Annotated in this window: 53 protein-coding genes; 1 reads left to right on the forward strand and 52 read right to left on the reverse strand. The window is 40.1% G+C overall.

Features of this window, described 5'->3' with window-relative positions; genetic code table 11:
• Nucleotides 1-255: 255 nt before the first annotated feature.
• The 42 genes from lysS to metG all read right to left on the reverse strand — a co-directional run bounded on the left by lysS (nucleotide 256) and on the right by metG (nucleotide 42,645).
• Nucleotides 256-1,740, reverse strand: coding sequence for a lysine--tRNA ligase (gene lysS, locus ABES02_RS12935; RefSeq protein ID WP_430135217.1), 1,485 nt, complete (start codon nucleotides 1,738-1,740; stop codon nucleotides 256-258).
• A 205-nt stretch (nucleotides 1,741-1,945) separates the two neighbouring features.
• Nucleotides 1,946-2,941, reverse strand: coding sequence for a tRNA dihydrouridine synthase DusB (gene dusB, locus ABES02_RS12940; RefSeq protein ID WP_430135220.1), 996 nt, complete (start codon nucleotides 2,939-2,941; stop codon nucleotides 1,946-1,948).
• An 11-nt stretch (nucleotides 2,942-2,952) separates the two neighbouring features.
• Entirely contained in the window at nucleotides 2,953-3,159 is a 207-nt protein-coding gene (locus tag ABES02_RS12945) for a helix-turn-helix domain-containing protein (protein WP_430135223.1), read from the reverse strand.
• Nucleotides 3,111-3,638, reverse strand: a complete 528-nt coding sequence (gene folK / locus ABES02_RS12950; protein WP_430135225.1) for a 2-amino-4-hydroxy-6-hydroxymethyldihydropteridine diphosphokinase — start codon at nucleotides 3,636-3,638, stop codon at nucleotides 3,111-3,113. Before folK ends, ABES02_RS12945 begins: the two co-directional genes overlap by 49 nt.
• A gap of 2 nt (nucleotides 3,639-3,640) precedes the next feature.
• Entirely contained in the window at nucleotides 3,641-4,000 is a 360-nt protein-coding gene (gene folB, locus ABES02_RS12955) for a dihydroneopterin aldolase (protein ID WP_430135228.1), read from the reverse strand.
• A complete protein-coding gene (gene folP / locus ABES02_RS12960; protein ID WP_430135231.1) occupies nucleotides 3,993-4,838 on the reverse strand; it encodes a dihydropteroate synthase in 846 nt (281 codons plus the stop codon). The genes folB and folP overlap by 8 nt, the downstream gene beginning before the upstream one ends.
• Nucleotides 4,839-4,938: 100 nt before the next feature.
• Nucleotides 4,939-5,868 carry a cysteine synthase A gene (gene cysK, locus ABES02_RS12965; RefSeq protein ID WP_430135233.1) on the reverse strand — a complete coding sequence of 310 codons (930 nt, stop codon included), beginning with the start codon at nucleotides 5,866-5,868 and terminating at the stop codon, nucleotides 4,939-4,941.
• Nucleotides 5,869-6,125: 257 nt separating this feature from the next.
• Nucleotides 6,126-7,025: a peptidyl-prolyl cis-trans isomerase gene (locus tag ABES02_RS12970; RefSeq protein WP_430135236.1), complete on the reverse strand. Its 900-nt coding sequence runs from the start codon at nucleotides 7,023-7,025 to the stop codon at nucleotides 6,126-6,128.
• Nucleotides 7,026-7,049: 24 nt separating this feature from the next.
• Nucleotides 7,050-7,928 (reverse strand): Hsp33 family molecular chaperone HslO, encoded by an 879-nt coding sequence (hslO, locus tag ABES02_RS12975; protein ID WP_430135238.1) that lies wholly within the window; start codon nucleotides 7,926-7,928, stop codon nucleotides 7,050-7,052.
• A gap of 33 nt (nucleotides 7,929-7,961) precedes the next feature.
• Nucleotides 7,962-8,729, reverse strand: a complete 768-nt coding sequence (locus ABES02_RS12980; RefSeq protein ID WP_430135240.1) for a type III pantothenate kinase — start codon at nucleotides 8,727-8,729, stop codon at nucleotides 7,962-7,964.
• A 108-nt stretch (nucleotides 8,730-8,837) separates the two neighbouring features.
• Nucleotides 8,838-10,796 carry an ATP-dependent zinc metalloprotease FtsH gene (ftsH, locus tag ABES02_RS12985; RefSeq protein ID WP_430135243.1) on the reverse strand — a complete coding sequence of 653 codons (1,959 nt, stop codon included), beginning with the start codon at nucleotides 10,794-10,796 and terminating at the stop codon, nucleotides 8,838-8,840.
• A gap of 121 nt (nucleotides 10,797-10,917) precedes the next feature.
• Nucleotides 10,918-11,463, reverse strand: coding sequence for a hypoxanthine phosphoribosyltransferase (hpt, locus tag ABES02_RS12990; RefSeq protein WP_430135339.1), 546 nt, complete (start codon nucleotides 11,461-11,463; stop codon nucleotides 10,918-10,920).
• Between the two features lie 25 nt (nucleotides 11,464-11,488).
• A complete protein-coding gene (gene tilS / locus ABES02_RS12995; protein ID WP_430135246.1) occupies nucleotides 11,489-12,874 on the reverse strand; it encodes a tRNA lysidine(34) synthetase TilS in 1,386 nt (461 codons plus the stop codon).
• Nucleotides 12,875-13,019: 145 nt separating this feature from the next.
• Nucleotides 13,020-14,033: a serine/threonine protein kinase gene (locus tag ABES02_RS13000; protein ID WP_430135342.1), complete on the reverse strand. Its 1,014-nt coding sequence runs from the start codon at nucleotides 14,031-14,033 to the stop codon at nucleotides 13,020-13,022.
• Nucleotides 14,002-14,739, reverse strand: a complete 738-nt coding sequence (locus tag ABES02_RS13005; protein WP_430135248.1) for a VWA domain-containing protein — start codon at nucleotides 14,737-14,739, stop codon at nucleotides 14,002-14,004. Before ABES02_RS13005 ends, ABES02_RS13000 begins: the two co-directional genes overlap by 32 nt.
• 93 nt (nucleotides 14,740-14,832) lie before the next feature.
• Nucleotides 14,833-17,307, reverse strand: a complete 2,475-nt coding sequence (spoIIE, locus tag ABES02_RS13010; protein WP_430135251.1) for a stage II sporulation protein E — start codon at nucleotides 17,305-17,307, stop codon at nucleotides 14,833-14,835.
• A 411-nt stretch (nucleotides 17,308-17,718) separates the two neighbouring features.
• Nucleotides 17,719-18,159 carry a S1 domain-containing RNA-binding protein gene (locus tag ABES02_RS13015; RefSeq protein ID WP_223596365.1) on the reverse strand — a complete coding sequence of 147 codons (441 nt, stop codon included), beginning with the start codon at nucleotides 18,157-18,159 and terminating at the stop codon, nucleotides 17,719-17,721.
• Nucleotides 18,160-18,254: 95 nt separating this feature from the next.
• Nucleotides 18,255-18,638 (reverse strand): FtsB family cell division protein, encoded by a 384-nt coding sequence (locus ABES02_RS13020; RefSeq protein ID WP_430135252.1) that lies wholly within the window; start codon nucleotides 18,636-18,638, stop codon nucleotides 18,255-18,257.
• A 12-nt stretch (nucleotides 18,639-18,650) separates the two neighbouring features.
• A complete protein-coding gene (yabQ, locus tag ABES02_RS13025) occupies nucleotides 18,651-19,292 on the reverse strand; it encodes a spore cortex biosynthesis protein YabQ (protein ID WP_430135254.1) in 642 nt (213 codons plus the stop codon).
• On the reverse strand, nucleotides 19,289-19,591 hold the full coding sequence (gene yabP, locus ABES02_RS13030; RefSeq protein WP_430135257.1) for a sporulation protein YabP: 303 nt from the start codon (nucleotides 19,589-19,591) through the stop codon (nucleotides 19,289-19,291). The genes yabQ and yabP overlap by 4 nt, the downstream gene beginning before the upstream one ends.
• A gap of 199 nt (nucleotides 19,592-19,790) precedes the next feature.
• On the reverse strand, nucleotides 19,791-20,069 hold the full coding sequence (locus ABES02_RS13035; RefSeq protein ID WP_430135259.1) for an RNA-binding S4 domain-containing protein: 279 nt from the start codon (nucleotides 20,067-20,069) through the stop codon (nucleotides 19,791-19,793).
• An 18-nt stretch (nucleotides 20,070-20,087) separates the two neighbouring features.
• Nucleotides 20,088-21,554: a nucleoside triphosphate pyrophosphohydrolase gene (gene mazG, locus ABES02_RS13040; protein ID WP_430135261.1), complete on the reverse strand. Its 1,467-nt coding sequence runs from the start codon at nucleotides 21,552-21,554 to the stop codon at nucleotides 20,088-20,090.
• Entirely contained in the window at nucleotides 21,555-23,228 is a 1,674-nt protein-coding gene (locus ABES02_RS13045; protein WP_430135263.1) for a putative polysaccharide biosynthesis protein, read from the reverse strand.
• Between the two features lie 181 nt (nucleotides 23,229-23,409).
• Nucleotides 23,410-23,946 carry a stage V sporulation protein T gene (gene spoVT, locus ABES02_RS13050; RefSeq protein ID WP_430135266.1) on the reverse strand — a complete coding sequence of 179 codons (537 nt, stop codon included), beginning with the start codon at nucleotides 23,944-23,946 and terminating at the stop codon, nucleotides 23,410-23,412.
• A 167-nt stretch (nucleotides 23,947-24,113) separates the two neighbouring features.
• The gene (mfd, locus tag ABES02_RS13055; protein ID WP_430135269.1) at nucleotides 24,114-27,653 is read right to left on the reverse strand and encodes a transcription-repair coupling factor; all 3,540 of its coding nucleotides are present in this window, start codon (nucleotides 27,651-27,653) and stop codon (nucleotides 24,114-24,116) included.
• A 125-nt stretch (nucleotides 27,654-27,778) separates the two neighbouring features.
• The gene (locus ABES02_RS13060; protein WP_430135271.1) at nucleotides 27,779-28,009 is read right to left on the reverse strand and encodes an anti-sigma-F factor Fin family protein; all 231 of its coding nucleotides are present in this window, start codon (nucleotides 28,007-28,009) and stop codon (nucleotides 27,779-27,781) included.
• Nucleotides 28,010-28,124: 115 nt separating this feature from the next.
• Nucleotides 28,125-28,685: an aminoacyl-tRNA hydrolase gene (gene pth / locus ABES02_RS13065; RefSeq protein ID WP_430135273.1), complete on the reverse strand. Its 561-nt coding sequence runs from the start codon at nucleotides 28,683-28,685 to the stop codon at nucleotides 28,125-28,127.
• Between the two features lie 131 nt (nucleotides 28,686-28,816).
• A complete protein-coding gene (locus ABES02_RS13070) occupies nucleotides 28,817-29,455 on the reverse strand; it encodes a 50S ribosomal protein L25/general stress protein Ctc (protein WP_430135275.1) in 639 nt (212 codons plus the stop codon).
• 115 nt (nucleotides 29,456-29,570) lie between these two features.
• Nucleotides 29,571-30,527 carry a ribose-phosphate diphosphokinase gene (locus tag ABES02_RS13075; RefSeq protein ID WP_430135278.1) on the reverse strand — a complete coding sequence of 319 codons (957 nt, stop codon included), beginning with the start codon at nucleotides 30,525-30,527 and terminating at the stop codon, nucleotides 29,571-29,573.
• Nucleotides 30,528-30,551: 24 nt separating this feature from the next.
• Nucleotides 30,552-31,925, reverse strand: a complete 1,374-nt coding sequence (gene glmU, locus ABES02_RS13080; protein WP_430135281.1) for a bifunctional UDP-N-acetylglucosamine diphosphorylase/glucosamine-1-phosphate N-acetyltransferase GlmU — start codon at nucleotides 31,923-31,925, stop codon at nucleotides 30,552-30,554.
• A 199-nt stretch (nucleotides 31,926-32,124) separates the two neighbouring features.
• Complete coding sequence (gene spoVG / locus ABES02_RS13085) at nucleotides 32,125-32,415, reverse strand: septation regulator SpoVG (protein ID WP_003347151.1); 291 nt, start codon at nucleotides 32,413-32,415, stop codon at nucleotides 32,125-32,127.
• A gap of 146 nt (nucleotides 32,416-32,561) precedes the next feature.
• Entirely contained in the window at nucleotides 32,562-32,936 is a 375-nt protein-coding gene (gene ridA, locus ABES02_RS13090) for a 2-iminobutanoate/2-iminopropanoate deaminase (protein ID WP_430135283.1), read from the reverse strand.
• Entirely contained in the window at nucleotides 32,933-33,766 is an 834-nt protein-coding gene (gene purR / locus ABES02_RS13095) for a pur operon repressor (protein ID WP_430135285.1), read from the reverse strand. The genes ridA and purR overlap by 4 nt, the downstream gene beginning before the upstream one ends.
• 55 nt (nucleotides 33,767-33,821) lie before the next feature.
• Entirely contained in the window at nucleotides 33,822-34,691 is an 870-nt protein-coding gene (gene ispE, locus ABES02_RS13100) for a 4-(cytidine 5'-diphospho)-2-C-methyl-D-erythritol kinase (RefSeq protein WP_430135288.1), read from the reverse strand.
• Between the two features lie 312 nt (nucleotides 34,692-35,003).
• Nucleotides 35,004-35,189, reverse strand: coding sequence for a small, acid-soluble spore protein, alpha/beta type (locus ABES02_RS13105; RefSeq protein WP_430135290.1), 186 nt, complete (start codon nucleotides 35,187-35,189; stop codon nucleotides 35,004-35,006).
• Between the two features lie 108 nt (nucleotides 35,190-35,297).
• Nucleotides 35,298-35,561: a biofilm formation stimulator Veg gene (veg, locus tag ABES02_RS13110; RefSeq protein ID WP_430135291.1), complete on the reverse strand. Its 264-nt coding sequence runs from the start codon at nucleotides 35,559-35,561 to the stop codon at nucleotides 35,298-35,300.
• Between the two features lie 200 nt (nucleotides 35,562-35,761).
• Complete coding sequence (gene yabG / locus ABES02_RS13115; RefSeq protein WP_430135293.1) at nucleotides 35,762-36,673, reverse strand: sporulation peptidase YabG; 912 nt, start codon at nucleotides 36,671-36,673, stop codon at nucleotides 35,762-35,764.
• Between the two features lie 118 nt (nucleotides 36,674-36,791).
• Complete coding sequence (rsmA, locus tag ABES02_RS13120) at nucleotides 36,792-37,670, reverse strand: 16S rRNA (adenine(1518)-N(6)/adenine(1519)-N(6))-dimethyltransferase RsmA (RefSeq protein WP_430135296.1); 879 nt, start codon at nucleotides 37,668-37,670, stop codon at nucleotides 36,792-36,794.
• Nucleotides 37,663-38,223, reverse strand: coding sequence for a ribonuclease M5 (rnmV, locus tag ABES02_RS13125; RefSeq protein WP_430135299.1), 561 nt, complete (start codon nucleotides 38,221-38,223; stop codon nucleotides 37,663-37,665). Before rnmV ends, rsmA begins: the two co-directional genes overlap by 8 nt.
• 158 nt (nucleotides 38,224-38,381) lie before the next feature.
• A complete protein-coding gene (locus tag ABES02_RS13130; RefSeq protein WP_430135302.1) occupies nucleotides 38,382-39,563 on the reverse strand; it encodes a ubiquitin-like domain-containing protein in 1,182 nt (393 codons plus the stop codon).
• 237 nt (nucleotides 39,564-39,800) lie between these two features.
• Nucleotides 39,801-40,568, reverse strand: a complete 768-nt coding sequence (locus tag ABES02_RS13135) for a TatD family hydrolase (protein ID WP_430135305.1) — start codon at nucleotides 40,566-40,568, stop codon at nucleotides 39,801-39,803.
• A 118-nt stretch (nucleotides 40,569-40,686) separates the two neighbouring features.
• Nucleotides 40,687-42,645 carry a methionine--tRNA ligase gene (gene metG, locus ABES02_RS13140; RefSeq protein ID WP_430135308.1) on the reverse strand — a complete coding sequence of 653 codons (1,959 nt, stop codon included), beginning with the start codon at nucleotides 42,643-42,645 and terminating at the stop codon, nucleotides 40,687-40,689.
• Nucleotides 42,646-43,128: 483 nt separating this feature from the next.
• Here metG and ABES02_RS13145 point away from each other — a divergent pair, with 483 nt between their 5' ends.
• Nucleotides 43,129-43,413 (forward strand): AbrB/MazE/SpoVT family DNA-binding domain-containing protein, encoded by a 285-nt coding sequence (locus tag ABES02_RS13145; protein ID WP_430135311.1) that lies wholly within the window; start codon nucleotides 43,129-43,131, stop codon nucleotides 43,411-43,413.
• Between the two features lie 75 nt (nucleotides 43,414-43,488).
• Here the strand turns inward: ABES02_RS13145 and rsmI are convergent, their stop codons facing one another.
• The 10 genes from rsmI to ABES02_RS13195 form a co-directional block, all read right to left on the reverse strand.
• Entirely contained in the window at nucleotides 43,489-44,361 is an 873-nt protein-coding gene (gene rsmI, locus ABES02_RS13150) for a 16S rRNA (cytidine(1402)-2'-O)-methyltransferase (RefSeq protein ID WP_430135314.1), read from the reverse strand.
• Nucleotides 44,339-44,626 carry a GIY-YIG nuclease family protein gene (locus ABES02_RS13155; RefSeq protein ID WP_430135317.1) on the reverse strand — a complete coding sequence of 96 codons (288 nt, stop codon included), beginning with the start codon at nucleotides 44,624-44,626 and terminating at the stop codon, nucleotides 44,339-44,341. The genes rsmI and ABES02_RS13155 overlap by 23 nt, the downstream gene beginning before the upstream one ends.
• Nucleotides 44,616-45,356 carry a tRNA1(Val) (adenine(37)-N6)-methyltransferase gene (locus ABES02_RS13160; protein WP_430135320.1) on the reverse strand — a complete coding sequence of 247 codons (741 nt, stop codon included), beginning with the start codon at nucleotides 45,354-45,356 and terminating at the stop codon, nucleotides 44,616-44,618. The genes ABES02_RS13155 and ABES02_RS13160 overlap by 11 nt, the downstream gene beginning before the upstream one ends.
• Before the next feature lie 48 nt (nucleotides 45,357-45,404).
• Nucleotides 45,405-45,776 carry a DNA replication initiation control protein YabA gene (yabA, locus tag ABES02_RS13165; RefSeq protein ID WP_430135322.1) on the reverse strand — a complete coding sequence of 124 codons (372 nt, stop codon included), beginning with the start codon at nucleotides 45,774-45,776 and terminating at the stop codon, nucleotides 45,405-45,407.
• A gap of 11 nt (nucleotides 45,777-45,787) precedes the next feature.
• Nucleotides 45,788-46,615 (reverse strand): PSP1 domain-containing protein, encoded by an 828-nt coding sequence (locus ABES02_RS13170; protein WP_430135325.1) that lies wholly within the window; start codon nucleotides 46,613-46,615, stop codon nucleotides 45,788-45,790.
• Nucleotides 46,608-47,615: a DNA polymerase III subunit delta' gene (gene holB / locus ABES02_RS13175; RefSeq protein ID WP_430135328.1), complete on the reverse strand. Its 1,008-nt coding sequence runs from the start codon at nucleotides 47,613-47,615 to the stop codon at nucleotides 46,608-46,610. Before holB ends, ABES02_RS13170 begins: the two co-directional genes overlap by 8 nt.
• Before the next feature lie 18 nt (nucleotides 47,616-47,633).
• A complete protein-coding gene (locus tag ABES02_RS13180) occupies nucleotides 47,634-47,963 on the reverse strand; it encodes a cyclic-di-AMP receptor (protein WP_223596413.1) in 330 nt (109 codons plus the stop codon).
• Nucleotides 47,964-48,071: 108 nt separating this feature from the next.
• The gene (gene tmk, locus ABES02_RS13185; protein WP_430135331.1) at nucleotides 48,072-48,695 is read right to left on the reverse strand and encodes a dTMP kinase; all 624 of its coding nucleotides are present in this window, start codon (nucleotides 48,693-48,695) and stop codon (nucleotides 48,072-48,074) included.
• A gap of 31 nt (nucleotides 48,696-48,726) precedes the next feature.
• Nucleotides 48,727-50,157 carry an aminotransferase class I/II-fold pyridoxal phosphate-dependent enzyme gene (locus ABES02_RS13190; protein ID WP_430135333.1) on the reverse strand — a complete coding sequence of 477 codons (1,431 nt, stop codon included), beginning with the start codon at nucleotides 50,155-50,157 and terminating at the stop codon, nucleotides 48,727-48,729.
• Nucleotides 50,158-50,440: 283 nt separating this feature from the next.
• Nucleotides 50,441-50,659, reverse strand: coding sequence for a sigma factor G inhibitor Gin (locus ABES02_RS13195; protein ID WP_430135336.1), 219 nt, complete (start codon nucleotides 50,657-50,659; stop codon nucleotides 50,441-50,443).
• Nucleotides 50,660-50,937 lie beyond the last annotated feature (278 nt).

Consider the following 50,937-nt stretch of genomic DNA (forward strand, 5'->3'; position numbering starts at 1 on the left):
GTTTTCAAGGATCAATTTCTTTATCGCTCAAAAGCGACTTTCTTATCATACCAAGTCATCAACTGAAAGTCAACAACTTTTTGTTTTTCTTTTTTTAAAAGCTTGTTGTCTCGCAACAACGTTTATTAATATACCACCAATTATCATTCCATGCAATAGCTTTTATATGCTTTTTTAAGCTATATATTAAAATAAAAATATTCTAATTTCTCTCCACAAAAAAAGTACCGGATTAACCGGCACTTTTTTTAAGAACTAACGATGACGCATTAATGGGAATAATAGTACATCACGGATAGATGGTGAATTTGTTAATAGCATCACCAGACGGTCAATCCCGATTCCTAATCCGCCTGTTGGAGGCATACCATATTCTAACGCTTCAACGAAGTCCTCGTCCATCATATGGGCTTCATCATTACCTTGCTCACGTTCTTTCAGCTGGGCCTCAAAACGCTCTCTTTGATCAATTGGGTCGTTAAGCTCGGTAAAGGCATTTGCATGCTCACGAGCAACGATAAACAACTCAAAGCGATCAGTAAAGCGTGGGTCTTCGTCATTTTTCTTCGCGAGTGGTGAAATTTCCACTGGATGTCCGTAAATAAAGGTCGGCTGGATTAGCTTTTCCTCTACTTTTTGTTCAAAGAATTCATTAACAATATGACCGTAAAGCATGTTGTTGTTAATTTCTACTCCGTGCTCATTGGCAAGGGCGCGGGCTTCTTCAACACTCATTTCCTTCCAGAAATCTACTCCGGTATATTCTTTAATCGCGTCTACCATGTGGAGTCTCTTCCATTCTGGCTTAAGTTCTACCTCGTGCTCACCATATTGGATTGTTGTGGTTCCCACTACTTCTTGTGCAATATGAGCAATTAAATTTTCTGTCAGACTCATGATATCACGGTAGTCAGCATATGCCTCGTACAATTCAATCATCGTAAACTCTGGATTGTGACGAGTAGATACACCCTCATTTCTGAATACGCGGCCAATTTCATATACTTTTTCAAGACCCCCGACAATCAGGCGCTTTAAATGAAGTTCAATCGCAATCCGCATATATAATTGCATATCGAGTGCGTTATGATGTGTAATAAAAGGACGTGCAGACGCACCACCGGCAATCGAATGCATCATTGGTGTTTCCACTTCTAAATAACCTTGGTCATCTAAATAGCGGCGCATAGCGCGAATAATTTTACTGCGGGCAATAAAAGTTGCCTTGCTTTCCTGACTCATAATTAAATCTAAGTAACGCTGGCGATATCGCTGTTCTACATCCTTTAAACCGTGGAATTTATCCGGTAATGGACGAAGTGCTTTAGTTAGGAAAACAAATTCCTGAACTTTTACAGATAACTCGCCTACTTGTGTTTTAAAAAGAGTTCCAGTAACTCCAATGATATCTCCTAAATCAACCGAATTAAAGATTTCATACTGCTCTTCTCCGATTGCATCCTTCCGTACATATACTTGTAATTGCCCAGTTAAATCTTGAATATGGGCAAAACCAGCTTTTCCCTTACCGCGCTTTGTCATAATCCGTCCAGCTAGCGAAACAGAAACATTCTTAGCCTCTAACTCTTCTTTTTCTAACTCGCTGTATTGTTCAATTAATTCAAGCGTATTGTGGGAACGATCAAAACGTTTACCAAACGGGTCAAGACCATTTTCACGCATGCTATGCATTTTTTCCCGTCTAACCCTTAATTGGTCATTTAATTCTTCCTGACTCATGACTAATTCAACTCCATTACTTTCTTTTTTATGTAAAGCTTTAAGAATACTCGGCATTTTTTTTACATACTATATTATTTTACACAAACTTAAGACTTCAGACATTAAAAATGTTTTTAAAGAAATAAAAACTGCCAGATATATCACTGGCAGCTTGCATCCGTAAACAAAAGTATTATAGAAAATGAGAATTAGAAAGTCAAACTCAGCCAACAATCGCCTGGTCTTGTTCCTCAACCTCTTGAACTAAACCATTTAACAAGGTCACTAAATCAGAGCGGGTTTCGCACTCATTGATGGCGTTACGCACCCTCGCGTTTCCGCGCACACCTTTTAAATACCAGGCAGCGTGCTTTCGCATTTCACGAACCGCGATAAATTCACTTTTCAAGGCAATTAAGCGATCTAAATGAAGGATACACACATCGATTTTTTCACGTACTGATGGTTCATCCATTAATTTGCCGGTTTCTAGGTATTGCACCGTACGGTAAATCATCCAGGGATCTCCGAGTGCTGCACGTCCAATCATAACACCGTCAACACCGGTTTCATCCAGCATTCTTTTAGCATCTTGTGGTGTTTGTACATCTCCGTTTCCGATAATCGGAATATTTACAGACTGCTTCACTTCACGAATAATATCCCAATTGGCCTTCCCTTCATACATTTGTACACGGGTACGGCCATGTAGAGAAACAGCTTTTCCTCCAGCCTTTTCAACCATCTGTGCATTTTTAACGGCATAGATATGCTCTTCATCCCAACCCATGCGCATTTTCACAGTAACCGGCTTTTCAACAGCCTCAACAACCGCAGAAACCATTTCATAGATTTTATTTGGATCAAGCAGCCACTTCGCCCCGGCATCACATTTGGTAATCTTCGGAACAGGACAACCCATATTGATATCGATAATATCTGCATTCGTATTTTGATCAACGAACCTCGCTGCTTCGACAAGCGTTTCTTTCTCACCACCAAAGATTTGTAGGCTTAATGGTTTTTCTCGCTCATCAATATAAAGCATATTCATCGTTTTTTCATTTTTAAGGACGATCCCTTTATCACTGACCATTTCTGCACAAACTAAACCAGCACCGAACTCTTTTACTGTTAGACGAAATGCAGAGTTACAAACACCAGCCATAGGTGCTAAAACGACTTGATTCTTCATTTCAATATTGCCAATTTTTAACAAGAATCTGCCTCCTATTCTTTCGGCTTTAGATCATCTATAGTAATCTTTAAGGATTGAGCAATTCTCTCAAGTAAATCGCCTGCTGGCAGACGGTTTCCTCTTTCAATCTCTCCTAAAATGGATACTGATACACCTAACTGCCTTGAAAAGCTTTCCTGCGTGTAACCCTTTAGCTTTCGATAGGCTCGAATACGTCTTCCCCATTTTTCCGCTTCCATATTCTGACTCCTTCTTTATCTGGTAGTTCATTTAACCATGCTTCAAGAGGTTTATCTTTGAGAGGTAATCTACTTTCATGATTAATTTCTAAAAGTGGAATCATCACAAATGCCCGCTCATGCATCCTTGGGTGCGGAACAATCAGCTTCTCTGTTTCAATATTTTCTTGGTTGAAGATCAAAATGTCAAGGTCAATAGTTCTTGGTCCCCATTTAATCTCCCTTTTTCTCCCAAGTTCCAACTCCGTGTTTAAACATCTATCTAATAACTCATGCGCATCCAAATCAGTGGCAACCTCGATTACCATATTTAAAAATAAATCCTGGTCTTCATATCCAACAGGATCGGTTTCATAAATAGAGGAGTAATTTACCAACTTAATATCTGAATGACTTGTTAACTTTTTTATCGCGTACAGTATATTATCATAACGGTTTCCCATGTTAGAGCCAAGGGCAATAAATGCTGTATTTTCCACTTTTATCTTCTCCTTGTAATTTCTACAGCAACGGATTTGTAATGTCCAGGAATTGGCGGGTCAGGTTTTATCACTTTCACCGTGACCTCATCAATTAGCGTAAAGGCTGCTAGTATACTTCCGGCAATTTTTTCAGCAATCGCCTCTAATAATTTATATGGCTTTCCTTCGACAATTTCCTTAACCATCTTAAAAAGTTCACCATAATTAACGGAATATTGCAGTTCATCTGTTTCTCCTGCTCTTCTTACATCTAATGATACAGTTAAATCGATAATAAAACGCTGGCCAAGTCTGGTTTCTTCGGGGAAAACTCCATGATACCCATAAAACTCCATTTGGTTGACATAGATTTTATCCAATCGATTCACCCTTTCCCATCATTACATCCATCATTTTAGCCATGCGGCTCATTTCCTTCACATCGTGAATCCGAATGATATGGCAGCCCTTTTGAATGCCGTAGCAAATGGTTGCTCCCGTTCCCTCCATTCTTTGATCAACTGGTAGATTTAACGCTTGACCAATCATTGATTTTCTAGAAGTCCCTAAAAGAACAGGATAGCCTAGCATTACAAACTTTTCTAAATTCTGCATGGTTAGAATGTTTTCCTGATAGTCCCTTACAAAACCGATTCCCGGGTCGATAATAATTTTTTCATCCTTTACTCCGGCTTTTTTTACGATCGCGATACTTTCATAAAGGTCATTTAATACGTCCCTGATAAAAGAATGGTAGTCTCGATCATGGCGGTTATGCATTAATACAATGGGTACATCATATTTCGCTGCCACTCCGGCCATTTGGTCATCTGCTTTAGCTCCCCAAATATCGTTAATTATATGGGCCCCCGCTTCAATTGCCTGTCTTGCAACCTCTGCCTTATAGGTATCAATAGATATTGGGATTGAAACATTCTCGGAAATGGCCTTAATGATCGGGATTACCCGTTCCAGCTCTTCTTCAACTGAAACTGCCGCAAAACCAGGACGTGTCGATTCTCCGCCAATATCAATAATATCTGCACCGTTTGCGGCCATCTCCATAGCATGGTTTACCGCAAGTTCAACGTGATTAAATTTTCCGCCATCTGAAAAAGAATCAGGAGTAACATTTAATATTCCCATTACAAACGTTTTTTTCCTAAAGTCTAAGGTATATGGACCGCAATGAACGACTGGCTCTTGAGCTGAATTCATCCCTATTCCTCCTATAAAATACTTCTCTTATCATACATGAAATTTAAGTTGGTTTACAAAAAAAAGAAGCATCGGCCTTCACCGACGCCTCTTCCTATTTTTATTGTTCTTCGTATTGGTAAAGTGGTGTACTTAAATAACGTTCGCCGTTATCCGGAATAATCGCAAGTACTTTTTTACCTTTTCCTAATTTTTGTGCTACTTGGATAGCAGCAGCAATAGCAGCACCGGAAGAAATACCGCCTAAAATTCCTTCTTCTCTTGCCGCACGGCGTGAAGCTTCAAATGCTTCTTCCGTTGCAATTTGAATGACTTCATCATAAATTTCCGTATTTAAAGTTTCAGGTACAAAACCTGCACCAAGTCCTTGCAGCTTATGAGGACCTGGTTTTCCACCTGAAAGGACTGGAGAATCCTTTGGCTCAACCGCAATAATTTTTACATTAGGGAAGTTTTCGCGCAGCACACTACCTGCTCCAGAAATCGTTCCGCCAGTGCCAATTCCAGATACAAATGCATCTAATTGATCCATTTGTTCCACAATTTCTTTACCAGTTGTTCTTCTGTGCACTTCTGGGTTTGCTTGGTTTTTAAATTGCTGTGGCATGAAATAGCCATTTTCAGCAGCAAGTGCTTCTGCCCGTGCAATCGCACCTTTCATACCTTCTGGTCCTGGAGTTAAAACAAGCTCACCGCCATAAGCACGAAGTAGATTGCGTCTTTCTAAACTCATTGTTTCCGGCATAACAAAAATCGCTTTATATCCTTTTGCTGCTGCAATCATCGCAAGTCCGATTCCAGTATTTCCACTTGTCGGCTCAATAATGGTATCCACGCCTGGTTTAATTAACCCTTGTTCCTCAGCAGCTTCAATCATCGCTAAACCAATACGATCTTTTACACTGCTTCCTGGGTTAAAATATTCAAGCTTTAGATAAACCTCAGCGCTATTCTCTTCTACTAATCTGTTTAATTTAACAATTGGTGTTTGACCTACTAATTCTGCTACAGAATTTGCAACACGTACCATGATGGACACCCCTATTCCGAGTAATTTTATTGGATTTATATCATTAAATTTACCAGTTAGATAGTCCTATTGTCAATCGTTTTGTTTGTAGAATTTTGCGACAATTTTATAAAATAAGGCGGTGCGAGCAGAGCAAGATATTATCTAATCCAAAATGCAGAATAAATATTTTCACTTAAACTTGATAATCTGATTCATTTTTGCGGCGCTCCGCCCCTTTTCCACGCAAGGTAAAAACACAGAATATACTCTGTGTTTTAGTTTGTTTCTTTATCCTTACCATAGAACCAGTCCACTTTTGCATCATCCCAAAAGGTTGCCGCAGACGCTGGCTTCTTCATTTGGTCAAGGGCGATTTCTCGACGAATTTGGTCTTTCACCTCTGCAAACGAATAGGTTACCCCGCTTATTTTTCCATCTAACTTAATTAAGGCATAACCCTGTTCTACTTTGAGTGGTTTACTGTATTTTCCCTTTTTTAGCTTTTTAGCTGTCTGAAGGTAAATCACAGGGTTGCGTTCGTCCTCTTCACTGATATAACCAATATCTCCGCCTTCATTCGCTGAAAATTCATCGTTTGAACGCTCCATGGCTAACGCCGAAAAGCTTGAACCATGAGCTAATTCCTTTAAAGCCTTCGTTGCTTCCTTTTTTGTTTTTACAACGATGTGAGATATATGATAGGCAGCCGGTACATCGAAAAGATCTTTATTTTTTTCATAATAGCTATTCAACTCTTTTTTGGAGACCTCGACATCTTTTGTTAAAAGCTCTTCTAACAGAAGGTTGCTGCGAATTTGTTGCTTCCACTTTTTCTCATCTGCCTGTTTTTTAGAGCTAAACGAATTATAGGTGGTTTGCAGCATTCTGTATTCTCGGTCCACATCACGGTCAGATATTTTAATATCGTATTTTGCCGCCATTTCCTCAATGACTTTTTGATCAATCATTTCTTTTAAAACGTCTTTTCCATACCTAGCTTCTAACTCGTTCAGCCAATCTTGTCTGGAGATGGTATTTTTTCCGATCGTTGCTACCGCCTCATCATTCATTAATGCTCCACTTGTTTCGCTCACCTTCGTTAGAAAAAAGGCAACCGTTAGGCAATTAAGCATGATGAGGCCAGCAATAACCATCCAAAGCTGCTTCTTCCCCAACCTTTTTTCCCCCAATGGTTATCTTTATTTCGCCTCTTTTTCAAGCTCTTCTAACTCTTCTTTTGTGAAAAGATACTTTTCATTACAGAAATGGCAATGAGCCTCGGCCTGGCCATCCTCTTCAATCATATCCCTAATTTCCTTTGACCCTAAGCCAACAATCGCATCTGCAAATCGTTCCTTAGAGCACTGACATTGGAATCCGACTGGCATAGTTTCTAGCACCTTAACATTTTCATTGCCAAAAAGTTCATCCAATAGGTCCTCTGGGGTTAAGCCACGCTCAATTAATTTAGAAATGGGTTCAATTGTCTTTAACCGTTCTTCCATTTTTAAGATAATTTCTTCTTCAATCCCCGGCATTAATTGAAAAATAAAACCACCTGCCGCCAAAATCGAATCATCTGGATTTACTAAAACACCAACACCAACAGACGATGGAACCTGCTCTGAAGTGGCAAAATAGTAAGTAAAATCCTCACCTAATTCACCTGAAACGATCGGCACCTGCCCAGAAAAGAAATCACGCAGCCCGATATCCTTCACGATGGATAACAGACCATCTGTTCCGACCGCACGGCGGACGTCAAGCTTGCCATGTTCATTTGATTCAAAGTCAACCTCTGGGTTGCTCACATAGCCGCGGACTTCACCTTTGGCGTTACTATCGACTAAGATAGGCCCAAGTGGCCCACCGCCATCAATTTTGATCGTCAGCTTTTCGTCCCCTTTTAACATTGCCCCCATCATTACCCCTGCGGTTATCGTGCGGCCAAGTGCAGCAGATGCCGTTCTCCAGGTTTGATGACGGCGCTGGGCCTCACTCACTGTTTCAGTCGTCCTAACCGCATAAGCGCGAATATTTCCCTCATAAGCAAGCGCTTTAACTAGATAATCCTTCATTTTCAAACTCCTTTCGTTCTGTCCCTTCTTAGGTTATCCTATGTTGCGCTTATAGATAAGCTGCAAGCCTTTTAAAGTTAAAAATGGGTCAACTATATCAATTACTGTTGATTCTTGGGCAATTAGATTGGCAAGGCCTCCTGTCGCAATGACGGTTGGTTTTTTCTCACCCTGCTCCATCATCCGCCTTACGATGCCTTCGACTTGTCCAACATAACCATAAACAATTCCTGCCTGCATTGCTGCAACTGTGTTTTTCCCAATGACACCTTCAGGACGGGTAATTTCAATCCGTGGCAGTTTTGCCGCCCTAGAATATAATGCTTCTGTTGAAATTCCCACTCCAGGAGCAATTGCACCTCCCATGTATTGTCGCTCTTCGTTGATATAACAATAGGTAGTTGCGGTTCCAAAATCGACAATAATCAGCGGGCTTCCATATTCATGAATCGCGGCTACTGCATTGACAATTCGATCCGCCCCAACTTCCCTTGGATTTTCATATTTTATATTTAAGCCCGTTTTGATTCCAGGGCCTACAACAAGCGGCTTAATATGAAAATATTTTTGGCACATACGCTCAAGCGCAAACATGATTGGTGGAACAACAGAGGAGATAATGATGCCGTCAATATCTGAAAAAGATAGACCAGAGTGATCAAACAAGGCCTTTACATTCATTCCAAATTCATCTTCTGTACGGTTTCGATTTGTCTCAATCCGCCAATGATATTTCAGTTCATCCCCTTGATAAACACCTAGAACAATATTCGTATTTCCCACGTCAAAAACGAAGATCAAATCTATCACTCACTTTATCGGATTTTTCTTTTCTCATATCGCAAATATCATACCATAATTATTTGTATCAGGAAAAAAAAGAGTGCTTCATCGAAGCACTCTTTCATATTACTTATAATCAATTTCATCAGGCGGAGAATCTAAGAAGGACTTTTCATCCTTTTCGGGCTCATCCTTTTTGATATTGATATTGACCTTCACATCATCCACTTTTTTAGGTCCAACCGCAACTGATTCTAAGGTAAGTGAAGGATCAGGCATATGGCCATGGTCAACTAAATAGCGAATTTGTTCAGCATTAAGTGTTTCCACTTCAAGAAGTGTCTTAGCAATAAGATCAAGCTTATCTCGATTCTCTGTAAGAATTTTTCTAGCTCTTTCGTATTGCTCTTTAATGATGCGTTGAATTTCAAGATCAATTTCATAAGCAATCGCATCTGAATAATTCTGTTCATTATGAAGGTCACGGCCTAGGAAAACTTGACCACCTGAGGCTTGACCGAACTGCAATGGACCAAGCTTATCACTCATTCCAAATTCAGTTACCATCCGGCGGGCAATTCCAGTAGCACGTTGGAAGTCATTGTGCGCCCCTGTGCTCACTTCACCAAAGACAATTTCTTCTGCCACACGGCCGCCTAATAAACCAACAATTTTATCAAGCAATTCCGGCTTTGTCATAAAGTAACGGTCTTCTCTAGGAAGCATTACGGCATATCCACCAGCCTGACCACGCGGGACAATCGTTACTTTGTGGACCATATCTGCTTCATCAAGCACTAACCCAATAACGGTATGTCCGCCTTCATGGAAGGCAACAATCTTTCTTTCTTTTTCAGAAATGACACGAGTCTTTTTAGCTGGACCAGCTATAACACGGTCCGTCGCTTCATCAATGTCGGTCATTTCGATTTTCTTTTTATTCTGACGAGCTGCCACTAAAGCTGCTTCATTCAATAGGTTTTCTAAATCGGCACCTGAAAAACCAGGTGTACGCATCGCAATATTTTTTAGATTAACGGATTCATCTAAAGGCTTGTTGCGTGCATGTACTTTTAGGACTGCCTCACGTCCAATCACATCTGGACGGTCAACCGTAATTTGTCGGTCAAAACGGCCCGGACGCAATAACGCTGGGTCTAAAATATCCGGACGGTTTGTTGCAGCTACAATGATAATACCTTCATTGGCACCGAAGCCATCCATTTCAACGAGTAATTGGTTCAAGGTTTGTTCACGTTCGTCGTGACCGCCGCCTAGACCAGCACCACGCTGACGCCCAACGGCATCAATCTCATCAATAAAGATAATACATGGAGCATTCTTTTTCGCGTTTTCAAATAAGTCACGCACACGAGATGCACCGACCCCGACAAACATTTCAACGAAGTCAGAACCGCTGATGGAGAAGAACGGTACGCCTGCTTCACCAGCACACGCTCTTGCCAGTAATGTTTTACCTGTACCTGGAGGTCCTACTAAAAGGATCCCTTTTGGAATACGGGCACCAAGTTCAGCAAACTTGCGCGGATCTTTTAAGAATTCGACTACTTCAACTAACTCAGCTTTTTCTTCATCCGCTCCGGCTACATCTCTAAAGCGAACTTTTTTCTTATCATCGTTATACAGCTTTGCTTTTGATTTCCCAAAATTCATGACTCGGCTGCCGCCGCCTTGAGCTTGGTTTAATAAAAAGAAAAACAAAATAAAGATGATGACAAACGGAATAATGGAAGTAAAGAACGTAACCCAGCCGCTCGTTTCCTTCGCCGGCATTACATCTACTCTAGCTCCTGAATCCTCAATGCTTCCGACAATTTTTTCACTGTTTGGAATATAAGTAAGAAATTTTTCATTTTTTGCTTTTAGCTCGCCGCGAACTTCATACACACCTCGTTCAGGCTGCATGGAAAATGACTTTACTTCACCATTTTCTAATTGCGAAACGAACTTATCATACGTAATATGTTTGGTCGACTCGCTGCTTCCATTAAAAAAGCTTACAACCCCAATAATGACTAAAAATATCAATAAATAAAAGATGGTATTACGGAAAATCCGATTCATCTCTTACCTCCTCCCACGGGTAAAAACTATAATAAATAGTATCATAGAAATTCTTACTAATTCAAGGAATTGCCCTCTTTGTCAAGGCTTTATCCCCATAATTGTTCAAGAAAAATCCTTATTATTGATTATTGCTGTATACCTCAGGTTTTAGTACCCCAATATATGGAAGGTTCCGATATTTTTCAATGTAATCTAAACCATAGCCGACTACAAATTCATCAGGAACAATAAACCCTACATAATCTGCTTGTATTTTGCTCTTTCTTCCAGTTGGTTTATCCAGTAATGTAACAATCTTGATGGATTTCGCTTTCCGGTAACGGAATAAATCGACTAGATAACTAAGTGTCAGACCGCTGTCAATGATATCCTCGATAATTAAAATATCTCTTCCTTCAACAGATGTGTCTAAGTCCTTAAGAATTTTGACCTCTCCTGAAGAAACAAATCCAGTACCGTAGCTCGAAACATCCATGAAGTCCATTTCAAGATAGCAGTCCATTCGTTTTAATAAGTCAGCCATGAAAGGCATGGCGCCTTTGAGAACTCCAATCGCAAGTGGGAAGCGGTCTTGGTATTCTTCGGTTAATTGTGCTGCCAGTTCCTTAATTTTTTCTTGAATTTCCTCTTCTGATACTAATACTTTTTCAATATCCTGGTTCATCATAAATGTGCCCCCTAGAAGTTCATTACTTATTATATGTGAGTAGTATATATTGTCTTGCTGATGCATCTATGCCTTCTAAAGCTGATTTTTTTAAACCTGGCAACCAAATAATATTCCCATCATTGTCTGTAATAACCGGCCAACCATCCCGGTCCTGAACAGGAATTTTTTTATCAATAAAAATATCCTTTAACTTTTTTGTGCCCTGCATTCCTTTTAATGTCATTCGGTCACCATTATTACGGGTCCGAATGATAATGGGCCATTTCAATTTATCCTTATAAAAAAAGGCCATGTATGAATTTACAGCTGCAAATTCCCTGTCTAAATATTCTATCCTTATACTCCCGCCACTTGGCAGAAAGATCGTTCCTGGCTCATTCACTTCAATAAAATAGGGTTCAACCTGATCCGGTTGAAATTGGAATGATAATTGAAGGTAAGAGCGAATCACTTTTAAACCAAAAGGAAAATCAAATTTACCTGAAGGTCCATTATGATGAAGTAAGTGAAAGACTTGGTCGATATGTACGGCAGAAAGATCAGCAGGCCTTTCCGAGTAAAGATAGTTTAATATTAGTTGAATCCCTCTTCTTTGTAAAGGCAAAGGCATTTCTAGAAACTGGTTAATATCAATGGTTATTTTGCCCTTTTCCCTTATTTTCACTACTGTATTCATTTGCTTTTCCGTTAATTCCTGAAGATAGGCTTCATCAGACTTTAAATCTTCACTAAACCGTTGAAAGCTTTCATGAACATGAGGATTTTCTGTTTTTAAAAATGGCAGAACCTGTTTACGGAAACGATTCCTGCTATAGACACCTTTTTCATTACTCGGGTCTAGTCTCGGAGAAAGCTTATGCTTATCGCAATAGTTCCAGATTTCATCCTTTGACAAGCATAAGAACGGACGAAAAATGCTACCTTTGTAAAATGGGCGCGAGAAAGGAATTCCCGCTCTTGCCATGCCTGTACTTCCTCTGGTTACCCGCATCAGCATCGTCTCAATTTGGTCATCCCCATGATGACCAAGTGCTAAATAGGGATAATCATACTTTTCCATGATGTTTAAGTAAAATCCATACCTCGCTTCTCTTGCTGCAAGCTGCGAACTTTTCCCTGTTACCTCCATCATCTCTGGAACATTCATACGAATCATTTCAAAAGGAATCTTGTATTGTTCGCAAAAGCTTTTAACGAACATCGCATCCTCATAGGATTCTTGACCACGAAACATATGGTCAACATGTGCAGCCACAATGGAAAGGTTCCTTTTTTCTTTTTCCTTTAGCATATAGTGGAGCAGCGCTAAAGAATCCGGCCCGCCTGATACACCAACGACGATTTTTTTTTGGTTAAGCTTAAAAGACTGACGCTCAAGAAAGGCCGCAACTTTTGTTTCCAACATAGAAAAACTTCCTTATTAAAATTAGATGAGAATATCAATAGCATACCACTACAACTAAGGAACTATCAAAACATTGGCTTAAATAAAGCATATATAATTATTTCCTTCATTTTCATACGAATTAACTATAAAAAGGTTTCAAAATTCACAGCAGATTTAAAAAAATATATGAACCATATAAAACAGCTAAAACGGCAGCGATTACAAAAAATTCGACCCAGCCGCTCTTTTTCTTCTTTTTTCGGAATTGTTGCCTTGAAATGGCTGTACTTCCCTGAGATGGAGTTAATGGCGCTGTTTTTGGAGCAGAGTTCTGTGCCTTCGGCGGATTTTGCTTGGAATCTGACCTTGGTTTATCATTCAGTAAATCTAATAAATCTATTCTCATTTGCTTAGCCGTTGTATAATGCCCTTGTAGTGCTTTAAGGATTACTTTTTCAAATTGATTCAACTCTGGTTTTTGGCGAATCGCTTCTCTTAGCTGCGCAATTCCGCCTGTTGTTTTTGTAAACCTTTTTGGATAGGCAGTGTTAATCATAATCATCGCGACGGAAAACAAATCGTAGGATCGTTCCGCCTTTCTTCCGCCTAGCCCCCAATAGCCGCGGTCATAAAACTCTGTGAATTCTTTAATCGCTCTTCCTTGAATGGTCGTACCGCCCACATCAATACATCTAATTTTTGGAGGCGGTCCTGTAACAATAAGATTTTCTGGTTTTAAATCACCAAATACCCAGTTATTTTCATGGAGCTTATCTAAATCATTTAGAAGTTGCAAAAATAGAACGGTCGTCCATGATTTCCCCTTTTGTTTTAAAAAAGAAAGGAAGTCGGGGCCTTGAATATATTCCATCACATAAAAGGAAATCCGACCTTGGTTTTTTTGCCAATCATCAACATCAAGCAAAGAAGGCCCGAGGGATGATGAACCCTGGACCTTAGCAAAGGATTTTAAAACATTTACCTCAGAGGTAATCGACATACCATTATCACTCATTTTCAACGCTACTTGAGTGTTATTGTATTTTGCAAGATAGACAACCCCATTTGCTCCAAATCCTAGTTCCTTTATAATCGTATATTTATTTCCATGCCATTTCCCTGTAATAACTGTTCCCGGACTTACTTTACATTGACTCTTCAAAGAATGATTCATCATCACGTTCAAGCAGACTCCTTAATGATCGTTTTTGATTGAAGGCTGAAAGTGCAGTCCGTAATGCCGGGCCAGTAGGCGTAATCCCTCCGGTTGACAGCTTTGAAAAAATACTTGTCAAAGATTGTAGATTCGGCGTCCAGTCCAGCAATTTTTCGACATCATTCTTTTTCCCGGGAAATACATAAATAGAGAATTGATTATCTCCTGTTCGAGCATTTAGGCTGAGAGAAAGGTCTAACAGCGCTTCCTTAACCGTTTCCAGCTTATGCTTCATACTCGCACTGGTGTCGACAAGAATCAACACTTCTAATTCGACAGTTTCCCCTAATTCATCGACAACTTCCATAACCTCACCGCGTTTTTCAGGAGGCAGGTCTTCCATTGTTTGTGAACGTCCTAATATCTGTTGGAGCTCGCGGTTGACCACACCTTGAATTGTTTGATTCATCGCTTTTCGGGTGACCATTTGTACGGTTTGTGAAAGCTGCTGTGCATATACAATTTGGCTGACACCGCCGCCTGACATCGCGATCCCGTCTATTTCAGACATTCCTTTTTCATCGATGACATCATGATCCATCACACCAATGACATTTACTGTAATTCCTTGTTCTTTGGCGAGTGCAGACATCGCAATTGGATCGTCTCCTTGATTGGAGCATCCATCTGTGATCAACAAAATTTGCCGTATTTTTCCTGTATACATAACCTTCTCCCTCCACTACATAATTGGTATCATTTTCGACCGTGTGGAGGTGATTTATACATAATTTCAGAAAGAGCTGGTTAAAATAAGCATTTATGCATGCTTTCTTTTATGATAAACTGGAATACTTGCCCATTTTGGGGTATTATGTTTAATTTTGGCAACCGTTACGGTCATATCATCAGCGATGACGCCAGATCTGGACCGAATCACTTCCTCCATAATTAAATCAGCAATCTCTTGTGGATCTTCTGTTTCCAATTCATGTAATTTTCGTTTCATCCATAAATCATAATTTTCCACATGTTTGGGCCCTTCGAACACCCCATCGCTCATCATAATTAATAAATCTCCTGCTTTTAATTGTTCGCTGACGACATCAACTTCAAATTCCTGAAGAATTCCAATCGGCAAATTGCTCGCCTGAATCTTAATGATTTTGTTGCCCCTTTTAATAAAACTTGGTGTCGATCCAATTTTCAGGAATTTGGCGGCTGCATTTTTCAAATCAATCATCGCCAAATCTAATGTAGAAAAAATTTCATCTGTTGTTCTTAGCGAAAGGATTGAATTAATAGATTTTATCGCAACCTTTTCATCGATACCTGATTGGAGAATTTTTTGCAATAGTTGCAGGGTCTCTTTACTTTCATAGTGAGCTCTCTCGCCATTTCCCATGCCGTCACTAATCGCAATCGCATACTTACCAAAGCCGAGTTCAATAGTCGAGTAACTATCACCTGAAATTAAACCGCCATCCTTAGCAGCATGGGCCACCCCCGTTTCGACAGTGTAAGCCTTTGACGACCTAAAGGTGACATAACAGAATTCATTTGGATATGTTGCACATTCCTCTTTATTGACGATAATCGTTTCTGCCAAAATATCAGAAAGCATCGGAGCAATGAGTTTTTCACATTCACCATGACCGTTGCAAAATGGCACACTCATTTCAATATCAACATTTCCCGGCTCAAGGCTATAAATCTCGACTTGTTCAATATGAATTCCGAACCCTTGAAGCGCCTCCATAATTTGTTCTTCCTGCTTATAATGATTTTCCCTTTCGCGCTGAATTTCCTTCGCAAAATTATCCATCACCTCAGAGACACCAAGCAATTGGTCCGCCACAAGCTTTCTGGATTCATGCACCTGCTTTTTTAATTTTTGATTGGCTTGGAAAAATGTTAATTCTTGTCCAATCGTTTCATAAACTTTTTTCGGGCGAGAACATAATTTTTCCCATTCCTTGTTAAGTTTTAAAGAAACATTTCCCTCATTTTGGTCCATTTCATGAATGATTTCTTCCATATAGGAATATGTTGTTGCAAAATTCTTTGCCCAGCATTGATCCTTTTTAAAACAGGTTTGGCACGTTTTTTCCGTTACATTACTCATAAAGTAATCCATTTCCCGCTGATCATATTCTTCAGTCGGTAAAACTTCTGTTTGCGAAAAACTTTTTGACAGCGTATGAAATAGACTCGAAAACTGCGAGACCCGCTGTGCGGTGACATCCCGCATTTTACGCATATATTTTTGCTGCTCAGCCGTGTATTCTGGTGTTCCTGGAATATATTTTGCGAGTCGTGATGTCAGGCTTTGCGGTGTTAAGAGAAATAAAAACACTGCTGCTGATGTCTCTAGCACAGAAAGCAGAATCGAACCGCCGCCTTCCCCGTACATACCGATTAATAGTGTCGAAATAAATAAACCAACCGATACACCTATTTTTTTCCCTTCCTTCAATAAGCCGCCTAATACACCGGAGAAGGCTAGTAAACTCATATGATAGAAGCTCGATACACTTGCTAGACTAAAAATTAATCCCGTCACTACACCTACTGTTGAGCCGACGGTTGCTCCAGCAATAAAGGAAAATACTAATACTAAATATCGAGACATTATATGTTCGACCGATAAATCATAGATTTTCCAGCCAATCGTACCTGTCATAATAGAAGCGAGCATGATAATTAAGCAGACGATTTCCTCCGTTTTTAATAATTGCCTGCGTTTATTCAAGGTCAATAAAGGAATGCTTTGTAAGAAGATAAGCGTTAAGATAAAGGCTAGACTTGCCTGTACACCGACCATCATAGCATCATAAAGCGTCAACTGCCTGGAGAGGATAAAGCTTTCTGCTAATTTTCCAATCCCTAAGATAATACCGACAAAAAGCGGCATGGCTCGCATTTCATTTGTCAGCCATTTCTTACTGATTCGAAATATGACTAGAAAGAAGATGGAAATGATAAAGGTGGAAGCTGCATTAGATAAAGATAGAGTGGCTGCTCCTGCTACCAATCCGATTAAGGCAAGCGGTGCCCGATCTCTTCTAATTAAATAAACAGAGGCAAAAAACGGCAGACAAAATGGAGTTAGTTTCGCTAGAATCAATGCCCTGCCAAGCAAAAAACCTACAAATAAAAGTAGATAACCTTTCTTTATAAAAAAGGACTCAAGCAGTAATTGGACTTTTTTTACTCCGACCATAGGGTCCCACTTTGATGAATGAAGGTTAACTTCACCGATTGGTTCTATTAAACTCCGCTCCAGCTTTTCCATAAATCACACTCCCTACTAATTCATCGTTGGAGTCTATTATAAATTTGCTAGATTTAAAAGTTTGTCAAATTAGTGAACGGGATTCCAAAAATCGTTCGACGGTTTTCACTATATTCATTCAAATAATGGTAAACATGTCGTAAAAGGAAGTATTATTACTTGGCTGTTGATTTCCGTTCCAGGCGCTCGCTTTCCGCGGGCGGTTCGGGAGCCTCCTCGGTGCTGACGCACCTGCGGGGTCTCCCTTGACCCATTCTTCCCGCAGGAGTCGAGCGCCTTCCACTCCAATCAACAAATTGAAGTATTTAAACAAACCTATAAAAAAACAAAAAAGACAAGTCATTTGTGACCTGTCTTAATCTATTAGATATTCAGTGGAACCTGCTTTATCCGATAAAAGCGAGCAGCAAGTTAACCCCGTCTAGCTCCTCTTCCTCCACGCTTGGATTCCGTGTGGCGCTTTAAGGAAGATAAACGATCTTCACTATCCTTTAGGAATTTTGCCATTTTTGTTTCAAAATTTTCTGGTCTAGCATTATTACGATCGTTTGACCTACCTTGACGAGGGCGTTGCGAGTGTGAATGCTGTCTTCTCTCTCTTTCCGGCTGTTCTGGTCTATCCTTTGCCTTTTTAATGGATAGGCCAATCTTTCCATCTTTCTCAACATTGATGACTTTTACTTCAACTTGGTCGCCAACTTTAAGATGATCGTTGATATCTTTGACATAGTTGTCTGCAACCTCGCTAATGTGAACGAGTCCTGTTGAGCCGTCCGGCAGCTCCACAAACGCTCCGAAATTTGTAATCCCTGTTACCTTTCCCTGTAACTTGCTGCCTACTTCAATTGACATAAAAAGAATGTTCCTCCTTAATAATTTAAAAAATCAATCTTACTCTATATTATACAGAAAGAAAAAATTGAGTGTCAATAAGACTATACATTGGTTCATTTTTCCTTCTTTTCGTCCGGGATATTAAATATGATTTCATTTTTCTCGGAGAAGAAGTATTCTTTCCTGGCAAGTTTGGCAATGTAGTCATCATCGTTTAATTTGATAATATTCTCTTTTAGAATATCCCGCTCTTTTTTTAGGTCTGCAAGCTGCCTGTCCACCTGCTTTTTTTGTGCAATTTTAGCCTCGAGCTTAGTGGATTGGGAAAGAAAACTGGAAATCATCAGGTACGAAAGTACGCTAGCAAAAACAAGAAACATTGACAGACGTCTAATGACCAGCCTCCTTTTTCGAGCTGAGGCAATTTCCGCGTATTCCTGCTGAGCAACATAGGTTGTCTGAATCTTGGATACATTTTTTTGGGCCGGCGTTCCCATTTCTTCCCCTCCTTACTCTTTTTTCTTTTTCCATTTATTCAACTTATCTATCCACTTTACAATATAATTCCCGATTTTCTTTATTTTTCCTGCCGTTCTATTATATAACTTCTCGACTGATTTTTTAAGACTTTTCGGCAAAAGTTTCCAAAAAATTATTAATATTTTTTGCACGATTGTTAGGATCAATTTCACAATCCATAACAAAACCTTAAAAATAAATTTGACAAGGGTTAAAAGCCCCCTGCCAATTGTAAGAAGTATGATAATCACTAGTTGGATCAAACCGACGATTGGTTTATAAACAAGGAGTTGGAAGGTTTTTTTAATAAATTGGGCAATGGCAATGACCGTTTTTATTAAAAACTCGAGTATGCGGAGATAGGTCCCTTTTAATAAGCTTTGATAAGCAGCGAAGCCGCAAACCAGGGCAATAAAGATATAAAATCTTAACTCTCCATTATTCACTAGAAATAATGTGTAAAAAATGACTAAAGCTTGAATCATCCAAAATAATAAATCGTTAATAAAGACAATCCATTGCTTCCTTTTTGGTCGGTTTAAAAAGCGTTGATACGTGTCAAACATGGCGCCAAATAACGACCCCATTCCAATCATCGAAAGCATCGTTAAAAATTGCGTCGAAAGGGTCATCGGAATAACTTGCTAAAGAAGCCTTTAGCTTTCTCCCCGTGCTGCTCGTCTAAGTACACTAAATCAAAAATCTTCCCTTTAATCGAAACAATGCCCTTTTCGACATCTAGATTTTTCATTTGCAGGTTTTGTCCTTTAATAGCTAAAAACCCCATCGATGTTTCCAATAAGAATTCTTCATTATCAAAGCTCTCCACTTGTTTCACACCGGTAATATCAAGCAACTTTCTTCCTCTCATAATCACATCATGATCAGGAGTACTGCTCTTTGTTGGATTGGTATCATAATATTGACTCATCCTTCATCCCTCACAATCATTTGTACAACCTCATTGATACATATTTATGTGAGGGATAATAGAATTAGAACATAGAAAGGCGGAAGCGCCTTGTCCAGGGGCACAAGCATAAGGCGCGCCGACGGGAAGGTTGCTTTTTTAACCTTCTCGACGGATCGACTTAGACCAAAGAGCCCCTAGGCGCTGCAGCCAGACATTACTAGGTCAGTTGGTTTTCTGACCCGCCGACTCTTTCTTCATTTATAATTGTGTACATCTCGGCAGCTTCTTCCTTGCGGGTTGTTTCTTGAATCCGGTCAATTCGGGCAGTCACCTTTCTTTGCCCGAGTCGAATCGTCAGTTCATCGCCAACCTTAACCGTTGTGCTCGCTTTTGCTTCCTTCCCGTTAACTTCAATTCTGCCTTGATCAGAAACCTCTTTTGCTAATGTTCTTCTTTTTATTAATCTTGAAACTTTTAAAAATTTATCTAGACGCATCTTTATGGCTCCCCAATTCTATAATCCTTTTATCTTTGCCTCATCCCAGTACTTGTCAAGCTCTTCAAGTGTGTGCGCTTCAAAGGTTCGTCCGCTTTCTTTCACACTTTCTTCCACATATCGAAACCGACGCGTGAATTTTTCGTTCGTTTCAAAGAGTGCTTCCTCAGGATGAATCTTTAAAAATCTTGCTACATTAACAAATGCAAATAATAAATCGCCAAATTCTTGTCTTGCACGGACAAAGCTATCTTCTGTTCCATCTAATTCCTCGATAAATTCGTTAAGCTCTTCTTTCACTTTCTCTAATGCAGGGGTAATTTCCTTCCAATCAAAACCCACCTTTGCCGCTTTCTTTTGCAGTTCATAGGCACGGAGCAAATTCGGCAGCGACAACGAAACTCCCTCTAGTAGTGAGGAGGGTTCGTCGCCTTTTTCCTGCTTCTTAATCTCCTCCCAGTTTTGAACTACTTGTTCGGCATTTTCTGCTTGGACATTTCCAAATACATGGGGATGGCGGCGGACCATTTTTGCAGACAGCCCTTCAATCACATCTTCAATGGAAAAATAACCATCATCCTCACCAATTTGGGCATGAAGCAGCACTTGCAGAAGTACATCGCCAAGCTCCTCAATGAGATGATCGATATCTTCACTGTTGATAGCATCAATGACTTCATAGGTCTCTTCTATCAAATATTTTTTCAACGATTCATGTGTCTGCTCCTTATCCCATGGGCAGCCATTAGGTCCTCTTAATTCAGCGATTATCTCACGCAATTTAGAGAAATTTTTCCACATAATTTGTTCATCTTTCACAGGCGGTACATAAACAGAAGTGAGGTTGTTCAGCGATACGTTCCTGTCGAGCTCAAATAGCGGTACTTTTTCGATGACTTCCTCTTTACTTCCTGCTCCTGTTACGATTGTTACCCCATAATCATCAGGCAGTTTTTCCATTAATGTTAACTTCACTTCAGATGCGACAAATTGGTCATAAACCTGGCTGATCATGATATGCTGGTTCAGATTCAATTGATTAGAATGGAGCGAGGTTCCGTCAAGTAACTGAAAACCTTCAACAGGGTCAATTTTTAAAGCTGTAAATATCGCATCAATAAAGCTCTGACCGCCGCCAATGATAATTTCAATTCCTTCCTTTGGGCCTTTTTCCAAAAGCAGTTGTACGGTTTGCTCAGCGACAAGCGGATGGCCCGGTACAGCATAGATAACATCCTCCGTTTGCGTCTTCTCTATTAAGGTGCTGGCTATTTCCTGATAGACCGCTTCAAATTGGTCATGCTTTTCATAGACGGAATCGAAGGAGGTATAGTTCATCCCTTCTTTCTCTAATTCACTTACCACAGGATGCTCTTTCGTTCTTAAATAGATATGATTGCTTCGAAGTAATTTTTTATATATCCCCACAGGTAACTGTTCTAAATCCCCTGCTCCTAAGCCTAAAACTTCAATTTTTTTCACCATTTATTTTCTATCCTTTCGAGCCATAAAATGAATTAACTTACTCCCAAGTGGAAATAAGCTGAGCTCCTCCTCAGTAAACACGCTCCCTTTAATAATAATCAACAGAAAGAGCATGCCGCCGAAACAGGCTGAGCTTAATGCTTGAAAAGCTGCTCCGATACGACCCAACGCCAATGGTTCAATAATGAAACCTGATATAAATAAATAACCTTTTAAGAAAAGAACCATCAAAACAGTAGCAGCTAACACTGTTCCTAAAAAATGAGAGTTAAACAACGGAATTTTGACTATTTTTTTTAATTTCATAAAAAGTATGGCACTGACAATTGCTAAAGAAATTAGGGAAGCAAGGGCTGCTCCCATTGTGGCAAACGCAGGAACGAAAACCATATTAAGACAATATTTTAATGGAAATGTTCCCAGTACAGTCAGAGCCGGAAACATTAGACTTCCCAGCCCCTGCATGATGGCAATGATTGTTAAAATTATTGAAGTAAACAAAATAACAAAGCCTAGAACGCCCAAAACGGATGAGCCATCCGCATTTTCAAACAACATCGTATTTGTCGGTTCCATGATGGCCCATAAACCGGCAGATGCTCCAAGACCTACGACAATACTTACCTTGATAGCAAGCCTTATTTTATGATGTAAAAATTGGGGCTTGAGTGCCATTCGCTCCCGAGTAATCATGGGAACCAATGTTAAGGACATCGCCGTCGCCACGGTTGTTCCCAACTGAATTAACGGCTGGCCGCGGTCAAAGATTCCTTTTAAACCTTTTGCGATTGTTTGTTCCACTCCACTTGAAGTAAGTAAGGAATATAAATTTAAAGAGTCAGCCAATTGCAGAAAAATCAACAGCATTCCGCTCAAACAGATTGTCAGACCTTGAAAGAGAAGCAACTTAAAAATCCGCTTTATATCATCCGTATAGCTGTGGAAAATCTCCTTATTGGGCGCTATTAACTTCCATTCTTTACGTATCCATAAAAACATAAACAAGATAATGGCTGAAATCAGACTGCCAGTGATGGAACCAAACATGGCCCCGCCGCCAACAAGGTAAAGGGAATAACCCTTTTGCATGAATAAATAGGACAAGAAGATGATCGTTAGCACTCGAGTTGTTTGTTCACCCACTTGAGATAAGGCCGTTGGAACCATGTTGCCAATTCCTTGATAATAGCCCCTGAGTAGAGCAACAAACGGAAAGGTTAAAAACACAATCGAGACTACCCTTAAAAGAATGGATAAATGGGGATCATTCATCCATAGGGCGATTTGATTTGAGCCTAAATAAAGAATTAGGAAGCAGAGAAAGCCAAACAGCTGTAAATAAATAAACGAGACGAACAGAAGCAAACGGGATTTTTCATCATCCCCTTTTTCTTTTTGTTCTGCATAAAGCTTGGAGATGACCACCGGAAAGCCTGTTGTTGACAGGACCATGGCGATTCCATAAAACGGGTACACTTGTTGATATATGTAAAAACCAATATCACCCACTATGTTTTGAAACGGAATCCGATAAAAAGCGCTTAAGATTTTGGTAATAATGGCAGCAATGGTTAAGATAAAGGCCCCTCGAAATAACACCTTTGATGGATTGACGGACTTTTGCATTTTTTCACCTACTGAGAAAAGCGGAAGCGCCTTGCTCAGCCCAGACAAGCATAAGACGCTCCCAAAAGGGAGGCGCTTTTTGCCTTCATTTTGGGAGTGGCTTAGACCAAAGAGGGGCTAGGCGCTGAAGCTAGACAATTTAAAGAAACTCGAGGTAATTATAGCATAGTGCTGCTTGTTTCTCCCCTAAATAAAAAAGACAGCAGCCGCTGCCTTTTAAGATAACTTTTTATGACTCCATTTGTCTTGCTAAAAAGCCTGCAGCTGTTTCAACAGCTTTTTGTTCTACTTCCCCAAGCGTTCCTTCTCTAGAGAAGATAATGACAGCCCCAATAGGGTCGCCATTTGCAATAATCGGTCCAATGGTATATGATGAAACGGTTTCATCATTGCCATCTGAAAGCGCGATATCACCTTGCTGGGTAACAAGAACCGAGTTGCGGTCTTCCATGGTTTTTTCAACTAAATCACTAATATTTTTATTTAAATAATCCTTTTTAGAACCACCTGCGACAGCAATATAAGCATCTCTATCGCAAATTAAAACTGGGTTACCGAGGCTATCAAATAGGGCTTCCGCATATTCTTTGGCAAAATCGCTTAATTCGCTGATTGGTGAATACTTCTTTAAGATCACTTCCCCGTCTCGATCAACAAAGATCTCTAACGGGTCCCCTTCACGGATACGGAGGGTTCTGCGTATTTCTTTCGGAATTACAACACGACCCAAATCATCGATTCGACGAACTATTCCAGTTGCTTTCATCCAATGTTGCCTCACTTTCATCTGATGATTTTTCAACTTGGTAATGAGAATGTTTCCTTTTATTGCAATCATCACCAACTTTGAACTTAGTATCTTTCAACTGGAAAGTTCTATACACCTTCGTCATATAAATTTCACATTTACAGGCAATTTTTCCAAATCGAGTTTTAATTCACGGGATTTCCCTGCTCTCGTTTAGCAGTTGGTATCGCTTTGATCATTTCAAAAGCAATATTAAGCCATTCTGATGTTTCGTATTCTTTTGTTTTGATGACAATTTTCAGCTTTTGCCCTTCCATTCCCGGTGTAACATTCCGGCCATACTTGGTGGCGATTTTAAACAACTTGCTGCCATCTATCGTATTGGTAACCTTCTCATTGATTAAGATCGTAACATCCTGTTTCAATTGCTTTATTTGCTCGACACCGCTAAGTGTACCAAAAACCTTCATTTCTGCGATTTGGAAAAGGTAAGACACCTCATCAGGATATTCGCCAAAACGGTCTAGCATTTCCGATTGCAGCTCTTCTATATCCTCGAGCGCACCCGCTCCTCTAAAGCGCTTATACATTTCAATTTTTTGATGTCCATCCTTAATATAGGAGTCCGGAATATACGCATCAATTTCGAGATCGATTTCCACGTTTGTTTTTACCTCTGCAGAAACAAGGTCACCTTTCCGCTCTTCAATCGCTTCCTTCAGCATTTGCGAATATAGATCAAACCCAACGGAATCGATAAATCCGTGCTGCTGGGCCCCTAATAAATTGCCGGCGCCTCGGATGGATAAATCACGCATGGCGATTTTAAAGCCTGAACCCAGTTCGGTAAATTCCTTGATGGCTTGTAGACGTTTTTCAGCCACCTCTGTTAAAACTTTATCCTTACGGTACGTAAAATACGCATAGGCAACGCGATTAGACCTTCCGACACGGCCGCGCAGCTGATAAAGCTGTGATAGTCCCATACGGTCGGCATCAAAAACAATAAGTGTATTCACATTCGGAATATCGACCCCGGTTTCAATGATGGTCGTACTAACAAGCACATCAAACTCACCGGCCAAGAAACTAATCATCACCGATTCCAATTCATTTTCCGTCATCTGTCCATGGGCATAGGTCACCCGTGCATCTGGAACCAGCATGGAAATTTCTTCTGCTTTCCGCTCAATGTCCTCCACTCGGTTGTATAAAAAGTAGACTTGTCCGTCGCGGGCTAGTTCTCTTTCGATTGCCTCCCGGACGAGGGATCCATTGTATTCCATCACATAGGTCTGCACCGGGAAGCGATTCTCTGGCGGTGTTTCAATGACTGATAAATCGCGGACGCCGAGCATTGACATATGCAGCGTCCTTGGAATCGGCGTTGCTGTAAGCGTCAGCACATCAACATTCGTTTTTAACTTCTTAATCTTTTCTTTGTGAGTGACACCAAACCTTTGTTCTTCATCGATGATTAACAGACCTAAATCACGATAAACAATGTCTTTTGACAGCAAACGGTGGGTTCCAACGACAATATCAATGGTCCCTGCCTTTAGGCCTTTGGTCGTTTCTGTTTGTTGTTTTTTTGAACGGAAGCGGCTCAACAGACCAATATTAATCGGATAATCTTGAAATCTCTCTCTCATTGTTTCAAAATGCTGTTGTGCCAAAATCGTGGTGGGCACAAGAAAAGCGACTTGCTTTCCGTCTGCAATTGCTTTAAATGCCGCACGAATTGCTACCTCTGTTTTTCCATAACCAACATCGCCGCACAATAAACGGTCCATTGGCCGCGGCCTCTCCATATCCTTTTTAATTTCATGAATCGATCGCAATTGGTCATCTGTTTCTTGATAGGCAAACGATGTTTCAAATTCGCGTTGCATATCACCATCAGGTGTGAACGCATAGCCTACCGCTGCTTCCCGCTCTGCATAAAGCTTGATTAAATCGTCCGCGATATCTTCAACAGATGACTGGACTTTTTTCTTGACCTTTTTCCAATCAGTGCCGCCGAGTTTATAAATTTTTGGCTCTTTTCCTTCTGAACCAACATACTTCATTACAAGGTCAATTTGTTCAACCGGAACATAAAGCTTATCCGTTCCCTGATAGCGAATGTGAAGATAATCCTTATGAATACCGTTAATAACAAGTGTTTCAATCCCTAAATACTTACCGATTCCGTGATTAACGTGGACCACATAATCGCCAATTCGCAGCTCTGAGTAACTTTTAATTCTTTCCGCGTTTGAAAGCTTTTGACGGCTGACAGACTTCTTCACTCGTTTATTAAATAGCTCTTCTTCAGTGATCACGGCAATTTTTTGGATAGACAGTTCGAAACCTGCTTGCAGGTTGCCTCTCATAATTTGAACTTTTCCCGGCAGGAGCTGTTGATCACCTTTTATAATGCTAGCGTCAATTTCATAATCCTCTAATACACGCTCGAGCTTTTTAACACGCTCTTCATCCGGCCCTAAAAATAAAATAGAATAATTGCCTTTTTTCCATCGTTCAATCTCGGCCTTTAACACATGCATTTGTCCATGGAAATTTTGCATCTGTTTGCAGGAAATATTGATAATATTTTGCGGGCTTGTATTGGCTACATGCCGTAAAAACAGGGACATATACAGGATTGGAAGTTCCTTTTTCTGGAGAAGCGCCTGTAAATCATGGGAGATATGTAAGTCATGGATGATCTGACCTTCACTTAGCAAAGAGGTATACCATTCTGCCTCTTCTTTTACAAGGGAGTCATTCATTTCTTGGACTCTGCTGATTTCATCAATAAAAACCAATCCATGGCGCGGAAGATAGTCTAGTAAACTATTAGGCCTGTCGTATGCCAGCGATAGGTATTTAAAGACTTGATCGGGCTTATGGCCATTTTTTAATTGCTCCAGTTCAAAACTGATATTTTGTGACAACTGAATTTTGGCCTTATCATCTTTTAATTTTTTGAGACTTTTTGCTAAACCGTCTTCAAGCTTGGAAATGATACGGCTATAATCTTCAGCCTCTAGCAATACTTCCGTTGCCGGTCCAATCAAAATTTCTGAAACCTTTTCTTTAGATCTTTGATCTTCTAAAGAGAAATAACGGATTGAATCTACCTCTGTATCGAATAATTCAATTCGGAGCGGGTTTGTTTCAGTAAGCGGATAGATATCGATAATGCCCCCTCTTACGCTGAATTCCCCTGGGGTCGTCACCATTTCAGCCCGGACATAGCCCATCTTGATAAATGTATGGAATATTTTATCAATATCTAAATCATCACCTACTTTTAAGGACAGTTGGTATTCCATCCATAAAGATTTAGGAGGAAGCATCTTCTTCAAACCAGAAATAGGGACAATTAATATACCATGCTGGTGCATACTCCAGTGATTTAAGGCTTCAATACGCTGCGCCTTTAATTCGGGACTGGCAATACTCATTTCAGCCGCAATTAACTCATTGGCTGGAAAGAGGAACACCTCTTTATCACTTAATAGATTTACAATATCATCATAGAGTTTTTGGGCTTGTAATAGATTGTGGGTGACGAGCATAATCGGCCTTTTCATTTTCTTATAGACCGATGCCGTAAGGACCGTTCTAGTTGAACCTGATAATCCAGCAATCAGCTGTTCCCTAAGCCCTCCTTCAACGCCTGCAATAATGGAAAGCACGTCTTCTTGCTTAAGGAATAATGACTTTAAACCGTTCAAGGTTTCTCCTCCCTTCTACGAAAAGCGTAAGCGCCTTGACCCTGCGCCCAAGCCAAACATTTATCAAAGTATAATAGTATAAAAATATAAATAGAAAAACGCTTTGGAGTCGCATCCAAAGCTGGTTAATGAATAAGGTAATCGTATTGGTGGTAGTCTGGATTCCGCTCTAGAGCTTCCTGACAGTCTTCACAGATGGCCGAAATACGAATATCTCCAGATGAATCATAAGCAACCATTTCCTGTCTTTCCTGATCCGTTAGTTTATGAAGACCAAGGGATTCTGAGTGTATTGATGCTTTTTCAATGGAACCAAGGTTTGTACCACAATGACGACAATGGTAATGGATGGCCACGCCTGTCCCTCCCTAATCTACAATTCCTTTCTAGTATTAACCCGATAGGAGGAACTTATTCAACTAGTTTCTTATGCACTTTATTGTATGACATTTTAGCCTGTCTCATGAATACTTACTGATTATATTCATTCATCACCTGCAGGAAAGGCTTCTCCAGCCATACCTCACAGGCCTCAGAACTTTTTTTCACAGCCTCTTGAGTCAAAGCGAATTCATCCGGTCGAAAACGTCCTAAAACATAATCTGGAACGCTCATTCCTGACACTGGCCGGTCAATCCCAATTCGAATCCGATTAAACTGCTGCGTACCAAGATGGGCAACGGTTGATTTAATCCCGTTATGTCCACCTGGACTCCCCTTTTGACGAAGTCTGATTTTACCGACAGGCAAATCGAGATCATCATATATGACTAGCAGGTCCTCTAACTCTATTTGGTAATAATCCATTACGGCCCTTATTGACTCACCAGATAAATTCATATAGGTAAGTGGTTTTAATAAAATGACCTTTTCCCCTTTACAGAAACCCATCCCATAAAGTCCTTTAAATTTAGATTGATTGAGCGGAATATTCATCTGGTTTGATAAGGCATCAATCACTTCAAAGCCGATGTTGTGCCTTGTTTTGTCATATTGTTTCCCCGGGTTTCCTAAACCAACAATCAATTTCATAGGCGGTCCCTCCTCTTTTGGTTTAGCCAACCTTTTAAAAAAATTTCGAAACATAGTTATCTCCCATAATATAATATATTTCCTATGGAAATGCGATAAAGACGTAACCAAAATAGGTTACGTCTTTGTTTCTATTCATTGCCTACTGGCGTCGTTTCTCTGCCTTCTTCATTGTCTGGGTGGCCGCCTTCTTGCTGCTCACCTGCATCTATTTCTTCTTCGACCTTAGGAGGAAGGATGGAGGCGACAACCTCACTGTCTTCATGATTGATACTAAAGGCACCTGCCGATGGAATATCACCAACCGTTATGTTTTCGCCTACCTGCAGGTTTTCAATATCGACTTCGATCTGCTGTGGGATATTATCAGGTGTCGTTGTAATGGAAATTTCATGAAGCGGCTGCTGAAGGACGCCGCCATCCTTTACGCCCATTGCTTCGCCTACAAGAACCAATCTTACATTGACACTTAATTTTGAAGATTTATCTACCGCTAAAAAATCAACATGAAGGATTTCTTTTTTAATAAAATCTTCTTGGTAATCAGTTAGGATCACATCTTGTTTACTTCCCTCGACATCAAGAGAAATGACCCCATTACGGCCGACTGCCCGAATCGTCTTCGTTAAATCAGCAGAACTGATATATACTGGTTTGCTTTCCACTTTCGCACCATAGATGACAGCTGGAATGTTCCCATTATCCCTGATTTTTCGTAATGCTGAATGACGGAGTTCCGTCCGCTGTTTTGCCTGTAAAACCGTACTCATGAATCGTCACCTTCCTAATTTAGATACTATATAAAATTGCCCCAAAATAGGAAGGTTTAAACATTTTTTTATTAAGAAGGACCTGACTCAGGAGTCAGATCCTAACTAAAGCTTATTAATCAAATAAGGTACTTACAGACTGTTCCTCATGTACGCGAATAATCGCTTCTCCCATTAGAGGTGCTACAGACAAAATATTAATTTTATCTGTCTTTTTCTCTTCTGGAAGCTCAATAGAGTTAGTTATAACTAATTCTTTGATTTTAGAATTTTGAATTCTTTCAATCGCAGGACCTGAAAGTACAGGATGGGTACAACACGCATATACTTCAGATGCCCCGTTCTCTATCAAAGCGTTAGCCGCAAGCGTAATCGTTCCAGCTGTGTCAATAATATCATCGATTAAAATGGCGATTTTACCTTCAATATTACCGACAATGTTCATTACTTCAGCCACATTTGGTCTTGGACGACGCTTATCAATGATGGCAATTGGTGCCTTCAGACGCTCAGCCATTTTCCTTGCTCTAGTTACACCGCCATGGTCAGGAGAAACAATGACCACGTCGCCACTAAATTCCCTCTTCTTAAAATAATCTGCCAAAATCGGCACACCCATTAGATGGTCAGTTGGAATCTCAAAGAATCCTTGGATCTGCGGAGCATGTAAATCAAGACAGATAACACGTGTTGCACCGGCCGTTTCAAGCAGATTTGCCACTAATTTTGCTGTAATCGGCTCACGGGCACGTGCTTTACGATCCTGACGCGCATATCCATAATAAGGCATAACAACGTTAATCGTCTTAGCAGAAGCTCTTTTTAGGGCATCAATCATGATTAACAATTCCATGATATTTTCATTAACTGGAGAACTGGTCGACTGAATAACATACACATCGCAGCCGCGGATACTTTCTTCGATATTGATTTGAATTTCGCCATCACTGAATCTTGTTACGGAGCTTTTCCCAAGTTCAACACCGATGACTTTGGCAATTTCCATAGCAAGCGGAAGATTGGAATTTAAACTGAATACCTTTAAGTTTGGATCTAAATATTGATTTGACATGAGGGCCCTCCTAAGATCATTCGCTTATTTCTTTAAGTTAAACTTTGAAACGTAATTTTCTTTATTCACTTGTTTTGCACGGGCAATGGATAAAGCTTCGCCGGGTACGTCGTTTGTAATCGTAGAACCAGCAGCTACATACGCGCCCTTTCCAATAGTGACTGGGGCAACAAGATTGGAGTTACAGCCGATAAAGACTCCATCTTCAATTTTGGTTAAATATTTATTTTTTCCATCGTAATTCACAGTAATGGAGCCGCAGCCAATATTCACATCACTGCCGACTTCAGCATCACCGATATAGCTTAAGTGTGACGCCTTGCTTCCTTTTCCGAATACAGCCTTTTTAATTTCGACGAAGTTTCCAATTTTCACATCATCATCAATATTTGAATCAGGGCGGATGTGGGCGAATGGTCCAATATTAACATGGGAACCGATCGAGCTTTTAAAGGCAGCCGATTGACGTATGACCGTTTCGTTTCCAATTTCACATGCATCAATTTCGGAGTTTGGTCCAATTTGACATTCAGCACCGATAATGGTTTTTCCCGTAACAATTGATCCTGGGTAGATCACCGTATCCTGACCGATTTTAACATCAGTTCCAATATAGGTGTTAGTTGGGTCAATAATCGTTACCCCATTGCGCATATGGGCTTCATTAATGCGCGCGCGCATTATTCCCTCTGCTTCTGATAAGGCTACCCGATCATTCACGCCTAATGTTTCTTCGATTGTCTTGGTTTGATAGGCAGTGACGACTTCGCCCTGTTTTTTCAGGATTTCAATAACATCTGGTAAATAGTATTCTCCTTGTACATTGTCATTAGAAACATTTTTTAATGCTTCGAATAGAGCAGCATTGTCAAAACAGTATGTTCCTGTATTGATTTCATTTACTTTTCGCTCTTCTTCAGTGGCATCTTTATGCTCGACAATTTTTTCAACAAGACCATTTTCATTGCGAATGATGCGTCCGTACCCTGTTGGGTCATCAATTTTCGCTGTAAGAATCGTCGCTTTAGCACCTAATTTTTCATGGTGTTGAAAAAGTGACTCCATGGTTTCAGATTTAATTAACGGGGTATCACCACAAACAACGATCGTGACTCCATCTTTTCCTTCGAGATTGACAGCAGCCTGCATAACAGCATGGGCAGTACCTAGCTGTTGTTCCTGGAGTGCATAATGACTCCTATCTCCTAACTGTGCTTTCACCAACTCAGCTCCATGTCCAATGATAGTGACCATTTCCTGGATATTAAGCTTCGTTACTTGGTCAACAACGTGCTCGACCATAGGTTTACCACAAACAGGGTGTAACACTTTATATAGCTTAGATTTCATCCGCGTTCCTTGTCCTGCGGCTAAAATCACAGCATAGCGATTGGGCATGAACAGTCCTCCAATTTAACCTTTTTATCCATTAAAAATATTAACGTAAATGGGAACTCATTTCAAGGAATGAAAGATATGTGTCTATTGTTGTAATTTTGAGTTTTTTTAGTGTGAAGAGGCGGAGGTTTCTTTCGGGGTGGGATAACACAATAAAAAAGAGCCTTACTTAGAAGAAAGGCCCTAGTTGTAAAGATCCTTAGGAAGCTCCGGCTTCTTCAAATTCTACTTCCAATTCACCTAATCGGTGGTACTCAGCCAATACAGCTTCTTGGATTTTACCGCGTGTTCCTGAATTGATTGGATGCGCAATGTCACGAAATTCTCCATCTGGAGTACGTTTACTTGGCATAGCTACAAATAAACCGTTATTTCCGTCGATAACACGAATGTCATGAACAACAAATTCGTTATCCAATGTGATTGATGCAATCGCTCTCATTCTTCCATCCGTATTAACCCGGCGTAATCTTACGTCAGTTACTTCCATGTGCTCACACCCTTTTCCTAAAGATAAAAAGCTAGTTAAATAAATTCAACAATTAATTTGTTTATTCCTTCTTTATTTTCAAAATTTTTTTAAAAAAATAGGACAAATTTGTGAACTTATGTAAAAACATAAAAAAAAACGCCCGTTTACTTCACGAGCGCTACTACTTCAATCTCTACTAAAACATCTTTTGGCAGCCGGGCAACTTCTACACAGGAACGTGCTGGTTTATGAGTGGAGAAATATTCTCCATATACTTCGTTAACCGCCGAAAATTCGTCCATATTTTTAATAAATACAGTAGCTTTTACGACTGTTTCAAAGGATGCTCCAGCTTCCTCAAGAACGGCCTGTAAATTACGAAATACCTGATGTGTTTGTTCTTTGACATCCCCAGTCACCAATGTACCTTCAGCTGTAAGCGGAATTTGTCCTGAGCTGTAGAAAAGATTGTTAACTATGATTCCTTGTGAATATGGTCCGATAGCAGCTGGTGCTTGATTTGTTTGAACTACTTTCATACGATCTCCCCCAAGTTTTTAAAATAGTTGCCTACCTGAACATTGATCTTCTTTTCTTTTACGTCCACATTCGATAGTTGAACAAGCGAAATGTATTCATCAACTAAGCGCTCTTGTATTTTTTCTGCTTCTACTAATACCGCGATACCGGCAACATGGGAATTGAATTCCTCGATGATGCTGATCATACCCATGACGGTACCGCCTGCCTTCATAAAATCATCGACAATCAAAACCCGTGATCCCTGCTGCATGCTTCGCTTGGACAGAACCATGGTTTGGATTCGCTTTGCAGAACCAGACACATAATTAATGCTGACGGTTGGTCCCTCAGTTACTTTACTGTCTCTTCTGACAATCACAACGGGGACATTCAATTGGCTCGCCACGGCGTACGCAAGCGGGATTCCTTTTGTAGCAACCGTCATCACCACATCAATTTTAGCATCAGCATAGGCAGAGGCAATAATCCGTCCGGCTTTTTGCACAATCGATGGGTTTCCTAAAATATCAGTTAAATATAAATATCCACCCGGCAAAAGCCGATCAGGTTTAGCAATTAATGCACAAAGTTCATCCACAAAAGGCTGTGCTTTTTCTTTGCTTACTTTGACAATAAATTTAACACCGCCAGCGGCTCCAGGCACGGTTTGCAGCGTTCCAATTCCTCTTTGTTCAAAGGTTTCTTTGACGATTGCTAAATCCTCACTGATAGAAGACTTAGCAGATGCATAGCGCTCGGCAAAATACGTGAGCGGTACTAACTGGCGAGGATGGTCCAGTAAATAATGAGTCATATCAATCAAACGTTCACTGCGGCGAAATTTCATAACAAACCCCCAAAAGCCGAATATTCTAATTAGAGGATATCATTATTGTACGTATTTAATCAAGCGAGTGCCGTTCTCCCAGCATTCTAACTGCGAATACTTGGTCACAGAATCCTCTAAGACCGTTGTAAATTCGGTGCATCCTTGAATCATGCTGCACAATTCCAAAAACAGTCGGCCCACTTCCGCTCATTAAAACAGCATCGGCACCAAATCGTTTCATTTGCTCTTTTATTTGCGCTACCTCGGGGTGGAGATTCAAAGTAACCTCTTCTAAAACATTCCCTAGGTTTTGGCAAACCCGTTGATAATCATGACTGTTAATCGCTTCGATCATTTGTCCAATATTTGGATGGCTCATACCATTGATATCTAAGCGTCGATAGACTTCAGCCGTTGAAACCCCAATAAAAGGTTTTGCAAGAATTACCCAGCAGGTTGGCGGCGGCTGCAGTTCTGTAATCATTTCTCCTCTGCCTTTCGCTAAGGCTGTACCGCCATAGACACAAAAGGACACATCTGAACCAATCTCACTGCCGAGCTCTGCTAACTCATCTAATGATAGCCCTAGGTCCCAGAGCTTATTAAGCCCTCTTAACGTCGCTGCCGCATCACTGCTCCCACCTGCAAGTCCAGCTGCCACAGGAATCGTTTTTTCAATAGCAATCAATACACCTTTTTTTACTTGGAAACGAGTCTTTAGCAACTGCGCCGCTTGATAGGCTAAGTTTCGCTGATCATCCGGTACGTATCGATTATGGGAAAGAATATGTATTTGATCTTGATTTAATAAAGTCAGTTCCACCCGATCAGCCAAATCAATCGTGGTCATTATCATTTCAACCTCATGATAGCCATCTGGCCGTTTATGTAAAACATCTAATGCTAAATTGATCTTGGCCGGTGCCTTGACTAAAAGCTTCAATAAGTCCACCTACTTCTATATTGTCCAGCTACAGCGCCTAGGGGCTCGAGGTCATAAGCCAATCCGTCGAGAAGGTTAAAGAGCAACCTTCCAAGCCGGCTCGTCTTATGCTTGTCGCCCCTGAACAAGGTGCTTCCGCTTTTCTTTTTTCCGGAATCCACATTTTGTCCTATTTTACCACAAAATGACTAGTAGTACACAAGCGCATTAGGCTATATAGTGAAAATTAAAGGCCAGAGGGGAAAAACCCCCCTGACCCTGCTGTAGTAAGTAATTCGTTTAAATTACAAGCGGAAGTGCATTTGTATGGATTTAAGACTGACGGCCTCGGCCAGCCAGCTGTGCTTCTGCAAGTTCTATGGCGCGTTTTACCATATTCCCTGCGTCCTTTGCCCGGATGCCCCCCCAGCCGTCTTTTTGGACGACATCATAAAAACCAAGATCTTTCGCAAGTTCTTCTTTAAATTGGTTCGACATAATCCCTTTTCTTCTGCCCATCTAAACAACCCCTTTCCTACTACAGCATTCTTAGTATGAGTAAATATTGGGTTTTAATTAAAGCAAAAAGCAGTAAACATTTGTTTACTGCCCCTCATCACTTATATTCTAGCTTAAAGCTACATGTCCTGCTGTTTCATCGTAGAATGTAATTTGAACGGTTTCCGTTAAAACATCTGCATAGCTGTATGAAACACGTTCAAACGAATTTTCGTCCTGATCTAATTCAATCACAAAAACAGATGGGTAAGTCTCAGCTAAAACGCCGGAACGTTCAATCGTCTTTCTACGTCCTCCGTTTGCTTTTAGCAATAATCTTTTCCCTAGATTTGTGTCAAGAGCCTTTTTAATATCGGCTAAGGTTTTTGGCATTCGGTCCACCTCACTATGTAAAGTATAACACACTGACATAGTCCTGTCAAACAAAAATATAAATTATATCAGTCCGACAAAAAGTTTGTCAATATTTTTTCTTCTACTTTTTCTTCTAAATTTCAACATTTCTATCGTTACCTTAATGTCAAGGGAATATGTGCACTTTATAAAAAAAATAAGCCTCAGGGTCTAAAGGCTTATATTTTCTCTATATCTTGATCTTCTTCATCATCCTCATCCTGGATTGGTCTATATGGCATTCCTGTCCTTAATACACCTTTTGTTTCGATGCCTCCCAACCCCTTTTCTCCTGTTAACGTATTGCGCAGTACATCCCAAACATTGATTCTTTCCATAAACGGGGTAAAGCTTATTTTTGCCACGATATAGACCGGATCAAGTGCGTGTATATTGATCCTTGCTGGTGAGCTGGCGTAGTTTGCACCTGCATGAATTAACGATTCGAAATGTGATTGACAGGCACCCGCAAAAATGACCAACTGATCCAGATGTGGAACTTTCCTTCGTGCTTCTCTTACTGTTTGAACGAAGTGCTTGGAATGCCGATAGGCGTTAATATCAGTCATTTTTCCCTTCGCCTTCGAGTAGGCGTCATGTCCTGTGATGACAAGGATATCTGGACGATAGTAATCCATTAATTCACCAATTTTCTCAGGCATTTCCTTCTCGTTGCAATGGATGCCTAAAACAGGGACTCCAATTTTTTCATATAAGGTCATACATTTTTTTAGATAGGAGGGATCTCCATCTAAGTGTAGGACCCTGCCAGGAATCTGAAAATAATTGCTTGGTTTTACATACCCACCTGTTGCATCATATTCTTGTCTCTGTTTCAATAAATCTACATCCTGCGTAAAAAGTCTAAGTGACTGTTCTTCAAGAGTTCGGTATTCCTTAGTGAGTTTTAATCTTTCAGTTTGATTGATGACAACCAAATCATTATATGGAGCATCTGCTACGATGCGGAAATCTTCCCCGTAAAGGATCGCAAATTTCTGGTCATTTATTTTTCTAATATCGATAACACGAAAAAGAATATCACAGTTGTACGATCGTCTGCCGACAATATCCATTAATTTTATATCCACTGCCGTCACTCCAATTAGACCAGCAAAAAAGGCCTTTCAAGTAGTAATAAAGTTCTCTCATAGGCTATGCAGGGATATTTGTCCTTGTGAAAAAAATAAAAAGACCTTGGAACAAGGTCTAGTGAAAGTATGGATATAGTTCGTCACTTAAGCGGCCAAATTCCTCTAAAGAGAGGGTCTCGCCTCTTCGTGATGGTTCAATGCCACCGGCTGCTAGTGCCGCAAGAATTAACTCTTTCTTCTGTTTCCCATCCGGCAGCTGGCTCGTCAAATTATTCAACAAAGTTTTTCTCCTTTGCGCAAAGCTTGCCTTTGTCACTTGGAAAAAGAAATCCTCATCCTTGACGCTGACAGCCGGGCTTTCCCGCTTAATCAGCCTAATTACCGCTGAATCAACATTTGGCTGGGGTACAAATACCGTTTTAGGTACAATCATCACCGTCTCAGCCTCTGTATAGTACTGAACAGCAATAGAAAGGGATCCATAATCCTTTGTCCCTGGCTTAGCGGAAATCCGATCTGCTACCTCTTTTTGGAGCATACAGACAATACCGCGGATTGGCAGATGTTCCTCGAGCAACTTCATGATAATAGGTGTCGTCACATAATAAGGTAAATTCGCCACAACCATAACATCGGTAAGTCCGGCAAACTGTTCAGCCATTACAGTTCCGACATCTGCCTCTAATACGTCATTATGAATGATGCTGACATTCGGATACGGCGAAAGGGTATCAGCTAAAATAGGCAGCAATCTTTGGTCAATCTCGAAGGCTACAACCTTCTGAGCCGAGCGGGCAAGCTGCTCTGTCAAGGCTCCAATCCCCGGCCCAATCTCAATCGCTCCGGATTCTTCCGTTAAATCAGCAAAACTAACGATTTTTTTTAATATATTGGTATCAATTAAGAAATTCTGGCCTAGGCTTTTCTTAAATGAAAAACCGTATTTCTCCAGAATCGCCTTTGTTCTTACGGGTGTTGCAATATCTTTATTCATTTTTTTCCTCCAGCCTAACAACAGCAAGTGCCTCTGCAAATTCCAGTTTGCTTATTTGAAACATCATTAAGCGCTTATGCAGCTGTTTTCCATTTGTATAGCCTATTTTTAACAGCTTTCCCAGTAAGATCCTCCGTTCCTTTGAACCTTCACCACCAACAAGTCCGGCAGTAATTAAATCCTCTTGGGAAATCTCTTCTGAAATCGTTTCATGCATGGTTTGTGCATCCTTCAATGCCTCTCGTATAGCTTCTGGCTTGGCATGCTCAACTCCGACACCTTTACCGCCTTTCGCAATGGCTGCTTCTTTTGGTAAAAAGGCATGCTTGCACCCTGGGACGTTTTCAGCAATTGTCTTCCTGATCTTTTCCCCAGGAAAGTCGGGATCTGTAAAAATGATGACGCCTCTTGTTTCTTGAGCACGCTTTACTTTTTCAATGGTAGCTTGATTTACTGCAGAACCATTTGTTTCGATCGTATCTGCATCTATTGCTCTTTTTATGGCAGTCGTATCATCCTTGCCTTCTACGACAATGATTTCTCGTATCTTCATTCTTCCTCCAAAAAAATTAAAAATAATTGAAAAAAAACTGAAACATTTTTGTAATGTCCATCGTCTATATTATCAAACACATTCATAAGCTAAAGTATAAATAACTTTGAAGAAAAAGTAAAAATGCAGAGGAAAGGACCCTCTGCACCCCAAAAAAATTAATTTAAAATCTTTATCTTTACCTTTTTACGTCCCCAGCGGTATGCATCGGAATTAGACGGCACAAAAACATCAATGATATAACCTTTTATCGCCCCACCGGTGTCAGCTGCAACAGCATAGCCATAGCCTTCGACAAAAACCTTCGTTCCGAGCGGAATAATCCTCGGATCAACGGCAATGACTTTCATATTTGGATTAGCACGGAGATTAAGACCTGTTGCAGTACGCCCTGAACAGCCATTACAATTCGCTGTATAGGCGGTTGCAGTAACATAAAACTCTGTTCCCGTTTCATCTGCGCCACGGGAAACTTGCATAGACAAATCCTTCGTTCCGACAGCCACAACTTTATCCTGTTTCTCTGAAATCATCTGCTCGCTTAATAATTTTCTTGAAACTTCCTTGCCATTTTCAAGTAAAACTTCGAATTGCTTTGAAACGCGGCCTTGTTTACCTGCTGATAATGTCTTCTCTTTCCCTTTTGCTAAGCTTTCATCTTTCTTTGTAACAACAGCAAATTCAACAGGTTCTTCCACTACATCGGTGACTTTTTCTACTCTGATGACGTTAACAACACCATTCTCTTTCATTTTTTCTGTTAGTGTTGGTTCAACTCGGTCTAATGTATTTAGCTTGATTCCCTGCTGCTTCAAAAAGTCAGCGACCGTAGTCGAAGTGGTCCAAACTTGTTGTGATTTTCCGTTGTCAACTAAAGTAAGATTTAAGGCTTTTTCAATGCCAACCGTCAGCTTGTTTTTGATTGTCGCTTGCGGTTTTGGTGAGATTTGATCATGAGCGTTCAAAACAATTTTCTGCTCCTTTAAGAGCTCAGCCACATTCCCGGCTGTTGTCCAAATCGTTTTTTTCTCGTTGTCCTTCACAATAGTAACCTGTTTCGCCTGCTTCCAAACGACATTAAGGTGGTCCCTCACCTTTGCATTTGCCTTTGGAGATAGGTAGTCTTGTGAGCGAAGTGATACATCCAGTTCATCAAATAACTCTTTGACGGTATCTGCATGTGTGTTAACGACCTTTTGCTCGCCATTAAGAGTAATTGCAACAGTTTTCTTTGATCCTTCGAAAAAAAGAATGCCAAGAGTTGTTAACAAAACTACAAAACTAGCAAAAGCAATGGTCAAATTTCTCCCGCTCAAAGACATGAAATTCAGGTTTTTCATGTTTTTGAATACGATGAAAAACGCCTCCTTTTCTTGGAGAGATTATTGAGAACCATGCTGTCGGCTGTCAACCCTTGCTTACGCTGTGAACGTATTTTTAATTATGCATAATATTGAGAAAATTGCAAAGGAAAACTTATCGACACGGTAATCCTATGTTGAAAAGGAGACGTGTAGAACTTTTTGTTATCAGAAAAAATTAAGACAAGCTTCTTGCCCATTCGACAAATTGTCTTATCATTTTATGGCGAATAATTTTTTAGCATTTCGTGTCGTTACTTCGGCCACTTCCTCTAAAGAAATCCCCTTTATTTCGGCAATTTCTTCTGCGACGAGCTTTACATAACTCGGTTCATTCCTCTTACCTCGATATGGATGTGGAGCTAAATATGGGCAATCGGTTTCAATTAATAATTTATCTAAAGGAATTTCAGCCGCTACTTCCTTCGGCTTTTTTGCATTTTTAAAGGTTACAGGACCTCCGAGTGATATGTAGAAGTTCATCTTTACGCATTCTTTTGCCACCTCTGGACTCCCACTAAAGCAATGCATAATCCCCCCTACTTCCTCTGCCCCTTCCTCTTTTAAAATTTCAACAATATCAGCCGTTGCCTCCCGATTGTGGATAACAATAGGCAGCTTCACTTTTTTGGCTAATCTGATTTGCTTGCGGAAAACTTCCTTCTGAATGTCTTTTGGAGACTTGTCCCAATGATAGTCCAAGCCCATTTCCCCAATAGCAACAACCTTAGGATGCTGAGATAATTCCTCAATCCAAGCTAAATCCCCATCCGTCATATCAATGGCGTCAACGGGATGCCAGCCAACACAGGCATAGATAAACTCATAGCTTTCCGCTAATTCCATCGCTTTTTCGATCGTCGGTCTATCAAAACCGACAACAACCATATTGCTAACTCCCTCAGCTTGCGCTCTTTCAATCACTTCCTGTAAATCTTCGTTATATTGTTCTGCATTTAAATGTGCGTGTGTGTCGAATAACATGGAACAATCTCCTTTTTACATTAGGTTAAATTTTTGAAAAAAATATCTTTGTCATAAATGAAATGAAAAAAGGGAAATGCCACGAAATTTGTTTCACGTGGAACATTTCCCATTATTTTTATTTTACTTTCGATCCATTTGGAAGCGTTTGGTCTACGGTGGCAAGCGATAACTGGCCATCTTTAGAACCTGCTAAAATCATTCCTTGTGATAATTCACCACGTAATTTAACTGGTTTTAAATTAGTTATACAAATAACTTTACGCCCTACTAATTCTTCAGGCTTATAGTACTGGGCAATTCCCGATACAACCTGGCGCTTTTCATAACCAAGGTCAAGCTGAAGCTTCAGCAGCTTATCTGCTTTTTTAATCGGCTCTGCTTGGATGACTTCTGCAACGCGGAGGTCAATCTTCATGAAATCATCAATGGCGATCTCATCGATTTCTTCAGGTTTTTCCTCTTTCTTTTCCTCCGCAGCCTCTGGAGCTCCGCCTTGCATCTTTGCCTTGATGAATTCCACTTCTTCCGCAATTTCGAGCCTAGGGAAAAGCGGAGCATCCTTGGCCACCTTTGTACCGCTAGGAATCATTCCGAAATTCCCAAGACTATCCCATGCTTTAAGAGCATCGTCTTCTATTCCTAACTGTTTGAAAATCCCTTCTGGGGTACGTGTTAAAAACGGTTTTAAAAGAATCGCTGTTCGGCGTAGTGATTCTGCCAAATGAACCATTACACTAGCCAGATCCTCTTTTTTACCCTCATCTTTAGCTAGCGTCCATGGCTGCGTTTCATCGATATATTTATTGGTTCGGCTGACTAATTGCCAAATGGATGTTAAGGCAACGGAAAATTCCATTTTCTCCATCGCTTCTTCGTATTTTGCAACCGTATCACGATTTACTTGAAGCAAGGAATCATCAAATTCACTGACAAAACCTGTATAGGTTGGAATAACCCCTGCAAAATATTTTTCAATCATCGCAACCGTACGATTTAACAGATTTCCAAGGTCATTGGCTAAATCAAAGTTAATTCTTTCGACAAATCCTTCCGGTGTAAACACACCATCAGAACCAAATGGTACTTCTCTTAATAAATAATAACGCAGTGCATCAAGGCCATAGCGGTCAATTAAGGTAACTGGGTCAACGACATTCCCCTTTGATTTGGACATTTTTCCATCCTTCATTAACAGCCAGCCGTGCGCAAATACCTTTTTAGGCAGCGGAACATCCAAAGCCATAAGCATAATTGGCCAGTAAATCGTGTGGAAACGAACAATCTCCTTCCCTACCAAATGAACATCGGCAGGCCAGTAATTCAAATAATTCGCATCGTTTTCTGTGCCGTAACCTAATGCCGTAATATAGTTAGAAAGAGCATCAATCCAAACATAGATTACATGCTTTGGATCACCCGGAACTTTAATCCCCCAATCAAACGTAGTTCTTGAAACCGCTAAGTCCTCTAATCCAGGCTTTATAAAGTTATTAATCATTTCATTTTTACGAGATTCAGGCTGGATGAACTCAGGATTCTCTTCGTAATACTGCAAAAGTCGGTCGGCATATTTGCTCATTCTAAAAAAGTAAGATTCCTCCCTTACCTTTTCAACTGGACGGCCGCAATCAGGGCAATTTCCATCCACTAACTGCCGGTCAGTAAAAAACGATTCGCAAGGTGTGCAATACCAGCCTTCATATTCATCGAGATAAATATCTCCCTGTTCAAGCAATCTCGCAAAAATCTTTTGGACAATTTGCTTATGTCTTTCTTCTGTTGTCCTGATAAAATCATCATAGGAAATATCAAGTTTATTCCAAAGTACTTTAATTTCTTCCGCCATTCCGTCTACATACTGCTGCGGAGTAATCCCCGCTTCTTCCGCTTTGCGCTGAATTTTTTGCCCATGCTCATCTGTTCCTGTTAGATACCTAACATCATAGCCGCGCATCCGCTTATAGCGTGCCATTGCATCACCAGCAACCGTGGTATAAGCATGACCAATATGTAAATTTCCACTTGGGTAATAAATCGGTGTGGTTAGGTAAAAAGTCTTTAATTTTTCCTCCATTTTTACTCCTCCTAATTCGGCAGGCAATCGTAATCCCTACTGACCATTATTGCCTCTTTTTTCCCTCTTCTATCCTCAAAATATACCGAAATTTGGACATTTGTGCAAGAAAGCTCCTTTCATTCACTTCCAAGTTTTTAAAATATTTTCCTATTACACCCATAAAAAGCAGAGTGCTATCGAAATTTATGTTGGTTACAAGATAAAATTGTAGATATTTGTCGAATTATATATCGATATAAAAGAGTGTGTATTTACACTACGATAATATTAAAAACGGTGTATAAATGTAAGAATATTAAGTAAAACCCTTTTAAATCAACAATCGTCACGTAAGGAAAAATTTTCTATTACTTTTCAAAATAAAAATTATTGACGAATATGGGAATGGCTGGTATTATGAATGTAAGAGAAATTTGTCGAATAATGACGAATTGTAGAATAGATATTATACTTTTTTTATGAGTGAGAGGAGATTATAAAATGAAATCTACTGGTATTGTTCGTAAAGTTGATGAATTAGGTCGCGTAGTTATTCCGATTGAACTAAGACGTACTCTTGGAATCGCTGAAAAGGATGCTCTTGAAATTTATGTTGATGATGATCGCATCATCCTTAAAAAGTACAAGCCAAACATGACTTGCCAAGTAACTGGCGAAGTTTCTGATGATAATTTAGCACTAGCAGGCGGAAAATTAATTCTTAGCCGTGAAGGTGCAGAACAATTACTTCAAGAAATTCAAAACAGCTTTACATTAGCAAAATAAGAGATATAAGAGAAAATCAACATTCCACATTAACATAAATGGCTCCAGACCCTTATTGGTTCTGGAGCTTTTAATTTACTCAATATGATAAGCCTGATAAACTTCGCGCTTATTCATGCTCCGGTCCTTTGCTGTTTGCTTGATCGCTTCTTTGGAAGCCATGTTTTTTACAGAAATATAGTGATTAACATGTTCCTCAATAGTTAGTAGATCCCACCAGCTGGATTCTTCCTCTTCCTCACCAGTTGATCCCTCGACAATCAAACAAAATTCCCCGCGAATTTCATCTTGATTTGCCCATTCAATTGCTTCTTGGATGGTCCCGCGAATAAATTCTTCAAACTTCTTTGTCAGTTCACGGCACAAGGCAATTTTTCGATCCCCTAGAATTTCAAGCATAATCGCCAATGTTTCTTTCAGACGGTGGGGCGATTCGTAAAAAATAATGGTTGCCGTTTGTTTCTTTAAACCCTCTAGTTCTTGGCGCTTTTCTTTTTTCCCCCGTCCTAGAAACCCATAAAAGTAAAAAGGCTGACAGCTAATTCCTGAGGCAATTAAGGATGTTAAGGCTGCATTAGCTCCTGGTAAAGGAACAACCGTCAATTTGTCGTTAACAGCAGCCTGGACCAGCTCAAAACCTGGATCAGAAATTGTTGGCATCCCTGCATCACTGACAAGGGCTATTTTCTGACCTTCTTTGATTCTTTGAATCAGTTTTTCGCCGCTTGTCTCTTTGTTGTGCTCGTGATAGCTGACAACAGGCGTTTCAATTTCAAAATAATTGCAAAGCTTTTTCGTATTACGTGTATCCTCTGCAGCAATCAAATCTGCTTCTTTTAACATTCTGACTGCCCGAAAGCTCATATCCTCCAAATTTCCTATTGGAGTTGGAACAAGATAAAGAATTCCTTTATGTTCTTCATTCTCAAAGCTTTTCTGCTGCCACATCATAACCACCCGTTTCTTCCATTAAAAACTCTATTTTCTTTTTTCGTGTTAACCTTTTAAAATCATATTCCGCTCTAAGGGCATCACTTTTATTGTCAAAGCCTTTATAAAAAGTCAACTCAACTGGCCCTCTTCCTCGTGTATATTTTGCCCCTTTTCCTTCGTTATGAAGCTTTAGGCGGCGCTCAAGATTATTGGTATAACCGCCATAAAAGCTCCCATCCCTGCAAGTTAAGACATAAAAATAATGTTCACTATTCTCCATATAAAATCTCTCTGATTTCGGGAGTGTATTCATCCTGGTCATTATAAACCATCAGCGGCGGCAGAATTTTTAAATCTGGACTGCCATCTTTGATTGCCTCCACTAAAAGTGTGTTGGCTTCCTTCCCTTGTTTAGGGTACACGAACTGAATTCGCTTTGGCTCAAGTCTATATGCGCGCATCAGCGTAATCATATCAAGGAGTCGTCCCGGACGATGGACAAAAGCCACTTTTCCCCCCTGACGAACTAATTGACTGGAAGCTTTTATCGCATCTTCTAGTGTGCAGAAAATCTCATGGCGAGCAATGGCAAGATGCTCATTTGGATTGATTTCGTCCTTAGATGGTGTCGTAAAATATGGGGGATTGCAAGTAACAACATCGTATTTCCCAAAGCCTAATTGTTTAGGCATCTCCTTAATATCACCATGAACCATGTGTAACCGGTCCTGAAGGCCGTTATATTCAACACTTCTAACCGCCATATCATATAGACGCTCTTGAATTTCTACTCCTGTAATTTTCCCTCTTGTACGAGCGCTCAAAAATAACGGAATTACACCATTGCCGCTGCAAAGATCAATTAAATTTCCTTTTTGAATGGGCACATACACAAACCTTGCCAGCAATACGGCATCGAGGGAAAAGGCAAAAACAGATGGGCTTTGAATAATCCTCAAATTCTCAGCAAGTAAATAATCAAGCCGCTCATCATCTTTCAAATTTACCATCTTGTCCTCCTAATATGAAAATAGCCTCCCCGTTGAAGGAAGGCTAAACTATTTCTTATTAAGGAAGGAAAGGCAAAATAAACAATCGCCTTCCTTCCGCAAGCTTCCAAAGTGAAGGTTGCAAATATGAAAGCCTTCTTGGTAAAGACGGGCGAGGTTATCGTACCCCTCACCAACATCAAACGGCTTCATGACGGGTGCCCCTGTTTGAGCTGCCCCTTTTTTAACCTCTGTGTCTTTCTTTTCTACTTCCGTGGTAACATCTAATCGGCGCCTTAGATGTTCATTTTCAAGCTTTAAATAATGATTTTCTTCTAGTATTTCGGCTAAATGCTGCTTCAATTCCCCTAGCTGTTGGTAAAGATGGCCAATTTGTGTTTCCATATTACTGACTGATTCAAATATCTCTTTTTTATCCACGTGCACACCTCTTAATCTGTGGATTGTATAGAAAAGGCACCTTCTTTAATGATTTCATCCAAAGTATACTCCAGAACCCGTTCTTGTTCCTTTAGTTCTACCTGAAGTACCCGTTCTAATATATTTAATCCTACTACTTTTCCAGCACCCATTGGTGTTTCAATGACTTCTCCTAAATCAGGGAGCTGCTCTTTTGCAGATTCATATTCATCATTTTCATATTTTAAGCAGCACATTAATCTACCGCATAAACCGGAAATTTTAGTAGGATTTAAAGATAAATTTTGATCCTTCGCCATTTTGATGGAAACGGGATCAAAGTCACCTAAAAAGGTTGAACAGCAAAGCATTCTGCCGCAAGGTCCAATACCTCCAAGCATCTTTGCTTCGTCCCGGACCCCAATCTGACGCAATTCAATACGCGTCCGGAAAATAGCCGCTAAGTCTTTCACAAGCTCGCGAAAGTCGACTCTTCCATCAGCAGTAAAATAAAAGATTATTTTATTACGGTCAAATGTATATTCAACATCGACTAGTTTCATATCCAGTTGATGTTCATTTACTTTCTCATTACATACTTCATAGGCTTCCTGGGCTGCTTGTTTATTTTCATCTACAATCATTCGATCCTTTTGGTCTGCGATTCTCACGACCTTTTTCAATGGCAGAACAACATCATGCTCCCCCACCTGTTTGCGGGGAATGACAGCCCTTCCATATTCGACGCCGCGTACCGTTTCAACAATGACAAAATCATCTTTTTCGATTGAGAGGTCTCCAGGATCAAAATAATAGATTTTCCCCGCCTTTTTAAAGCGTACTCCTACAACATCATACAAATGAAGATCCCTCCTGCAATTTTAACACAAGCTGTTCCATCATCAGCTGAGGATTCATATTAGCCGCAAGCTTCCTCTTTGATTCAAGGATAGCTGACATTTGTTCCGATAGGCGCCGGCCGGATGTTTGCAAGGCAAATTGCTTTAACCGCTCACTTTCTCCTTTAAAAACAATTTGCTCCTGCTTATCTAATTGTATATATAGTAAATCCTTAAAAATAAGAAGTAAAAGATCTAAACCACGTTGAATCTGTTCTTTATCTTTAAAGTGAGGGAACCAATCACTTTGAAGCGTTACCATCGCCTCAAGTGGATTTTTTCTCAACACTTCATATAATTTTAACATTATTTTTTGGGCTTGTGCAAACCATTCGTTGGCATTTAATTCAATAGCTTCATCGATACTATTGGTCAACTGGGCCAATAGTGGTGCCTTCAGCATATCCACACCGCTTTCCACCAATTGTTTTATCATCACTTGCGGTGATAATGGTTGAAATGTTAATGTTTGGCACCGTGAAAGAATGGTAGGTAATATTTGCTGGGGCTGCTCGGTTAGTAATATGGCCACCGTCTCGGCATTGGGTTCTTCAAGGAATTTTAATAAGCTATTCGAAGCGCTGTTACTCATTTTATCAGCATGGACGATCAAGTAAACCTTCCTTAAGGATTCTAATCCTTTTTTTGAAAACTCTACTTGCAGGTTTCTAATCTGGTCCACCTTAATTGACAGCCCATCCGGCTCGATTAAATGAACATCCGGATGATTGCCATGGTTAATCCGGCGGCAATTTTTACATTCTTCACATGGTTTAAAGCCGCTGGTTATGGATTCGCAGAAAAGGGACTTCGTTAAGAGTAGTCCTATTTCTCTTTTCCCAGTCCCTCTCATGCCCTCAAAAAGATATGCATGGGCCACTCGATTTTTTAATAAGCTGTTTTGTAACATTTTTAAAACTGCTGGCTGCAGCTCTTCTAGTTGATCCCATGTTTTAACCACATTTATCACTCACTTTTTTTAAAAATGCATGTATTGCTCAATAGGGAGAACGAATACGGTTGCCCCGCCTACCTCTACTTCCACAGGATATGGAACATAGGAGTCGGCGTTTCCGCCCATTGGGGACACAGGTGAAACGAGCTGATCCCTCGCTCTGCAGTTATCCTTAATAATCTGAAGAGCCCGGTCGACGCGAATATCTTCCGTCCCAATCATGAAGGTAGTGTTGCCTGATTTTAAAAATCCACCTGTACTAGCTAGTTTTGTCGCTCTAAAATTATTCTCTACTAATGCTTTTGATAACCGGTTGCTATCTTGGTCTTGTACAACAGCGATAATTAGTTTCATCGAACAATCCTCTCCTCTATTAAACCGATTCTAGTTCCCTTTATCTATATTATAGCAGATTTATTTTAAGTGGATATTTAGCCATGAAAAAAAGCCTTAACAAGAAGGCTACTTTTCGGTTAATTTTGCTTCAACAATCTTGATGGTCTCTTTAAAAACTTCATCTACTGTTCCAGAAGCATTAATTTTTATAATGCGCTTGGGAAAACGTTCAATGAGAAGATGATAGCCCTCCCGCACTTTGTGGTGAAATTCAAGATTTTCTAAATCTAATCGATTAATTTCACGGCCTTTATTTTTATTGATACGGTTTAGCCCTTGCTCTGGCTCGATATCAAAATAGATCGTTAACGCTGGCATTAAATTTTCAATAGCAAATTGATTAATGCTCCATACTTCGTCAATACCTAACCCTCTTGCATAGCCTTGATAGGCAAGGGAGCTGTCCACAAACCGGTCGCAAAGGACATCTCTTCCCGCTTCTAATGCCGGTTTCACTCTCTCTATTAAATGTTGTCTTCGTGCTGCTGCATAGAGCAAAGCTTCTGTCCGGGGATCCATAGCTGTATTTTCTTTGTCTAAAATAACTCTTCGAATTTGTTCCGCGATATCAATGCCGCCAGGTTCTCGTGTTAACAAGGCGTGGTTAAGTTTTTTGGCAACCATGCTGATGATTGTAGTCTTTCCCGCACCATCCGGGCCCTCAAATGTAATAAACGTTCCTTTGTTCATTGAAATAAAACCCTCCAAAACTGTATGAATCTTAAGGTGTACAAAAAATTCTTATTAACTCTTTTTTTAAGGCTGAGCCGCCTTGAAACCTTGCCCCTGATTTTAAAAGTGCTTTCAGCTGGTTAAGCTTGTCTGCTGTCACTATTTCTCCCTTTAAAAGCAATGGAATTCCAGGAGGATAAGGAATAATCGTTTCGGCACAAACCTTTCCTATGACATCATTTATAGGTATTTCCCTCTCTGCTAAATCAGGCATTTCTTTATATGGAATGGCTAAGGTGGAAATCCTGTCGTTAGCAGGTTGATACGGTACACTCCATTCTTGATACGATAGATTTCCTAAAATAGTCCTTATTTTTGATACTGTTTCACGTAAAGGATATTTATCTCCTGCTTTTAATAAAGGCAGGATGAGTAGAACATTATAGGGATCTGCTAACTCCGTGAAGATGGATTGTTCCTCTAATTTTTTTTGAATCTCAAACCCCGTTAATCCGCATCTGGACTGAATGGTAATTTTCAATATATCTCCATGATGTTCTGGAAACTCTAATACTTTAATTTGGGGAATTTTTGCTAGTTCCTCTTTAAAGTGGTTTATTTCTTTTTGTAAAAATAATATGTCCTTTTGGTCATATTGGGCTAAATAATTTCTTGCGAGATCCAGTGATGCCATGATTGGATAGGACGGACTACTCGACTGGAACATTCCTAGATATTCCTTTACCTTATTCCTATGAATAAATTTACTATTAAAATGTAAATATGAGCCCATCGTCATCGCTGGCAACGTTTTATGGGCGGATTGAACGACAATGTCTGCGCCCATTTGCGCTGCGGAAGTCGGAAAGGGTTTGCCGATGATAAAATGCGCGCCATGGGCTTCATCGACTAATACAGGCATATGATGTAGATGGGCTTGGTTAATAATTTCTTGTATATCGCTGGTTAGTCCGTAATAGTTAGGATACGTTATTATAATCGCCTTGGCATTCGGGTATTGGTGGATGGCTTTGGTTACTGTTTCAACACTAATTCCCCCAGCCACGTTCCATCCCTGAATATATTCCGGCTCTAAAAATACAGGGTTTGCCTTTGTTAGTTTTAACGCATTTAAAACAGACTTATGACAGTTCCTTTGAACGAGGATAGTGTCGTCTTCTGAACCTGCTGACATGATCATCGCAAGGTTGCCGACAGTCGACCCATTTACAAGAAAGTAACTTTTTTCTACCTGATACAGATTCGCTAAAAGGATTTCAGACTTTAAGATAGCTTCTTCAGGTGAGTGCAAGTCATCTAAACCAGATAGTTCAGTAGCATCGAGCTGAAGGATTGGCTTAAAAAATGGTGACTGGTTAAGAAGACCATTTTTATGACCAGGTACATGAAAGGAAATGGGATTCTTTCTTTGATGTTCCAATAAGGCATGATATAGGGGTGTTTCTGTTTGCTTGTTCATTTTTATATACTTCCTTTACATAGTCACATCTATTTTAACAAAAAGCTATGTTAAAGAACATTGTTGATTCTCTAAGCACGTTGATTGGAGCGGAAGGCGCGAAGACTCCTGCGGGAGTACGGGGTAGGGGAGACCCATCAGGAGTGAAGCGACGAGGATGCTCCCCAACACGCCCGCGAACCGCTCGCGCCTGGAGCGGAAATCAACAGACTAGTTTAATAGAGCCTAACAGACTGGCAATCCCTTTTCCATGGCAAAAAAATAAAGCCCCCTCAAGGACTTGTTACGAAAATATTTCTGGAGTTGTTATTTTTTTAAGCTGTTTAAGAAAATATTTATATTTTGGGTCATTTGTATCTGTTTGAATCAAATCATTTTCACAGTCCGTACAAATAAAAGAAGAGTATAGATGTATGCCTTTTGGCTTTAGATTCTCACAAATTACACATGTTTCTTCAAGCTGACTATGTGCTAAAAATGAACTCAATCCCTCCACCTCCATACATCCATTCTGCCCGCAAAGTTTGATTTGTATACAATTTTTCGAATACTCTTTATTATATTATGTTGCGTTTTAGAATTGGGTGTATGTCTATACGTGATTTCTTTTAAAAACTGTAAATTTTTGTTTGAGTTTATTTTCTTTATAAGGGCATTGTGGACTCAGCTTTTATTTCCTTCGCTTCCCGCGTCCTCTATATAATCCAGTTTTCTTTTTTGGATAAAAAATTTGCCCAAAACAAAAAGACAATCCTCGCAGATTGTCCTTTTAATGTGCCT

Source organism: Neobacillus pocheonensis, from assembly GCF_050477905.1.
Taxonomy (GTDB): Bacteria; Bacillota; Bacilli; order Bacillales; family Cytobacillaceae; genus Neobacillus; species Neobacillus pocheonensis_A.

Excerpts from the sequence above, each read along its gene's own strand:
- lysS (WP_430135217.1), bottom strand. The coding sequence starts at position 1,740 with ATGAGTCAGGAAGAATTAAATGACCAATTAAGGGTTAGACGGGAAAAA.
- ABES02_RS12945 (WP_430135223.1), bottom strand. The coding sequence starts at position 3,159 with ATGGAAGCGGAAAAATGGGGAAGACGTATTCGAGCCTATCGAAAGCTA.
- folP (WP_430135231.1), bottom strand. The coding sequence starts at position 4,838 with ATGAATTCAGCTCAAGAGCCAGTCGTTCATTGCGGTCCATATACCTTA.
- cysK (WP_430135233.1), bottom strand. The coding sequence starts at position 5,868 with ATGGTACGTGTTGCAAATTCTGTAGCAGAATTAGTAGGTCAAACACCA.
- hslO (WP_430135238.1), bottom strand. The coding sequence starts at position 7,928 with ATGAAGGATTATCTAGTTAAAGCGCTTGCTTATGAGGGAAATATTCGC.
- ftsH (WP_430135243.1), bottom strand. The coding sequence starts at position 10,796 with ATGAATCGGATTTTCCGTAATACCATCTTTTATTTATTGATATTTTTA.
- hpt (WP_430135339.1), bottom strand. The coding sequence starts at position 11,463 with ATGAACCAGGATATTGAAAAAGTATTAGTATCAGAAGAGGAAATTCAA.
- tilS (WP_430135246.1), bottom strand. The coding sequence starts at position 12,874 with ATGTTGGAAACAAAAGTTGCGGCCTTTCTTGAGCGTCAGTCTTTTAAG.
- ABES02_RS13000 (WP_430135342.1), bottom strand. The coding sequence starts at position 14,033 with ATGATGAATCATTCTTTGAAGAGTCAATGTAAAGTAAGTCCGGGAACA.
- ABES02_RS13005 (WP_430135248.1), bottom strand. The coding sequence starts at position 14,739 with ATGTATACAGGAAAAATACGGCAAATTTTGTTGATCACAGATGGATGC.
- spoIIE (WP_430135251.1), bottom strand. The coding sequence starts at position 17,307 with ATGGAAAAGCTGGAGCGGAGTTTAATAGAACCAATCGGTGAAGTTAAC.
- ABES02_RS13015 (WP_223596365.1), bottom strand. The coding sequence starts at position 18,159 with ATGTCAATTGAAGTAGGCAGCAAGTTACAGGGAAAGGTAACAGGGATT.
- ABES02_RS13020 (WP_430135252.1), bottom strand. The coding sequence starts at position 18,638 with ATGGGAACGCCGGCCCAAAAAAATGTATCCAAGATTCAGACAACCTAT.
- yabQ (WP_430135254.1), bottom strand. The coding sequence starts at position 19,292 with ATGACCCTTTCGACGCAATTTTTAACGATGCTTTCGATGATTGGAATG.
- yabP (WP_430135257.1), bottom strand. The coding sequence starts at position 19,591 with ATGAGTCAATATTATGATACCAATCCAACAAAGAGCAGTACTCCTGAT.
- ABES02_RS13035 (WP_430135259.1), bottom strand. The coding sequence starts at position 20,069 with ATGCGTCTAGATAAATTTTTAAAAGTTTCAAGATTAATAAAAAGAAGA.
- mazG (WP_430135261.1), bottom strand. The coding sequence starts at position 21,554 with ATGGTGAAAAAAATTGAAGTTTTAGGCTTAGGAGCAGGGGATTTAGAA.
- spoVT (WP_430135266.1), bottom strand. The coding sequence starts at position 23,946 with ATGAAAGCAACTGGAATAGTTCGTCGAATCGATGATTTGGGTCGTGTT.
- pth (WP_430135273.1), bottom strand. The coding sequence starts at position 28,685 with ATGAAATTGATTGTTGGTTTAGGAAACCCGGGGAAACAATATGACAAA.
- ABES02_RS13070 (WP_430135275.1), bottom strand. The coding sequence starts at position 29,455 with ATGAGTACGGTTTTACAGGCAAAACAGCGGACGGAACTCCGTCATTCA.
- ABES02_RS13075 (WP_430135278.1), bottom strand. The coding sequence starts at position 30,527 with ATGTCAAATCAATATTTAGATCCAAACTTAAAGGTATTCAGTTTAAAT.
- glmU (WP_430135281.1), bottom strand. The coding sequence starts at position 31,925 with ATGCCCAATCGCTATGCTGTGATTTTAGCCGCAGGACAAGGAACGCGG.
- spoVG (WP_003347151.1), bottom strand. The coding sequence starts at position 32,415 with ATGGAAGTAACTGACGTAAGATTACGCCGGGTTAATACGGATGGAAGA.
- ridA (WP_430135283.1), bottom strand. The coding sequence starts at position 32,936 with ATGAAAGTAGTTCAAACAAATCAAGCACCAGCTGCTATCGGACCATAT.
- purR (WP_430135285.1), bottom strand. The coding sequence starts at position 33,766 with ATGAAATTTCGCCGCAGTGAACGTTTGATTGATATGACTCATTATTTA.
- ABES02_RS13105 (WP_430135290.1), bottom strand. The coding sequence starts at position 35,189 with ATGGGCAGAAGAAAAGGGATTATGTCGAACCAATTTAAAGAAGAACTT.
- veg (WP_430135291.1), bottom strand. The coding sequence starts at position 35,561 with ATGCCAAAAACCTTAGCCGATATTAAAAAGGCTCTTGACACAAATCTA.
- rsmA (WP_430135296.1), bottom strand. The coding sequence starts at position 37,670 with ATGAATAAAGATATTGCAACACCCGTAAGAACAAAGGCGATTCTGGAG.
- rnmV (WP_430135299.1), bottom strand. The coding sequence starts at position 38,223 with ATGAAGATACGAGAAATCATTGTCGTAGAAGGCAAGGATGATACGACT.
- ABES02_RS13130 (WP_430135302.1), bottom strand. The coding sequence starts at position 39,563 with ATGAAAAACCTGAATTTCATGTCTTTGAGCGGGAGAAATTTGACCATT.
- ABES02_RS13135 (WP_430135305.1), bottom strand. The coding sequence starts at position 40,568 with ATGTTATTCGACACACACGCACATTTAAATGCAGAACAATATAACGAA.
- metG (WP_430135308.1), bottom strand. The coding sequence starts at position 42,645 with ATGGAGGAAAAATTAAAGACTTTTTACCTAACCACACCGATTTATTAC.
- ABES02_RS13145 (WP_430135311.1), top strand. The coding sequence starts at position 43,129 with ATGAAATCTACTGGTATTGTTCGTAAAGTTGATGAATTAGGTCGCGTA.
- rsmI (WP_430135314.1), bottom strand. The coding sequence starts at position 44,361 with ATGTGGCAGCAGAAAAGCTTTGAGAATGAAGAACATAAAGGAATTCTT.
- ABES02_RS13155 (WP_430135317.1), bottom strand. The coding sequence starts at position 44,626 with ATGGAGAATAGTGAACATTATTTTTATGTCTTAACTTGCAGGGATGGG.
- ABES02_RS13160 (WP_430135320.1), bottom strand. The coding sequence starts at position 45,356 with ATGGTAAATTTGAAAGATGATGAGCGGCTTGATTATTTACTTGCTGAG.
- ABES02_RS13180 (WP_223596413.1), bottom strand. The coding sequence starts at position 47,963 with ATGAAACTAATTATCGCTGTTGTACAAGACCAAGATAGCAACCGGTTA.
- tmk (WP_430135331.1), bottom strand. The coding sequence starts at position 48,695 with ATGAACAAAGGAACGTTTATTACATTTGAGGGCCCGGATGGTGCGGGA.
- ABES02_RS13190 (WP_430135333.1), bottom strand. The coding sequence starts at position 50,157 with ATGAACAAGCAAACAGAAACACCCCTATATCATGCCTTATTGGAACAT.
- ABES02_RS13195 (WP_430135336.1), bottom strand. The coding sequence starts at position 50,659 with ATGGAGGTGGAGGGATTGAGTTCATTTTTAGCACATAGTCAGCTTGAA.